This window comes from Actinobacillus suis ATCC 33415 (assembly GCF_000739435.1).
Lineage (GTDB): Bacteria > Pseudomonadota > Gammaproteobacteria > Enterobacterales > Pasteurellaceae > Actinobacillus > Actinobacillus suis.
The window spans coordinates 2,365,515-2,423,185 of the sequence record NZ_CP009159.1; the positions used below are offsets into that span (position 1 = coordinate 2,365,515).

The following is a 57,671-nucleotide window of genomic DNA, read 5'->3' on the forward strand; positions in this document are numbered from 1 at the left end:
TATCCAATCTATAAACCATCGACGATCGCCGGAAGTCCAATCATCCGCAACTAGCGAGGCAACATCATCAAGGTATTTAATTTCATTTTCCAAATTCAAATTTGCCCAGCTACAAAATGCAATAGGAAAACCGTCACGCTTTAACAAAACATATTGATTACTCTCAATCGCAGGTAGCACATTAATTGCTAACAAAGAAAGCGGCCACTTTCGATGTAAAGGAGAACTTGCCCATAACCATGCCACCTCTCCTAAAACCTCAAATCCATTAATTTTTTTACTCATTCATCCCCCCAGATTTATAACAATATTGCCGTTTGTCTGACTTGATTGTAAATACTTACCGATAAAAATAAAAAAAAGTAAGTTTTTTGATTATTTATATAATTTACCAATTCATTACAAATGAGGTTTACATTATGATTTTATAACAATATCGCTCATTAATCTCGTATTTTGTGAACTGCTTCACGGTATTTTTTATTCAATTACGGTAAATTAGTTCCAATAAGAAAAATGCTTTCGATTATATTCGCGGCATTTTATTGATTTATGCTCAATATGAGGCTTTGATTATGAAATTTGGAAAACTTTCTTTAGCGGTTTCAACCGCATTACTCGGTGCGGGGTTAATGTTTAGTTCGGCGGCTCAAGCAAAAGGACGCTTAGTGATTTACTGTAGTGCAACCAATGTCATGTGTGAAAATGCGGCAAAAACATTTGAAGAAAAATATGATGTGAAAACCTCTTTTATCCGCAACGGTTCAGGCAGTACCTTTGCAAAAATTGAAGCGGAGAAAAATAATCCGCAAGCGGACGTTTGGTACGGCGGGACTTTAGATCCGCAATCTCAAGCGGGTGAATTAGGCTTATTAGAAGCCTATCGCTCACCAAATATCGACCAAATTATGCCGAAATTCCAAGATCCGGCAAAAGTAAAAGGTAACTTAAGCTCTGCGGTATATATTGGTATTTTAGGCTTTGCAGTGAATACCGAACGTTTGAAAAAATTAGGCATTGAGAAAATGCCTCAATGCTGGAACGATTTGACCGATCCGAAATTAAAAGGCGAAATTCAAATTGCCGACCCGCAAAGTTCAGGCACAGCCTATACCGCTATCGCAACCTTTGCTCAACTGTGGGGCGAAGATAAAGCGTTCGATTACTTCAAACATCTCCATCCGAACATTTCTCAATATACCAAATCGGGTATCACGCCGGCACGTAATGCCGCACGCGGTGAAACTACGGTCGGTATCGGTTTCTTACACGACTATGCGTTAGAAAAAGAACAGGGTGCTCCGCTTGAAATGGTTGTGCCGTGCGAAGGTACCGGCTATGAATTAGGTGGTGTGAGTATCTTAAAAGGTGCGAGAAACTTAGATAACGCTAAATTATTCGTTGATTTTGCCCTTTCTAAAGAAGGTCAGGAAACCGCATGGAAAAAAGGTCAAGCGTTACAAACGCTAACTAATACTACAGCGGAGCAATCTCCACTTGCATTTGATCTGACTAAACTAAAATTAATTGATTACAATTTTGAAAAATACGGTGCAAGTGACGAACGTAAACGCTTAATCAGCAAATGGGTTGATGAAGTGAAATTAGCGAAATAATTATTCGCCTTTTGATAAGCGGTCGTTTTTCGCAAAAAATTTGCAAAAAATCAGCGAAAAACGACCGCTTGTTTTTCTCTATTTTATACGTTGTTGTGAGGCTATATGGATTCTATTACAAATAAAAGATCGCTGTTTGAATCTAGCCACTTTTGGATTCTGCTCTCACTTATTGCATTTATTGTTCTGCCTTCCAAAGCACTGGATTACGGTTTATTGGAAAGTACTTCAGATGAATTTTTAGATGCAATGGGTTGGTCTTCCGTTAATTTGACGATACTTTGGTTTTTACCTTTAATCGGTTTCTGGTTACTCCCTTCCTTAAAACTTTCGACCGAAGCCCAGGCAAAAGCGGAATTAGGTTTAATTTCTTTCATACTATTATTCGCCTTTATTTCGGCAACGATTTATAAGGTCAGTATGGGCTATTCGGTTATCGTATTAATTGCAACCTTAACCGCACTTGCCACCTTTGCTTTTGCTAAACTCAAAATGATGCAAGGCGATAAATTTATTATTGCCGCATTGCTCAGTATCATCTTGCTGATTTTCTTTTTTATCGTTTATCCGACCGTTGCGATTTTTATTTCGATGTTTTATGACGGAGAAACGTTCGCACCGGAACAAGTGGTCAGAATTTTAGGGCAGGGTTATATTGTTCGAGTAATCAGTAACTCTTTATTCCTTTCCGGCTTTGTCGGCATTGTTTCAACCGTTTTCGGTTTAGCGTTTGCGCTTTATACTACTCGTATCGCTCACCGTACCGCCTTTATCGGGAAAATTTTCTCAATCCTACCGATTGTGACACCGCCGTTTGTGGTGGGTCTTGGCGTAACTTTAATGCTTGGTCGTTCGGGCTATGTGACCGAATTTTTAGATACCTATTTCGGCTTTAAAGATCATAACTGGCTGTATGGTTTTAACGGGATTGCGATTGCTCAGATTCTTGCTTTCGCCCCGATTTCATTTATGATTTTAGACGGTGCGTTAAAATCAATTCACCCTTCGATTGAAGAAGCGTCTTATACGTTACGAGCGAACCGCTATCAAACGTTCTATAACATTATTTTCCCGTTATTACGTCCGGCATTGGCAAATTCATTTTTAATCGTGTTTATCCAATCGCTCGCCGACTTCAGTAACCCGTTGGTTTTAGGCGGTAGCTTTGACGTAATCGCTACTCAAATTTATTTCTATATCGCCGGTTCGCAATTAGATTACGCTTCGGCAAGTACCTTAGGTTCAATGTTGCTGATTTTCTCATTATTGATCTTTATCGTTCAGTATATGTGGATTGGTAATCGCTCTTATGTGACCGTTTCGGGTAAATCTTATCGCGGCGATGTACAAGACCTACCAAGCGGTTTGAAATATACCATTATTGCAATGTTAGGTTTCTGGGTGGTGTTCAACCTTGCGTTATACGGCAGTATTTTCTACGGCAGCTTCACGGTCAACTGGGGGGTAGATTACACTTTAACCTTGAATAACTATGCAATGTTATTCGGACAAGGTCTAAGTGATGGGGCGTGGCCGTCTTTAATCAATACCATGATCTATGCCGGTATTGCCGCACCGTTAACAGCGTTATTCGGCTTACTCATCGCTTATATTGTGGTGCGTAAAGATTTCCAAGGTAAGAAAACGCTTGAGTTCTTAACTATGCTGTGCTTTGCCGTACCGGGTACGGTTGCCGGTGTGTCTTATATTCTCGCCTTTAATGATGCGCCAATGTATATTACCGGCACCGGTATCATCATTATTATTTCAATGGTAATGCGAGATTTACCGATCGGTATGCGTGCGGCAATTGCGGGACTTGGGCAGTTGGATAAATCATTGGATGAAGCCTCATTATCATTAAAAGGCAGTTCGTTAAAAACCATTTGGTTTATCGTCTTCCCATTATTGAAACCGGCATTGTTATCCGCATTAGTGACCAGTTTCGTACGTGCGATGACAACCGTGAGTGCGATTGTGTTCCTTGTGACCGCAGATACTCGTGTTGCAACCGCTTATATTTTAAACCGTGTGGAAGACGGTGAGTACGGGGTGGCTATCGCATACGGTTCAATCTTAATTGTTGTGATGATGGCGATCATTTTATTCTTCGACTGGATTGTCGGGGACACTCGTATCGCAAAATCAAAAGCGAAAAAAGCAGATTAATTCGTCCCGGGCGGTATTGTCGCTCGTGTATAAAAGGCAAAATATTATGAACAACGATTTCTTAGTACTGAAAAATATTACCAAATCTTTCGGTAAAGCAACAGTAATTGATAATTTAGATTTAGTGATTAAACGTGGCACGATGGTCACTTTATTAGGGCCATCCGGCTGCGGTAAAACCACCGTATTACGCTTAGTGGCAGGGCTTGAGAATCCGACAAGCGGTCAAATTTTTATTGATGGCGAAGATGTAACCAAATCTTCGATTCAAAATCGAGATATTTGTATTGTGTTCCAATCTTATGCACTATTCCCGCATATGTCGATTGGCGATAACGTCGGTTATGGTTTACGTATGCAGGGCGTAAGTAACGAAGAGCGTAAACAGCGTGTGAAAGAGGCATTGGAACTGGTGGATTTAGCCGGCTTTGAAGATCGTTTTGTTGATCAAATTTCTGGTGGTCAGCAACAACGTGTTGCATTAGCCCGTGCCTTAGTGCTAAAACCGAAAGTGTTATTATTTGACGAACCGTTAAGTAACTTAGATGCCAACTTACGCCGTTCCATGCGTGAAAAAATTCGTGAATTGCAACAACGCTTAGGTATTACCTCGCTTTATGTTACGCACGATCAGACTGAAGCATTTGCGGTTTCGGATGAAGTTATTGTGATGAATAAAGGCAAGATTATGCAAAAAGCACCGGCAAAAGATCTTTATTTACGTCCGAATTCTTTATTCCTTGCCAACTTTATGGGCGAATCGACTATTTTTGACGGTAGCTTAAGCCAAGGCACGGTCGCAATCGGAGATTACAGTTTCTCTCTTCATAATGCTGCAGATTTTGGTATTACAGACGGCGAATGTTTGGTCGGTGTGCGTCCGGAGGCAATTCGACTTACTGCCACCGGTGAAGCTGGTCAATGTTGCCAAATTAAGAGTGCAGTTTATATGGGCAACCATTGGGAGATTGTTGCAGAGTGGAACGGTAAAGAAGTTTTAGTGAATGCAAATCCGGATCAATTTGATCCAGAATTAAAAGAGGCGTTTATCCATTTTACTGAACAAGGTATTTTCTTACTTAAAAAAGAATAATTTATAGACAATGGTAAGCGGTTATTTTTGTTAAATTTTTTGCAAAGATGGCCGCTTATTTCTCTATATGTTATACCTATTTATAGGTATGCAAATGTTACATAATGCAGCATTCTTTGTGTAAATTTTTGAAAATATGACATATAAAATTATCTTTGCTTTACATAAAACCGTTTCGATAGTGTAAGTTATGGTAAAATGTAATTTTCATCCACAAGAGGGCGCTATGTTCAAACAAATTGCATTGTCAGCACTCAGGCTGATAAATAATTATTTGCATCGGTTTAACGAATGGTTATTCCATACCAAACAGAAGTATGAAGATCGCTTCATTTTAGCTGATATTCTCAATAGTGAGATTTACTTGCAAAAGTATGGATTAGATAATTTTCATCGGCTGTTAGAGTACCAACCTCAATTAGTACGTTATATCAAAATAAAGGAGGAATATAATTTAAAAAGTAAGTTTATTGTTTATGAGAGGGATATGTTGCTTCCTGACGAGTTCGAATATTATATGCTTAAACTAACTAAAAATTTAAAAGAAAGCCTATTTTTTAGTGAGTTTAGTCATATTCAATTGGATAGAGTTGCTCAAGATACTGCTTTTACTTACGATTTAGAAACAACATTTAAATTTATTAGGGAGAAAGGCGATAGGCTTAATATTATTTTTATCGATGATAATATGGCTTACGTTTGTATTACTTAATACACGATAAAATTTTTAAAAATTAATTATTCTAACTTAATCGATATAACGAATTTTTACGATAATTAGATGCTTATCATTGTCAATAGAATAAGAAATAAGGACATTTATTTAAAGCATGGAAACACAATCGTTTTATCTTCAATTGATAGCTGTTAAAGTGAGAATCGCATAGTAATTTATACCAGAGTTAATGGTGTTTTTAGTATATTAGACTTATTTTCTAATATGGTTTAATTAGGAATACATAATAAAAAAGGAAGCTTTTAAGCTTCCTTTTTTATTTATAGCGAACTTATTTCACTGTTACACGTGCAAATTTACGTTTACCAACTTGGTAAACAAAAGTACCTTGTTGTGCATTTTGACGAACGTCTTCGACTTTTTCGCCATCAATTTTTACGCCACCTTGCTGTGCTGAACGAATCGCCTCTGAAGTTGATGCGACTAAACCGGCTTCTTTTAACAAGGTTGCTAAACCGATTTCACCTTCAAACGTAAATTCCGGCATTTCATCTGGAATTGCACCTTTTTGGAAACGATTGATGAATTCTTGTTCTGCAGCATCTGCCGCCGCTTGATCGTGGAAACGTGCAATTAACTCTTTCGCTAATAAAATTTTCACATCACGTGGGTTTTTACCGGCTGCAACGTCTGCTTTTAATTGGGCGATCTCATCTAATGGACGGAATGAAAGTAAATTATACCAATCCCACATTAATTCGTCTGAAATCGACATCACTTTACCGAACATATCGCTTGGTGCATCTGTTACACCGATATAGTTACCAAGTGATTTTGACATTTTTTTCTCGCCGTCTAAGCCGACAAGTAGAGGTAATGTCATTGCTACTTGCGGTTTTTGACCCGCTGATTTTTGTAACTCACGGCCAACTAATAAGTTAAAGGTTTGGTCTGTACCACCTAACTCAACATCCGCTTCTAAAGCCACAGAGTCATGGCCTTGGAGTAACGGATAAATAAATTCGTGGATTGCAATAGATTGGTTATTGGCAAAACGTTTTTTGAAATCGTCACGCTCAAGCATACGTGCAACAGTGTAATTAGATGCAAGGCGAATCATACCTTCGGTACCTAATTTACCTAACCATTCGGAGTTGAATACCACACGAGTTTTATTTGGATCTAAGATCTTGAATAATTGTTGTTTGTAAGTTTCCGCATTACGTAATACGTCTTCGCGCGTTAACGGTGGACGAGTTGAGTTTTTACCTGAAGGGTCGCCTACCATACCGGTAAAATCACCGATTAAGAAAATCACTTCATGACCAAGCTGTTGGAATTGGCGGAGTTTATTTAAAACAACGGTATGGCCTAAGTGAATATCGGGGGCTGTCGGATCTGCGCCTAATTTAACGCGTAACGGACGATTTTCTTTTAACTTTTCAATTAAATCTTCTTCAGAATAAATATTTTCAACACCGCGTTTCAGTTCGGCTAATGTTGCTTCAATAGATTGAGCCATTTGCTTGATTCCTTATATCTTGTTTTAAATATGAAAATAGAATCTATTATAACGAGATACGTTGTGATTGATAAGGCTTAATCGGCAATAGACGAAAAAAAACGCCTCATTTTGTGGGGGAATGAGGCGTAAGAGTTGGAGTGATTACCTATTATTTTTGAAGTGAGTTAATGATAATAATTCTCAAGTAATTAAGCAAGAGGCTTTACAAATTCTTACAAATGAGAATCTTTATCATTTAACTTTGGTGATAATAGAATTTTTTAAATGTTGATTCAAGCTAAAAACAAACTAACATAGATCCAAAAGTTACAAGTATTTGCGTAATGAAACTTTTACTGAGGTTTAGCTTTCTCGACAATTTAGCCAAGGTACTCGAACACCATTGATATTGCGATAATAAGCAGAACTTTGCTCACGTGCAATGAGGTCAACATAGCTGCCTTGAATTGGATTGTATGAGCGATAAGTTACTTCAAAACGAGAACCTCGTGCATTGAGCGTTTTATTTTCAATATGATCAAACGGTTCAATTTTCCCGCCGTCTAATTGGAAGTAGAAGCCGAAGTTATCTTTCATACGACTTTCTCTTGAAAGCGGAAAGTAGCTGGATAAGTAAGAACTTGTACCGGTTTCAAAATTGCTACAAAGATAATGATAGCGCTTATAGTTAGCTCGGTTTGCTAATTCGGTTTGACTAATATTATCCTTTAAATAATCTGTTTTCGCTTTTTTAGTCGGCGAAGGGGAACAAGCAAATAAAGTTGTCAGTGTTGAAATTAAAAAAATAAGTTTAAGTTTATTCATATAAATAGTTCCGATAAAAATAGCCTAGTTTTGGCTAGGCTATGATAGTTCAAATTTTAGCGCTGACAAGCGGTAGAATTTGTAAAAAATTTTGCAAATTTGACCGCTTATTCGCTATTTCTTACGTTTAGTTGCTGCTGGTTTCTTAGCTTTTTTGGCGGTTTTACGAGCAGCTTTTTCTTTTTTCGGCTTCGACTTCGTTGCTTTGATGGTTTTCGGCTCTTTAAAGATTGGTTTATCGCCAACTTTTTTCGCTTTCTGCTTCGCCGTTTTGCCCACTGCAATCCCTTTACGCAAATTACCGATTAGCGCAAAATCGATTTTCTTATCATCTAAGCTCACATTAATTACTTTCACTTTTACCGGATCACCTAAGCGATAAATAATGCCACTACCGCCGACCAAACGTTGTCTGTCTGCATCATAATGATAGTAATCGTTATCTAATGTTGAAATATGTACTAAACCGTCAATTAGTAGCTCATTGATTTTAACGAATAAACCGAAACCGGTGACGCTTGAAATCACCCCTTCGAACGTTTCACCGAGATGATCTTGCATAAATTCACATTTCAGCCAATCTGCTACTTCACGGGTTGCTTCGTCCGCACGGCGCTCGGTTGCAGAACATTTATCACCAAATTGATCGATGTCGTCCAATTTATAGTGGTAGCCACCACCGTCCGTATAATTGCGAGTGTTACCTTTTTCTTTTTCAATCAAATACTTAATTGCACGGTGTAACAGTAAATCCGGATAACGACGAATCGGCGAAGTAAAGTGAGCATACTCGGTTAACGCTAAACCGAAATGCCCTACATTATCTGCCGCATATACAGCCTGTTTAAGTGAGCGAAGCAACATGGTTTGAATTAACTCACGATCCGGACGATCGGCAAGCTGTTCAATCAGCTCGGCATAGTCTTTTGGTTCCGGATCAAGCCCTACATTCCAAGTCAATCCACATTCTTTGATAAAGGATTTAAAACTGGTCAGTTTTTCTTCGCTTGGTTTATCGTGAATACGGAATAGTGCCGGTTCATTCGCTTTTTCGACAAAACGGGCTGAAGCGATATTTGCTAAAATCATACACTCTTCGATAATTTTATGTGCATCGTTACGAATCAGCGGTTCAATCCGTTCGATTCTGCCTTGCGGATTGAAAATAAATTGGTTTTCCACCGTTTCAAATTCAATTGCACCACGAGCTTGACGAGCTTTGACTAACACTTGGAACATTTCGTTCAAGGTTTCCAAATGTGGTACGAGCGGTGCGTAACGCTCACGTAATGCTTCATCGCCTTCTAACATTTTCCAAACTTTGGTATAGGTTAAACGGGCGTGTGAGTTCATTACCGCTTCATAAAATTTATAGCCGGTCAGTTCGCCTTTTTTGGATACAGTCATTTCCGCCACCAGACATAAGCGGTCAACTTGTGGATTCAGTGAACACAAACCGTTTGATAAAATCTCCGGTAACATCGGAATGACTCGATTTGGGAAGTAAACCGAGTTACCACGATTTGCCGCTTCTAAATCAAGTGCGGTTTTCGGGCGAACGTAATAGCTTACATCGGCAATCGCTACCCATAAACGCCAACCGTCACCTTCTTTCTTAGCAAAAACGGCATCGTCAAAATCTCGCGCACTTTCACCGTCAATCGTGACCAAAGGTAAATCACGTAAATCTACTCGACCAAGCTTAGCTTCTTCCGGTACTTCTTCATTAAATTGGCGAATTTGTTTTTCTACACCTTCCGGCCAAACGTGCGGAATATCGTGGTTACGCAATGCGATTTCGATTTCCATGCCTGGTGCGAGGTTATCGCCTAAGATTTCGGTAATAAAACCGACTGGGCGGTTGAAACTGGCTTTGCGTTCTTGCAGTTCCACTACAACCACTTGCCCCATTCTTGCGCCCATACGTTGATCGTCAGGAATTAAAATATCTTGAGTGAGACGGCTGTCGTCCGGCACAACAAAACCAATGCCGCTTTCAAGGAATAAACGGCCGACAATTTGTTTTTTACGTGCTTCTAAAACACGAACAATGCGTACCTCACGGCGACCTCGGCGATCGGTTCCGTTTGGCTGAGCAAGCACAAAATCACCGTGCATCACTCGTGTCATTTGGTTATTCGGAATAAACCAGTCATCGCTTTTTTCACCACCTTCTACTTGCAGAAAGCCGTAGCCGTCACGGTGACCGACAACCGTACCTTTTATCAAGTCCATTTTTTCCGGCAGGGCATAACGTTTACGTTTGGTAAAAATTAATTGTCCGTCATTTTCCATCGCACGTAAGCGGCGACGAACACCTTCGATACGCTCTTCATCATAAATATGAAACGCTTCGAGCAGTTCTTCACGGCTCATCGGTGCATCAAATTCTCGAATGGTATTTAAAATAAATTCCCGACTCGGCACGGGATTCTCGTATTTTTCGAGTTCTTGTTGGTAATTAGGATCTACTATCATAATATTCTCTATATGCTAAAGCGGTCTGATTTGCAGAAAAATTGACAAATCAGACCGCTTGAATTTTAAGTTAGGCTACTCAGCCATAAACGGACTTTAAGCCCCCAATAGCTTGTAAGCCCTGTTGTATGCTGTACAACCTTGCCGTCTTTTATGATTAAAATCGTTGGGGTGGCTTGGATGTTCCAGCTTTTGGATATTTCGCCATCAGGATCATTGATGACGGGGAAGTGATAATCTTCTTGGCTGAGATAATCCGCAACCTGTTGCGGACTACCGGATTTGAGCGCAACACTTAGCACCGCTACGTTATCATCCATCAATTGTTGAACTGCAGGTGAGGTGAATTTGCAGTAGTTACACCAACTGCCCCAAAAGTAGAGCAACAGCGGTTTTTGATGGCTTAATTGTGCCATCACTTTCGGCTGTTGCTGCAAATCGTAGAAAACCTGTTGAGCGAACGCATTCGGCTCACTGGGTTTGCGATACCAATCAACTGCAATACTTAGCACGATAAACATTAGCCCGTAAACAAGCAAATTTTTACCGAAACGGAAAAGCATAGCGTTTTTGTTTTGCATTATTGGTGATCCTTTGTATGGCTATAAGTGTAAGAAGCCGCACCACGAGTAAGCATTCTGAGTTGCATAATCACTCGCTTTTTCAGTTTTTCACGTTCTTGCGTATTCATATCAAGCGCATAAGCGCCGGCAGTAAACACAATCGTCATGAGTCCCTCCGCTTGGATATGGGCGATTTCACGGCTACTGTTGACATCTTTACTCATAATATAGTCGGTCAATTCCGCAATAAAATGCTGAATTTCTCGTGATGCCGCCGTACGAAAGGCTTGTGATGTACCAGAACTTTCTCGGAGTAACAAACGGAATACATTCGGTCGATCCGTAATAAATTCAAAGAACGTTTCGGTTGAAACTGCAACCACGCTTCCGCCGTTTTCAATACGTTTACGAGCTTGGCGCATGAGTTGACGAAGCAATAAACCCGATTCGTCCACCATGGCTAAGCCTAATTCGTCCATATCTTTAAAGTGGCGATAGAACGAGGTCGGTGCAATACCGGCTTCTCTTGCGACTTCTCGTAAACTGAGATTAGAAAAACTTTTCTCTGCACTTAATTGGTTAAATGCCGCATCGACTAATGCTCGGCGTGTTTTTTCTTTTTGCTGTGCGCGAATACCGATGTTACTCATTGATGTTCTCTTGCTTCATAATATTGGCAACTTCTTTTGCAAGACGTTCATAGCGAAGGCGTAATGGTGAGCCAGGGCGATAAATTAGTCCCACAGAACGATATGGTTTTGGATCGTTAAAGGCGAGGTATTTTAAGCCTTCACACGATTTAGCTGCTAATTCTGGAATCAGTGAAATGCCGGCATTTGCTGCTACCATATTACGTAATGTTTCTAAGTTAGTCGCTTTAAAATGTGTGCTTTCTTTGGCGCCGACAGATAAGCAGTAATCCAAGGTTTGGGTGCGTAAACAGTGGCCGTCATCTAAAAAGAGTAGCTCTTTATCTTTTAAGGCGCTAATGTCTAAACCTTTTTGATTTGCCCACTCGTGTTGCTGTGAAACTGCCAATAACATTTGCTCATTGAAGATAGGTACTTCGATAAATGGCTCGCTTTCTTTAACAAAAGCCAAGATTCCGCAGTCTAATTGACCCGATTCAAGCTGATCTACCAATTGTGAAGTTTGTAGCTCGTAAATATAAAGTTCTAGTTCGGGAAACGCCGATTTTAACGCAGGCAATACAAGTGGTAAAAGATACGGACCAAGTGTTGGAATAATGCCAACATGAAGTGGACCGGACATTTCTTTTCCTTGGTTACTTGCCATCTCTTTTAGCACTTTTACTTCGCGTAATACGGCTTTAGCTTGTTCAACCAGAGTTAAACCGGCTTGCGTGAATAAGACTTTACGGCTGGTACGCTCAAGTAAAACCGTACCTAATTCGTCTTCTAATTTGCGAATTTGACCGCTGAGTGTCGGCTGGCTCACATTACAGGCATCAGCCGCACGGCGGAAGTGTTTATAATCTGCTAAGGCAATTAAATATTCTAAATCTCTAATATTCACAGGAACTCCCAGTTAGATCGAAGAATGACCATTTTTCCTATTAATCAAATAGGCTGAATTATGGCATATTTAGGTGTAGAATGCGTACGGTTTTTGAAAACATTATGTAAAACAGGAGAATTTTTTATGTCATTTAAAGATATGACTGGGCAAAAAGTGCCTAACGTAACTTTCCCGACTCGTAAAGGTGGCGAATGGGTTAATGTAACTACTGCAGATTTATTCGATAACAAAACTGTTGTCGTTTTCTCTTTACCAGGCGCATTCACACCAACTTGTTCATCAACTCACTTACCACGCTACAATGAATTAGCGGGCGAGTTCAAAAAATTAGGTGTAGATTCAATCATCTGTATCTCTGTAAATGATACTTTCGTAATGAACGCATGGGCGAAAGACCAAGATGCGGAAAACGTAATCTTATTAGCAGACGGTAACGGTGAATTCACTGAAGGTATGGGTCGTTTAGTTGATAAAGCGAACTTAGGCTTTGGTAAACGTTCTTGGCGTTATTCTATGCTTGTGAAAAACGGCGAAGTAGTGAAAATGTTTGATGAACCAGAAAAAGATGGCGACCCGTTTGAAGTATCTGACGCAGAAACCATGATCAAGTTCTTAAACCCAGAGTGGAAAGACCAAGATCCAATCGTGGTATTCAGCAAAACTGACTGCCCATTCTGTGCTAAAGCAAAAGCATTATTAGCTGAAAAAGGCTTACGCTTTGAAGAAATCGTGTTAGATAACGATTCACAACGTGGTAAAGTGGTACGTGCGGTTGCAGGTAGCCAAACTGTTCCACAAATCTTTATCGGCGGTAAATTAATCGGCGGTAGCGATGCTTTAGAAGCGTATTTTGCAAAATAATAAGCAAATTTAACCGCTTATATAAAAAAACCGAACGTTTAAAAGCGTTCGGTTTTTTGTTTTTATTAGGACTATTCTGCAAATTCTTGCATAAATTTGACCGCTTGTTGCACCATTGAGGTTGAGCCAACAAAGAACGGGACACGTTGATGTAGTTCGGTCGGTTTAATATCTAAAATCGGATTAAAACCGTCTGTTGCCATACCGCCGGCTTGCTCAGCTAAGAACGCCATTGGATTGCCTTCATATAATAAACGTAGCTTACCTTTTGGATAGACAGTTGAGGTTGGGTAGATATAGATCCCACCTTTTAATAGATTGCGGTGAAAATCTGACACTAATGAACCGATATAACGTGATGAATACGGACGTTTAGTCGCTTCGTCACTTTCTTGGCAATATTTGATGAATTTTTTCACGCCCATCGGGAAAGTGACATATTGTCCTTCGTTAATTGAGTAATATTTTCCTTCAAACGGCATTTTCATATCCGGATGAGACAGAATAAATAAACCGAGGGACGGGTCATAAGTAAAGCCGTTGACGCCGTTACCGGTGGTATAAACCAACATTGTAGATGAACCGTAAGTGACATAGCCCGACGCCACTTGTTTGCGCCCTTCTTGTAAGAAATCTTCAATCGTAACCGGCGTACCAATCGGTGAAACACGTTTATAAATTGAGAAAATCGTGCCGACCGAAACGTTTACATCAATATTTGAAGAACCGTCTAAAGGATCGGTCATTAAAATATATTTTGCATTTCTACCTCTTTCGTTGTCAAAAGCAACGAAGTTATCGTCTTCTTCAGAGGCAAAACCTGCCACATCTTCACGTGCAATTAATGCTTTTTTCATCGTTTCATTGGCAAACACATCTAATTTCATTTGTGCTTCGCCTTGAATGTTTTCAGATCCGGCAACGCCTAAAATATCTTGGCTTAAACCGGCACGGTTAATTTCACGATGAATAATTTTAGCCGCAAGGCGAATAGACGATAAGATACCGCTTAATTCACCTTTTGCTTCTGGGTACTCTGCTTGTTTTTCAATAATAAATTCGCCGAGTGTTTTCATAATTTCTCCTTGGGGTATGCTAAAATAGCTAGCGGTATTATAGAAAGAAATTAAAGCTCCCTCTAACGGGGTATAACAAGTTTGTGACATTGATCACAAAATTTTTACATTAAAGGCTAATTTATGACGCAAAAACACATTCACATTCTTGGTATTTGTGGCACTTTTATGGGCGGTGTAGCGATGATCGCTCGAGAACTGGGCTATAAAGTGACAGGTTCGGATACCAATGTTTATCCGCCGATGAGTACATTTTTAGAAAATCACGGCATCGAAATTATTCCTAATTATGATGTGGCGCAGCTTCAGCCGGCACCGGATTTAGTGGTTATCGGTAACGCAATGAGCCGTGGTAATCCTTGCGTAGAATATGTATTGGATAATCAGCTAAATTACACTTCAGGCCCACAATGGTTACATGATCATCTGTTAAAAGATCGCTGGGTTCTAGCGGTGTCTGGTACGCACGGTAAAACCACTACCACTGGCATGTTAGCGTGGATTTTAGATCAAAATCAGATTGATACCGGCTTTTTAATCGGTGGCGTTGCCGGTAATTTCGGTATTTCGGCACGTGCCGGTTCAAGCAAATTCTTTGTGATTGAAGCAGATGAGTATGATTCTGCATTCTTTGATAAACGTTCTAAGTTCGTACATTACACGCCAAAAACGTTAATTATCAACAATATTGAATTTGATCATGCAGATATTTTTGACGATTTAAAAGCGATTCAACGTCAGTTCCATCATTTAGTCCGTACCATGCCGAGTAGCGGTTGTATTCTTTCGGCAGCAGCAGATGAGAATGTACAAAATACGCTAAAAATGGGCAGTTACAGCGAGCTGCAATTTATTGGCGAAGATAAACAGTGGTTTGCAAAACCGATTTCAGCAGATTGTTCGAATTTCGAAGTATTCCACAAAGGTGAAAAAGCCGGTGAAGTAAAATGGAATATTATCGGTGCGCATAATATGCATAATGCATTAATGGCGATTGCCGCGGCGCATCACGCTGGTGTATCGGTAGCAGGCGCTTGCGAAGCACTCGGTTCATTTATTAATGCAAACCGCCGTTTAGAAGTGAAAGGCGAAGTGAATGGTATTACCGTTTATGATGACTTTGCCCATCACCCAACCGCAATTGCGGCAACCATTGACGCTTTACGTGGCAAAGTCGGCAAAGAACAGCGCATTTTAGCGGTGCTTGAGCCTCGTTCCAATACGATGAAAATGGGCGTACATAAAGAAGAAATTGCGCCAAGTTTAGCCGATGCGAATGCGGTATTTGTTTACCAACCGGACACAATTCCGTGGTCAGTTTCGGTAATTACCGATTCACTCTCACAACCGGCAGCATGGTCGGCAGATCTTGATGAATTGGTGGCGTTAGTGGTAAAAGAAGCGAAGCCGAACGATCATATTTTAGTGATGAGTAACGGTGCATTTGGCGGTATTCACAATAAACTCTTAAATGCACTAAAAAGCTAGTTTTCCCGTCTATGTAAAAATACCGCCTAGAGAGCTAGGCGGTATATTCTTTTATATATTTCTCCAATACTTCTTTAAGTTCCCTCATATTAATATATCTCGCCGAACGCCAAATTTCTTTGCCGTCCGCAAAGAAAAGTACCGCCGGTGCGGTGAGTACGTGAAAACGGCTGGCAATCATCGGCACCGTTGTGATATTGGTTTCAACACCTGTCATTTCAGGTAATTCCGCCACGACTTCGGCAACCTGTTTTCTAAATACCGTACACACACCGCAATTTGGTGCTTGTACATAAAGTAGTGTTAAGCGATTTTCAGCAAGATACTGTTCGATAGTCGCAAGATCGTGAGCGTTATGCATATTTTCCTCCTATTTAAAAATGACAAGCGGTCAGATTTTTGCAACATTTTACAAAATCCGACCGCTTGAACATAGTTATTCGGCAAATAATCCGTCAATCACTTCCGCTACGGTTTTGATTTCGTGGATATTGGCAATGCCTAAGCCGACACAGCCCCAACCGTTATCGAAATCTCCTTTCATCATACCGTTGCCGAAACCGGATAAACCAGCCATTGCTTTACCGATTTCGCTGTCGTCTGCACCGCTTTGGGTGAGTTCAACCAATTTTTCCGTGAGTTTACCCGTGAAAGAACGGGCGAACGTTGGCGGTGCTTTAAAGAGCAATAAATCATCAGGCGTTGAGCGAACAATGCTTTCTTTCACTCGTTGATGGGTTGGGTTTTCTTTGGTTGCCAATAATGCTGTTCCCACAAAAATCCCTTCCGCGCCTAAGGCAAATGTGGCTTTAGTGGTACGGTGGTCGGAAATGCCACCAGCTGCCATAACGGGCACATTCTTCGCCGCATCGACAATCATCGGTACAATCGCAAAAGTACCAATCGCTTTTTCCGGCATTAAACCGCCTTCATCAAAACCGGTTGCGACAATAATATCCGCCCCTGCTTGTTCCGCTTGTTGTGTATTAGCAATCGTAGGGGTAATTGCTCGGAAAATAATTTTCACACCCGCTTGTTTTAATTCGGCAAAAATCTCCGGTAGCACTGTGCCATCGCCTATACCCATCCATACTACACCGTGTACGCCTTCTTCTTTGATGACATCAATAATCGGACGAGTCCAAGGATCTTTTGATTGATCAGGATTTGGGGCAAGGTTCACGCCAAACGGCTTATCCGTTAGGGCTTTAGTTTTGCGAATTTCTGCTCGCATACGCTCAGCCGTTTCAATCGGAGAACTGGTCATCTCTGTTTGCCCTGCATTCGGCCCAAGCACACCATAGCCACCTGCATTACTTACCGCCGCCACAAATTCAGCATTGGTTACCCACGACATTGGGCCTTGCACGATAGGTTTTTCAATCCCTAAAATTTCTGTAATTCGATTTTTCATTTTATATCCTTTGTTTTAGCGATCATTTGCAAACTTTTGAGGGAAAATGACCGCTTGTAATGTTAATTAAAATTAGCCTTAAACAATACGATGAACCACAGGAACTGGGTTGGTAAACATATCGTATAACGGAGAGTGATTCGGAATTTCTGCAATTAAAGCCTCGACTTCGGCACGGCTAGCATTTGAGCTTTCAACGTGAATATCCACACGAATTTCACTTGCACCGTTTCGTACGTTTGGATCGAATTTTAAAAAGCCGTTTAAGTCAAAATCCGCTTCAAGATTTAGCTCGATTTTTTCCAATTCAATGCCTTTGCCTGCTGCCAATAATGTGAGAGTGGCGGTGTAACAACCCGCTAAGGCTTGCAAAGCATATTCCATTGGGCTAAGCGCTTTGTCTTCGCCTAAAACTGCTTCTGGTTCATCACCGATGGTTTCAAATTTACCCACACGGCTTTCATCAACAATACCAGCGTGAACGGTTTTGCCTGTGCGAGTTTTCACACCTACACCACCGTTAGATTGGCTGGTCATTGTGACGGTAAATCGCCCTAATTTCGGCTCATTTTTCACCGCACTTGCTACTTCTGCAACTTTGTTTGGATCAACATAAGGTTTCGTCATTTTATTTTCCTCGAATAATGTTAAAAATTGCCTAAAATGCTTTTTCAATAAAAGCAGCTAATTGAGATTTCGGCATTGCGCCTGCGGTGCGATCAACAATCTCACCATTGCGGAAAGTTATCAATGTCGGAATGTTGCGAACACCAAATTTCATTGAAAGCTCAGGATTTTGATCGACATTGATTTTCACGATTTTCGCTTTGCCTTGATATTCCTCTGCAAGCGCTTCTAAGCTTGGTACAATCATTTGACATGGTGGACACCAGTCTGCGTAAAAATCCACTAACACGGGTTGTTTTGCATTCAAAACATCTTGCTCAAAATCGTTATCGTTTGAATAAAAAATAGTATTGCTCATTGGGAATTCTCCAGCTTGTTAAATTGTTTCAGTCTTGTGCTGATGTGAGTCATTATAGAAAAAACAAGCGGTCATTTCTTGCCGAAAACAAGCAAATTATTGCCTAATTTGATAATGTGGGTAGAATATGTGAAAAGAGAGGAATCGGATGAAAAACGAAAAATTGCAACAAATTGCGGAATTGATAAAAGAATTTACCGCAGAAGAAGGGTGTTTCTACATGACTGAAATTCAAACTTTAAGCCTTTGTCGCCGTAATCACACGACTAATCCGATGCCGTGCATTTATCCGTTGAGCTTATTTTTGGTAGTGCAAGGCTCGCAACATGTGAATTTTGGCGAGAGTGTAATGGAAATTCATCGGGGCCAAACGGCGCTGACAACGCTGGATTTACCGGTAGTTTCCAATGTGCTCAATGCTTCTAAACATGAACCGTATTTGAGTTTGCGGATTGAGCTTGATGCGATGTTACTGCGAGAACTTGACGAACAAACGCAGTGGCAGCCGACAACTTCCAGTTTATCAGATAGCTTATCGGTCTTTCCGGCAGATGAAGATTTACTAGATAGCATTTTGCGTTTGATGAAACTGCTTAAAACTCCAAAATTACAATCGTATTTGCGACCGTTAGTAGAGCGAGAAATTGCTTTGCGATTATTGGCAAGCGACCATCATGCAATGTTAAGAAGATTGCTTACGCAAGGTACGATTGAACAAAAAATTGCAAAAGTAATTGCCTATTTTAATGACCATTATGCTGAGAAGATTGAAATGGATCGCCTGGCGGAAATGGTTTTTATTAGTCCGTCTTCGCTCCGTCAGCATTTCCGTAAAATTACGGGTACAAGCCCGTTGCAATATCAAAAGCAGTTGCGATTACAGCACGCAAGACGATTAATGTTTAAGCAGAATTTTGATGCGACCAGCGCCGCAATGGAGGTCGGCTATGAAAGCCCAAATCAATTTAATCGAGAATACGCCCGCTTTTTCGGTGAACCGCCATTACGGGATATTCATCGCTTAAAAGAAGACGAAATGCACTTCGGGCGAATTGTATAAAAAATCAAGCGGTCAAAATTTGCAAATTTTTTGCAAAATTAGACCGCTTGTAAGTTGTTTTAAAGCTAGGGTGAAAGGCTTATCTTCTAAGTTCTAGGGCTTGCCACCATTGATTGTTTTGGAAATGTTCCGGTTGGTATTTTTCACCCATTTTCGGCACGTCTAATATAACGCCCTTTTCCGCTGCCGTTTTAACGCTGGTGTCAATAGATTGATACCAAGGGTTACGTCCTAAGCTAAATACGCCCCAATGAATCGGTAACATTCTTTTCGCCTTAAGATCTTGGGCGGCTTGTACTGCTTGTTCTGGGAACATATGCGTTTTCGGCCAGCCGGCATTAGCAGCGTCAATTTCAACGAAAGCGAGATCAAATCCGCCATATTTCTGCCCGATTTCCGCTAAATGTTTGCCGTAACTGGTGTCTCCGCTCCAAAAGATACGTCGTCCGTTTGCTTCCAAGACAAAAGAAGCCCATAGGGTTTTATTGCGGTCGGTTGTCCAGCGAGAGGTATAATGTTGAGCGGTTTCAGCGGTCAGTTTTATCTCACCAAACATACTGCTATCACCCCAACCTAATTCAGTAATTTTTTCCACCGGTACGCCCCACGATTGTAATCTCGCCCCTACACCTAACGGTGCAATAAAGCGATCAACTTTATCCGCTAAATGGCGAATCGTATCCGCTTCCAAATGATCGTAGTGATCGTGCGTCAGTAACACTGCATCGAGCTTCGGTAAGTTTTTCAACTGAATCGGCGCTTCTTGAAAGCGAGGGGCAATCAACGGAAAATTGAGCGGATTCGCATTACCGAATACCGGATCAATTAAGATACGTTGACTGCTCAATTCCAAAATTGCCGACGAATGTCCTAACCAATAGTAAGCGAATTGTTCCGCTTGTCCAAAGCTGTTTTGATCTAACATCGTCATTGGTAAACGTGCTTTCGGTGTATAACCGTCATAACGAATAAAGCCGCCTTTGCCGGTCGCCTGTTCCGGATAGTAAGGCAATTCCGGTTCATATAGATTAGTAAACTGTCCGTTTTTGTAATATGGCAGATTACGAAAACGACTTTCATCCGGTAAATCGCCGAGATTGCGATAAAGCATAATTCCGAGCACTGCGACTATCAGTAGTATCCCACTAAACAGATAAAGTAAGCCCTTAAGCCATTTCTTCACATTATGCTCCCATAGCAGCTAACGCTTTTGCATGAAATGCGATATGTTTTTCGATAAAACTCGCGATAAAGAAATAGCTGTGATCATAACCTTCGTGCAAATTAAGCGTCACATCAAAACCTAGCTTTTGCGCTTTTTCGGCAAATATTTCCGGCTGTAATTGGGTTGGATAGAAGCTATCGGCAAGCCCTTGCTCAATCAAAATAGGGCGAGCTGGCGATACGTTATCTAATAACGCAAAGCTGTCATATTCCGCCCAAGCGGTCTGATTTTCACCCAAATAAGCAGTGAAGGCTTTTTGTCCCCATGGTACTTGGCTTGGGGTAACGATCGGCGAGAAAGCCGAGATCGCACAGTAACGTTCCGGATTCTTTAAGCCGATTTGGATCGCACCGTGTCCACCCATACTGTGACCCGAAATTGAACGTTTATCGCTAACTGGGAAGTTTGCCTCAATAAGCGCCGGCAGCTCTTGCACAATGTAATCGTACATTTTGAAATGCGCAGCCCACGGTTGTTGGGTGGCATTGAGGTAAAAACCGGCACCTTGACCTAAGTCGTAACCTTCATCATTTGCAACGGCTTCACCACGTGGCGAAGTATCCGGCATCACAATCGCAATACCGTGTTGTGCGGCAAATTGTTGTGCGCCGGCTTTGGTCGCAAAGTTTTCATCGGTACAAGTCAGCCCTGAAAGCCAATAAAGCACCGGCACTTTTTGCCCTTGTTCCGCTTGCGGCGGCAAGTAGATAGCAAAAGTCATTTCACAGTGGGTGCTGTTTGAATAATGCGTATAACGTTCGTGATAGCCGCCAAACATTTTATAGCGGGCAATTTGTGTAAGTGCGGTCATTTTTCTCCCTTTTTTTACGATTTAATCGGACGATATTCTTTTGCTAAGGCACGAATCACAGCCGGGCGGTTAGCAATCTGTTCCGCCCAACGCATCAGGTGCGGATATTCGTGTACCGCTAAAAATTCAGCAGCGTCATACACACGATTTAACACAATTTGTCCATACCAGCCCCAAATTGCAATATCGGCAATGCTGTAATGTTCACCGCAAATATAGGTTTTGTCGGCAAGCTGTTTATTTAACAAATCCAATTGGCGTTTCGTTTCAAGAGTAAAACGGTTAATCGGATACTCTTGCTTGGTTGGTGCATATTTGTAGAAATGCCCGAAACCGCCGCCCACGTAAGGCGCACTTGCCATTTGCCAAAATAACCAAGACAAACATTCGGTACGTTCGCTGAAATCGGTCGGTAAGAACGCATTAAATTTTTCAGCTAAATAAAGCAAAATCGCACCGCTTTCAAATACCGGCTGCGGTTTTTCACGGCTGTAATCGAGTAACGCCGGAATTTTTGAATTCGGATTAATGTTTACAAAATCCGAACCGAATTGATCGCCCTGTCTAATATCGATCAGAAACAGATCATAAGCGGCTTTTGAGATACCAAGTTCTAATAATTCCTCAAGCATAACGGTAACTTTTACGCCGTTTGGCGTACCGAGAGAATAAAGCTGTAAATCATGTTCGCCTTTCGGTAAATGCTGTTCAAATAAAGCGCCTGAAGTTGGGCGATTGATATTAGCAAATTGTCCGCCGTTTGGTGCTTCCCATTGCCATACTTTTGGCGGTTGATATTCGATTGTCATTACTTTTCTCCATTGAATTTGCAAAAAATTGTGTAAATTCTACCGCTTGTTAAGTTATAAAGGCTAATCACTTTTTCTGATGTTTAATATAAAACGGATTGATGTCTGGTTATATAGATCGAAGATAAAAATAGGCAGAGTTTCTGCCTATTTTGCTGATGAGAATGTGATTACTCTTGGAACGGATTAAACATTCGCACACCGGTTTTTGCAAAATCCGCCACATTGCGAGTGACTAAAATCAAATTGTGCTGAATTGCAGTCGCTGCAATCCACGCATCATTTTCAGAAGCATGATCGGGGATATGTAATTTGGCACAAATGCGAGCGGTTTCTTCATCAATATTAAGGATTTTGCCTGCAAACGTCGGTTTAACCATCTCATCAAACCAACGACGTAATACTTTACCTTGAGCAATATCTTTACGCTCCATTGATAAAATCCCTCGTTCAATTTCCATCATTACAATCGCATTGGTTTTTATCAATTCTGATGATGTACTCTCAACCCATTCCGCTACGCCCGCATTGCATTTACCTTGCTTCATCTTGCGAATTTCACTGATTAAATTAGTATCAAGCAAATACATTTTTCCCCCTAAAATTCTACCGGACAGCGTTGTCCACGGCTACGAGGTTGCAATTCAAGCTCAACATCGGCAGCTTCGGGATTAGGATCAGCTAATGCTTCCCCAATACTGCGAAAGGTTTTGGGTTGGTATTGCTGTTCATAGTTTTTGTATGTCATCAACACAAACGCCGGTTCGCCTCGGTTGGTGATAATTACAGGGGCGGTAAGAGCCGCCTTTTGAGCTTTGCCAAGGTTTTGATTAAATTCACGACTGGTTATAATTTTCATATTATTTCTCCTTTTGTAGCTAAGTTGCTACAAAAATAATAGTCTATTTTATGAACATTCGCAAGCCTGTTGAAAAATGGTAGGAAGATTTTGAGAGAAGAAATTTGATAGGAAAAACAAAAGGGGCTTACGCCCCTTATTTAATGAAATTAAAAATGAATCACCGTACGGATTGATTTACCTTCGTGCATTAAATCGAAGGCTTTGTTGATGTCTTCCAATGGCATAGTGTGAGTGATGAAATCACGCAATTTAAATTCGCCTTTCATAAATTGGTCGATAATGCCCGGTAATTCGGTACGTCCTTTCACGCCGCCGAATGCCGAACCACGCCATACACGACCTGTCACTAATTGGAGCGGACGAGTACGGATTTCCGCACCTGCCGGTGCGACACCGATGATGATACTTTCACCCCAACCTTTGTGGCAACATTCTAATGCTGAACGCATTAAATCCACATTGCCTACACATTCAAATGAGAAATCCACACCGCCATCGGTCATCTCAATAATCACATTTTGGATTGGTTTATCGTAATCTTTCGGGTTGATACAATCCGTTGCACCAAGTTCTTTAGCTTTTTCAAATTTAGCCGGATTAATGTCGATCGCAATAATACGACCTGCACCTGCCATTCTTGCCCCGATAATTGCCGCAAGACCGATACCGCCTAAGCCGAAAATCGCAACCGTATCGCCTTGTTTCACTTTTGCCGTACGGGTTACCGCACCGATACCGGTGGTGACACCACAACCAAGTAAACACACTTCATCAAGCGGTGCATTTTCTTGAATTTTTGCCAATGAGTATTCGGAAACCACCGTATATTCAGAGAAAGTTGAAGTCCCCATATAGTGGAAAATCGGCTGACCGTCTTTAAAGAAACGCACCGTACCGTCCGGCATTAAGCCTTTACCTTGGGTTTCACGTACTGCCGAACAAAGGTTGGTTTTTCCCGATAAACAGAATTTACATTTACGACATTCTGCGGTGTAAAGTGGGATAACGTGATCCCCCACTTTAAAATCGGTGACACCTTCGCCGACTGCTTCTACAATCCCTGCACCTTCGTGACCAAGTACGCACGGGAACACACCTTCGCTATCTTGACCAGAAAGAGTATAAGCATCGGTATGACACACACCGGTTGCCACTAAACGGACTAACACTTCGCCTTTTTGTGGCGGCATTAAATCCAATTCTTCAATTTTTAACGGTTCATTCGGCGCCCAAGCGACCGCCGCACGAGTTTTGATAAATTCCATTGCTTTCCTTCTTTTTATAGATTGCAGTAAAAAGTTTTATAAATTTTACCGCTTGTTTTAATATAAATGCCAATCACTTTTCGTAATAAGAGATATAAATAGAATTGATGTCTTAACCTGTGTATCTGGTACTGAAAAACCCTCTTTTCGCCTGAGAAAAAATGGCATACAATCCGGACAGTTTTTACCCATTCACAGAAGGAAAACATTATGACAACAGAATTTAAACAAGTAGGTTGGATTGGCTTAGGTCAAATGGGTGTACCAATGGTAAATCGTTTATTAGCACACGATATTGAAGTTGGTGTGTTTAATCGAAATGTCGCTAAATGTGGTGAATTTGCTGAAAAAGGTGCGAAAGTGTATGGTTCTGCCGTTGAACTTGTGCGTGCTTACAAAGCGGTGATTTTAATGGTGTCTGATTTTGCTGCGGCAAAAGATATTCTCAATGCAGAAGTTTGCGCCAATTTAAACGGTAAAATTATTGTGAATATGAGTACCGTTTCACCCACTGAAAATAATCAGTTAAAAGCAATTGTTGAACAACACGGCGGACGTTTTGCCGAAGCACCGGTTTCAGGTTCTGTTGTACCGGCGACCAACGGTACATTATTAATTTTATTTGGTGGTGATGAGGCGGTACTTAATCCGTTACGTAATGTTTTCAGCATCTTAGGGCAACGCACTTTCCATTTTGGTGATGTGGGTAAAGGCTCCGGCGCAAAATTAGTGTTAAATTCATTGCTCGGTATTTTCGGCGAAGCCTATGCGGAAGCAATGTTAATGGGCGAACAATTCGGCATCGACTTAAATGAATTAGCGGAAGCGATTGGCGGCTCGGCAATGAACTCACCGATGTTCCAAACCAAAAAACCGTTATTACTTGCGAAAGAATTCCCTGCAGCATTTATGCTCAAACACGCAAGTAAAGATCTCAACCTCGCTTGTGGCGAGCTGGAAAAAGCAAATCTAGATCTACCTGCAGTAAAAACCGTTGCCGAACAATACCGCAACGCCGTTGCCGCCGATCTCGGCGAGCAGGATGTTTCAGGCATTTATTTGCAGTTGGCGAAATAGCCCTCCTTATTTGAAAAGAAACGCTGTCAGACAAAGCCTGACGGCGTTTTTTATATTCTGAAGAAAGCTGAAATTAGTGTAATATATACTTATCTCAATAAATACAGGAAAACAGCAATGACGGCTCGCTATAATGAAAAAACCAGAGTTCAAATTCCCGCAGTAGCGCATTTAGGGCGTTTGGGATATCAATATCTTTCGCTAAAAACAGCGCAATGGGATGTTAGCAATAACATTTTTGGTGAGATTTTTAAGTCGGCGATTGCAAAAATTAACCCAAATTTGACTACTTTTGATCTCGAACGAGAGCTGAAAGATGTGGCGATGTTGCTCAAAAATGAAGATTTAGGGCAAGCGTTTTATAAGCGTTTACTGCAAGTTGGCACCGCTCGCCTGATTGATTTTGACTGTATTGAGAACAACCAATTTCACGTTGTTGCCGAACTAACTTGTGGTGACAAAGACGGTGACAATTTCCGCCCGGATATTACCCTATTGATTAACGGTTTGCCGTTAGTGTTTTTAGAAGTGAAAAAGCCGAATGCCCAAAATGGATTACAGTCGGAATTTGAGCGTATGCAATATCGCTGTAAAAAGCCTGCTTTCCGTCCTTACATCAACGCCACTCAGTTGATGATTTTTTCCAATAATCAGGAATATCAAGCTGCTGATCGCCATAAAACTCAGGGAGCATTTTATGCGACGACAGGTTTTCACGGCGTGCAGTTCAATTATTTCCGTGATGAAGGCGAAATTGCCGAAGAACAAGCGGTCAAATTAAACGAAAATCTTGCAATTTTACCAGAGACGGAATTAAACCGTATTTTGTTAGACTTTAATGAGCCGATGTTGAAAAACGATGCGGAATTTCGTACCAATCTTGATCCAAATTCACCGACTAATCGTCTTTGTACTGCATTATTGCATAAAGAACGTTTGTTATTTCTGTTGAAATACGGCATTGCCTATGTAGAAGAACAAGGTGGCATGGAAAAACACGTAATGCGTTATCCACAACTGTTTGCGACTAAGGCAATCAGCCGCCATTTAGCAGCAGGTAAAAAGAAAGGCATTATTTGGCATACGCAAGGCAGTGGTAAAACGGCGTTGGCATATTACAACGTACGAGTGCTAACCGATTTTTATCAACGCCAAAATGTGATTCCTAAATTCTATTTCATTGTGGACAGACTCGATTTACGCAATCAGGCAATGTCGGAATTTAGTCATCGTGGATTACAAGTAAACAGTATTAACCGCCGTGAAGAGTTTGCTCAAGAAATGCGGAAAGCTGCTGCATTGAGTAATTGTAGCGGTGATCCTGAAATTACGGTGATCAATATCCAAAAATTCCAAAATAGTAATGTAGCGGAATTTATTCCTGATTACGACATCAGTGTGCAGCGTATCTTTTTTATTGATGAAGCACACCGCAGTTTTGGTAATCAAGCACAAACCGTGAGCCAATTTTTAGCCAGCCTAATCCAAGCAGACCCAAGTGCGGTACATATTGGTTTGACAGGCACACCATTGCTCGGAGGAGGTAAAAACCGAGTTGGCTCAACGGCGATTTTTGGCGATTACATTCACAAATATTACTACAATCAATCCATTGCGGACGGTTACACGCTCCGCCTGATTCGTGAAGAAATCGAAAGCAATTACAAAGCGGAACTTAGCCAAATTTTGGCGGATTTGCAAATTCAACAAGGTAGTATTAAAAGCCGAGCCATTACCAGTCGCCGCCGTTTTGTTGAGCCAATGCTAGATTACATCGTGCAGGATTTTGAAAAATTCAGACGACAAAAAGCCGACAATTCGCTCGGGGCGATGGTGATTTGCGACAGTAGCGATCAAGCCCGAATGATGCATTTTCTATTCAACCAAAAATATGCAGAAAATCCGCAAGATTTGACCGCTTACCGTGAAAAACTGGCTGAAAATGATCCGCACTTTTTTGATGAATTACCGAAAGTTGCCGAGCCAACTGCAACCTATAACCTAGCTAAACGTACGGTAACATCAGCAAGTTTGATTTTATCGGACGAAGGCGATAAAACTTACCGTAAAGACCTTGTGGACGATTACAAAGCCGGCAAAACCGATTTGTTGTTTGTTTACAATATGTTGCTCACAGGTTTTGACGCAAAACGTCTGAAAAAACTCTATTTAGGGCGAGTAATCAAAGAACATAACTTATTGCAAGCTCTCACAAGGGTAAATCGTACCTACAAAGATTACGAGTTTGGCTATGTGGTAGATTTTGCCGATATTCAGGCAGAATTTGATAAAACCAATGCCGCCTACCAAGCGGAATTACAACTTGAATTAGGCGATGAAGCGGAACATTATTCCCAACTTTTCAAATCGCAAGCGGAAATCGATCAAGACATCGCTCAAATCAAAGAGGTACTTTTTGATTTTGAAACTGAAAATGCCGAAATTTTCCGCCAACAGCTTGATGAAATTGACGACAAACAAAAATTACTCGAATTAAAACGCACGTTGGAATTGGCAAGAAGCCTGTATAACCAGCTCAAAGTGGACGAAAAATCAGGCTTAGAACGCCTTGATTTTGAGCAATACAACGTGCTTTACCGCCAAGTGCTAGACCGTCTGTTCCAAGTAAATACTATGGAACGAGTGGATTCAGGCGATTTGCAAGGCGTGTTAAACGAGGCATTGGAAAATATCTACTTCACATTCCACAAAAAAAGTGAGGCAGAATTAAAATTAGCCGACAGTTTGCAAGACCAAATGCGGAAAACTCGTGAAGCCTTCGCTCGCAACATAGACCAAAAAGATCCTGAATTTGTCCGTTTACTAGATGAATTGAAACATCTGTTTGAAAAACGTAACGTGCAATCTGTAAGCCAAGCGGAAATGCAAATGCACATTGATGAATTCGCCAAACTAGAACGCCAAATTGGTAAATTAAATGCCGAAAATGACCGCTTGTCGCTCAAATTTTCAGGCGATGCTAAATTTGTCCGCATTTTCAAACGTGGCGTACAAGATTTTGGCTTGCAACAAAACCGTAGCCATTTTATGGAAGGCTTACAGCAGATTAAATTTAGCAACGACCAATTTGTGCTAAATCAGGGTGACTTACTCCAAAGCTCTTCGAGCTATTTTGAAAAAGAGAGTTTACGTACGGTGACGAAACTCAAAAGCGAGTTCCAATTGCCGCTCGATAACAAAGCCTTAATGAACTTAAATAAATTGATTGTGAGTGAGTATATAGGGGCATAGCCCATTACAAATATAAATATAGGGACACAACGTGTCACTGCTGAACAAAAAATAAACTAGAGCAATAAAAATGACCGAACAACTTTTTCAACAAAAAACTAAAGAATTGATCGACAGCTTAAAAGCCATTTGTGCGAACTATGGGCTAGGGAATGATGGCAATGAATTTAAAATCATTACCCAAGTATTTTTGTATAAATTTCTTAATGACAAATTTGCCTTTGAAATCAAGCAGATTAAACCGTCTTTGGCGGAGCATGATAGCTGGGAGCAGGCGTTGGGTGAAATATCCGCTGAAGATTTTGACTTTTTAACAATGAATATGAACGGCGACACCGCCATTTTGCGACCAAATCAATTTATCAGCCATTTGTTCAACCAATCGAATATCGCCAATTTTGCTAATCTGTTCGATGAAACCCTAATGGACATCGCCGCTCAAAATGCGGATATTTTCTCGGTAAAAACCGAAGGTGGGGCGAAAATCAACTTGTTTGACCGTGTCAGCCAATATATTGCTGACCCAAGCAAGCGAGACGCATTCTGCCGTGCGGTTATCAACAAATTGGTAGAATTTAGTTTCGAGCATATTTTCAACCAAAAATTTGATTTTTACGCCACGATTTTTGAGTATCTTATCAAAGATTACAACACCAACTCGGGCGGGAAATATGCCGAATACTACACGCCACACGCGGTGGCTCGCATTATGGCAGCAATTCTCGTGCCTGAAAACGAGCGCGGACAGTTGCAAAATGTGAGCTGTTACGATCCGTCCGCAGGCTCTGGCACATTGTTGATGAACATCGCCCACGCCATCGGCGAAAAAAAATGTACCATTTACACACAGGATATTTCGCAAAAATCGTCAAACTTATTGCGATTGAACCTGATCTTAAACAATCTTGTTGCCAGTATTCCTAACGTGGTGCAAGGCAACACGATGACGCACCCTTACCACAAATCGGGCGATCAACTCCGCCAGTTTGATTACATCGTGTCTAACCCACCGTTCAAAATGGATTTCAGCGAAGTGCGAGAGGAATTAGCCACGCCCGCCCACAAGGATCGCTTTTTCGCCGGCGTGCCAAACGTACCGAAAGCCAAAAAAGAGGGAATGGCGATTTATCAACTTTTTGTTCAGCACATCATTCACTCGCTTAAAGCAGACGGCAAAGCAGCTGTGGTGTTGCCAACGGGCTTTATTACCGCTCAATCTGGCATTGATAAGAAAATCCGAGAATTTCTGGTAAACGAAAAAATGTTAGCGGGCGTGGTGTCGATGCCGTCTAACATTTTCGCCACCACAGGCACGAACGTCTCTATTCTCTTTCTCGACCGAGCCAACAAAGAGAACGTGGTGCTGATTGATGCCAGCAACTTGGGCGAAAAAATCAAAGAGGGCAAAAACCAAAAAACCGTGCTTTCCGCCGAAGAAGAGCAACGCATTATTGACGTATTCAACCAGAAAAAAGCGGAAGACGATTTCTCGGTGGTGGTCTCTTATGTCGACATCGCAGCCAAAAATCATAGCCTATCCGCAGGACAGTATTTTGACGTGAAAATCGACCACATCGACATCACCGCTGCCGAGTTTGAGCAGAAAATGGCAGATTTTCAGCAAAATCTGACCGCACTTTTTGCCGAAAGCAAGGCGTTAGAAAGCCAAATTCAGCAACAAATGGCAACGTTAAAATTTAACGCACAAGCGGTGGAAAATTAGGGGAAGTTTGCGAGATGGATAAGTTAGTATCTTGTCAATTAGGAGATTTAATTGAGTTTCAACGGGGGTATGATTTACCACGTTCGGAATTTGTAGAAGGAGAATATCCTGTTCAGTCATCAAATGGGATCTTAGGTTACCACAATGAGTATAAAGTGGAAGCCCCTGGAATTACTATTGGACGAAGTGGAACAGTTGGAATTCCTCATTTGTTGAGAAAGAATTTTTTTCCACATAATACGGCGTTATTCGTTAAAGATTTTAAAGGGAATGATGTTGAATATATCTATTATCTTTTACATTATTTAGATTTAGGAAACCAAAAGTCTGGTTCAGGTGTTCCTACAATGAACCGAAACCATTTACACCCATTAAAAATAAAGGCATATACTGATTTAGAAACCCAACAAAAAATCTCCCAAGTGCTTACCACATTGGATCGCAAAATTGCCCTAAATCAGCAAATTAACGCCGAACTAGAAAAAATGGCGAAAACGCTCTACGACTACTGGTTTGTGCAATTCGACTTTCCCGATGAAAACGGCAACCCCTACAAATCATCAGGCGGCGAAATGGTTTACCACCCCGAACTAAAACGAGAAGTGCCGAAGGGGTGGGGAAGGAAAACTATCGGTGATTATTGTAAATCAACAGGTGGATATGCGTTTAAATCATCAGAATGGGTGGAAAGTGGAAATCCTGTTATTAAAATTAAAAATATCCAAGAAGATGGTTCATTAAATATTAGTGATATTGATTTTGTAGATTTAAGTAATAAAACTATTGATGAAAAATTTAAAGTAAATGTTGGCGATATTGTTATTGCAATGACAGGGGCAACCATTGGTAAATTTGCACTTATTCCCAAAACAGATAGTGATTTATACGTTAATCAACGAGTTGGAGTTTTTAAATTAAGTGCAGTTGAAAAATTACCATTTTTAATCAATACTCTAAGCCAAGATTATTTTAGAAAAAGTATTATTGAATTATCTGGCGGTGCAGCACAACCGAATATCAGTAATGAACAAATCAATAATATTGAGTTAATTTATCCAGTTGAAAATATCATTGCAAACTTTAATGAAAAATTGACCGCTAGTTATAAGCAAATTATCCAAAAGCGTTACGAAACCCAAAAACTTACCCAACTTCGAGATTTTCTTTTGCCAATGTTAATGAATGGGCAGGTTGAGGTGGTGTAGGGTGGAAAATAGGACGCACGCAGTGCGTCCCTACCATGACTACCGAATTTGGTATTAAAGGAGAAGCGAATTGCACAACACCATGCCTAAAATCTATATCGGTACCGGCGGTTATAGCGACACGGATTTGGTTGGGACGCTATATCCGCATGGTACGGCAAAAAGTGATTTTTTAACGATTTATAGTTGTCATTACGATACAGTTGAAATCAATAGCACTTTTCATGCGCCTATTGGTGAGAAGGCATTACAAGGCATGGTGGAAAAGGCGGAGAAGCGGTTAAAATTTTCAGTAAAATTGCATCAAGATTTTAGCCATAACCGCACTGCTACTGCTGAGCAGGCTCGCTATTTTTTGGCTGCTTTACAGCCGCTTATTGAGCAAAATTGTCTCGCAAATTTGTTTGTGCAATTTCCGCATACTTTTGACCGCACTCCAGCAAACCGCCTTTATCTTGCTCAACTTTGTCACTGGTTTGCCGATTTCCCGCTAGCAGTGGAATTTCGCCACGCCAGTTGGCATATTCCACCTGTGTTTCAAACCTTTGCCAAACAGCCTAATCTGATTTGGTGTAATGTTGATTATCCACAGAATATCGGTTTGCCGGCGTTTCATTTTCAGAGTTTTCAGCGGACGGCTTATTTACGTTTACACGGACATAATCCCAACTGGTGGGAAGCGGATTCCGCCGCAGAACGACATGATTATCGCTATCGTGATGATGAGTTAAAACAACTAGCAGATGTGCTTTTTCAACAACGCCATACATTTGATACGCTTTATCTTTACTTCCAAAATACGACGAAAAGCCATTCTTTCTATAATATCGCTACACTGAAAGGTTATTTAGCTGAATTAGGATTTGAGGTAAAAACCGAGGTGAATGAACGTAGTGGAGAGCAAGGGAGTTTGTTTTAGTCGGTTTAGAAAAGTAAGGGCGTAGTCGCTAAAAATAAGAAACCCGCACTTCAAGATAGAAATTTGAAGTGCGGGTAATATGGAAGGTTTTACATCATTGCCGCAATGTATTTTAACATTACGCCGGCCGCGATGGCTGAACCGATTACACCGGCTACGTTTGGTCCCATTGCGTGCATTAATAAGAAGTTTTGTTTGTCATATTCCAAACCGACTTTATTTGATACACGAGCTGCCATTGGTACGGCAGAGACACCGGCAGAACCGATAAGCGGGTTAATTTTGTTTTTGCTGAATTTATTCATCAATTTCGCCATTAATACACCGCTTGCTGTGCCGATACAGAACGCCACGATACCTAATAATAAAATACCGAGTGTTTGTGGTTGTAAGAATTTATCCGCCACTAATTTTGCACCGACCGATAAGCCAAGGAAAATCGTTACGATATTAATCAGCGCATTTTGTGCTGTATCATTCAAACGTTCCACCACGCCACTGACACGCATTAAGTTACCGAAACAGAACATACCGAGTAATGGTGCCGCATCCGGCAGTAATAACGCCACAAGTAAGAGTAAGATAATCGGGAACAGAATTTTTTCTCGATTGCTTACCGTGCGTAACTGCACCATACGGATTTTGCGTTCGGCATCTGTGGTTAACGCTTTCATAATCGGCGGCTGAATCAACGGCACTAACGCCATATAAGAGTAAGCCGCTACTGCAATCGCACCGAGTAATTCAGGCGCAAGTTTACTTGCCAGATAGATTGCAGTCGGGCCGTCCGCACCACCGATAATCCCAATTGCTGCCGCTTGCGGTAGGGTAAAGTCAATAATACCTAACCAGTTCAAACCTAAAGCGCCGAGTACGGTTGCGAAAATACCGAATTGTGCCGCTGCACCTAATAAGAGTGTACGAGGGTTTGCGAGTAACGGGCCAAAATCCGTCATTGCTCCCACGCCCATAAAGATGATGAGTGGTGCAACACCATACCCAATCGCCACTTTATAAAATAACGCTAACACACCGGCGGTATAGCCCATATCTCCGGCAATCACTTCCAACTCGTTTTGTACCGAAGGAGCAACTAATGCAATCGCTTCTTTAATGCTGTGTACATCCAAACTGGCACTATTTACTTTCGCCGCAATAATCGCTAGCTGTTCGGTTGTGCCGTGGTGCAATAGATTATCTAAAGCAGTCATTGCCAAACCGGCTTCCGGAATGTTGGATAACAAACCGCCAAAACCGATTGGCAGTAAAAGGAGCGGTTCAAAGCCACGGGCAATCGCAAGCCAGAGCAATAGCAGACTTACCGCGATCATAATCGCTTGCCCTAGCTCCATATGCATAATGCCCATGCCCTGAAACAGAGCGATAATACTTTCCATATCAACTCCCTATCGTTTAAGCGAGATTCATTAATACTTGATCAACTGCAACGACATCACCTTGTTTTGCCGCAATGCCTTGGACTTTACCGGCTTTTGGTGCGCAAATTTGAGTTTCCATTTTCATTGCTTCAAGAATTAATAACACATCACCTTCCGCAACTTGTTGACCTTCGGTTACTTCAACTTTAAGAATGTTACCTGCCATCGGTGCTTTGACTGGTTCAGCATTTGCACTGGTTGCTGCAGGAGCTGCAACTTGTGGTGCAGCGGTTGGGGCTGTTGGTGCAATATTGGTAATATCTCCGCCTTCACTGACTTTCACCACAAAGGCTTTGCCTTCAAGTTCAACCGTATAAACTGCGGGGCCTGATTGTGGCTGTGCTTTTGGTGCTGCTGCCTGAGCAGGTTTAGCTGATTCTGCTGTCGGTGCCGGCTCAAAGGCAGCCGGATTATTACGGTTTTCTAGGAATTTCCAACCAACTTGTTGGAATAACGCCACGATTAGCACGTCATCAATTGCATTTTCTGAGAGGGTAATGCCTTTTTCTTTAGCCTGTGCCGTTACTTCCGCTACCAATTTATCGATTTCAGGGGCAATATGATTTGCCGGACGATCAGTAATCGGTGCAGCACCTTCAAGTACACGTTCTTGTAACGCTTTATTAACCGGTGCAGGTGTACGACCGTATTCACCTTTTAAAATACCGGCGGTTTCTTTAGCGATAGTTTTATAGCGTTCGCCCATTAACACGTTCATTACCGCTTGAGTACCGACAATTTGTGAGGTTGGCGTAACAAGCGGAATATTACCAAGATCTTCGCGTACACGTGGGATCTCTTGTAGTACAAGATCAAGTTTGTCACTTGCATTTTGTTGTTTTAACTGGCTTTCAAGGTTGGTTAGCATACCGCCCGGCACTTGTGCCACTAAAATACGGCTATCTACACCACGTAACTGACCTTCAAACTTCGCATATTTTTTACGAACGTCACGGAAGTAAGCTGAGATTTTTTCAAGTTGAGGAATGTTCAAACCGGTGTCGTAAGGCGTACCTTGAAGCGTTGCCACGATGGATTCGGTTGCCGGATGACCATAAGTACCGGACATTGAAGAAATAGAGGTATCTACACCATCAACACCAGCTTCAATCGCTTTTAATAACGCCATTTCCGCCATACCGGTGGTTGAGTGACAGTGTAAGTGAAGTTCTACGTCATAACGTTTTTTGATTTCGCTGACTAATTCATAAGCCGCCATTGGGGTTAAAATACCGGACATATCTTTGATAACGAGAGAATCTACTCCGATTTCTAATAATTGTTCAGTTACGTCTAACCACGTTTGTAAGGTGTGTACCGGACTGGTGGTATAACTTAACGTACCTTGTGCATGCCCACCGTGTTTTTTGACCGCTTGTAATGCCGCTTGCATATTGCGAGGGTCATTTAACGCATCAAACACACGGAACACATCCATCCCGTTGGTAACACAACGTTCCACAAAGCGATCTACCACATCATCCGCATAATGACGGTAGCCTAATAAATTTTGTCCGCGTAATAACATTTGCAGTGGTGTATTTGGAATCGCTTTTTTCAACTCACGCAAACGTACCCAAGGATCTTCACCTAAAAAACGGATACAGCTATCAAAAGTCGCACCGCCCCATGCTTCTAAAGACCAATAGCCGATTTTATCTAATTCAGCCGCAATCGGTAGCATATCGTCTAAACGTAGTCGTGTCGCAAACAAAGATTGGTGTGCATCACGTAAAACAACATCAGTAATTGCAATTTTTTTATTTTGAATAGTCATGATAAAAATCCTCTATTATTTTAATCCTTGTTGACGACGATGATGGGCAATAGCAGCCGCAATCACGGGGCGTAAATGGTCTAAATTATCAGTTGGAACAGCGCTTGGCGTTGGTTTGGTTAGCGGAGCTGGAAGTGGTTCAGGAAAGAATTTATTGATTATCTTAGAGATAAAACTAATTGCATAAATGAGTACGATCAGAAAAGTAAGCACAAAGCCCATTCCTGAAATCATTAAATTTATGCCTTCACTAAAAAGTTCTGCGTCTGTCATAAATATATCCTTATTTGTATGATGTCATTTAAAGATAGGTAAGATCACACTTTTCTGCAAATGGTTTAGCCCAGAAATGCGGAGCAGTTCACAAATTTTTTCTTCATTTGATTAAGATGCGGTTGAAATTGGAGAGTGTTTTGTAAGTTTTACTCCAAATTTAACCGCTTATTTTATTTTCCTTATGGAAAAAATGGGAAGAAAATAGGCAGTAAAATTAAACTTACAATCGTAGATACGATAATGAGTGGTAAACCTGCTTTAACATAGTCCATAAATTTATAACCGCCAATTGATAATACCATTGTGTTTGCTGGCATGCCGATTGGTGTTGCATAGGCACAGGAACTACCGATAACCGTTGCCATTAATACTGCTCGTGGATCAGCTCCTAAAGAACTCGCAATTGATAAACAAATCGGTGCGAGTAGTGCTACGGTCGCAGTATTTGACATAAAATTAGTCAGTACACAGCTAATGATAAAGACGGTAGTCAATAATGCAAATGGACTTGGATTTGAACCTAATAAACCAATGACAAAATTAGCAATATCTTTACCTGCCCCTGTACTGTTTAATGCAGTAGCAAGAGCTAAAGTACCACCAAATAAGAAAATGACTTGACTGTCGATAGATGCATAGGCTTGTTTTTCGTTCATTACTCCTGTGACAACCAGTAATAATGCACCTACGCAAGCTGATATATAAAGCTTTATTCCTATTACATCTTCAAGTACCATTGCTAATAAGGTACCAACTAAGATGACAAGTGAAAGCCATTGTTTCCAAATGGGTACATCCACAGCTTCTTTTTTATTGCCGTGTATAGAATTTTCGATACTTAAATTTTCTGCATTAGGTAAAAAACGATAACCTATTAGTACGAAGTACAGAATCCCAATGATAAGAATAGGTAAACCAACCTTGGCATACTCAAAAAAACCAAATTTGAGATTTGCTTGTTCTAAAACACCTTGTGCAATTAAGTTACCGGGTGCACCGATAAGTGATAAGTTACCGCCCATTGCCGCAGCAAAAACCAATGGCATTAACAGGCGTGAACGGGCAAAACCTGATTTGGTAGCAATACCTACGACAACAGGAATTAGAATAGCTGCCGTACCAGTATTGGATAATATACCGGACATTAGCCCTGTAACGAGCATTAAAACAATAGTGAGTTGGCGTTCTGTTTTGGCAAATTTTGAAACTAAACCTCCGATTTTATTTGCCATACCTGTTTCAAACAATGCTCCACCAATGACAAACATTCCAACAAATAAAATCACATTACTATCTATAAAACCTAGAAAGGCTTCCTTCGGGCTCAGCACGCCAGTTAAAATTAAACCAATACAAACAATCATTGCGGTAACAGCGAGAGGTAATTTTTCCCATACAAACATCACGACGGCGAAAAGTAAAAAGAGTAGCGTTATCGTACTTGCAGCCATAATTGCCTCCAAGAGTGAATTTCTGAATTTTGGGTATAAGAAACCCCATACACACAAGTGTATGTATGGGGGGATTTTTTTGATAAGACGTTATTTACTATTTGATGAAATCAACGTGTTTGCAGATTTCTTCAATCGCTTTGTCTTTGCGTTCGTTGAAGATAACTTTATTTTCTTCAAAAATATTGCGACCGTGGGTATCAATAGACACAATTAACGGACCGAACTCTTTCACTTTGCATACCCAAAGCGTTTCAGGCATACCGAGGTCTTTCCATTGTGCATCAACAATTTCTTCTACACATTCAGCCGCCAATACTGCACAGCCAGCAGGGAATACACAATGTAATGCTTTATAATCGCGACAGCCTTCCATTGTGCCTTGTCCCATACCGCCTTTACCAACGATTACCTTCACGCCGGTTTGCTTGATAAATTCTTTCTCGAATTTTTCCATTCGCATTGAAGTAGTTGGACCGACCGAAACCATTTCATATTTATCATCACCAAGCGGTCGAATAATTGGACCTGCATGGAATATTGCACCACCGTTGATATCCACTGGTAATTCACGTCCGTTATTGATTAAACGACGGTGTGCCACATCACGACAAGTGACGATATAACCGTTCAAATAAATGATGTCGCCAATGTTGATGTCTTCCAAGTCTTCTGCTTTGATTGGTGTGGTCAAGATTTTTTTGTCGCTCATAGTGTCACCCCCGAATGTGAAGTAATGGTGTAGTTGAGGTCTTTATCGAAAATAATATGTCCTTTGCGGTGTGCCCAACAGCCCACATTTACACTTACACCGATAACTGACGGATGGCGAGCGGTATTTTCAATGTTTACCCCTAATACTGACATTCTACCCATTAAGCCTTGTGGACCTAAACCGATGCTATTGATTCCATCCTCTAATAGTTGCTCCATATAAGCTGCTTTTTCATTTGAGTTACGTTCACCTAGAGGGCGGAATAATGCTTTTTTAGATTGTACTGCTGCAGTTTCAACGGAAGTTGCAATTCCTACACCAACTAATAATGGCGGACAGGCATTTAAACCGTAACTAGTCATCACATCCAACACAAATTTGGTTACACCTTCGTATCCTTCACCTGGCATAAGTACTTTGGCTTGTCCCGGTAATGAGCAACCACCGCCTGCCATATAAGTATCTAATTCCAGTTTGTCACTGTCCGGTATAATTTCCCAAAATACACTTGGTGTGCCTTTACCTACGTTCAAACCGGTATTATATTCATCAAAGGTTTCCACGCTGTTATGGCGTAACGGAGCTGTTTTAGTCGCTTGAATAACCGATTCTTTTAATAGTGCTTCAAGCTCACCAATGTAAGGGAAATTAGCTCCGCATTTCACAAAAAATTGGATTACACCAGTGTCTTGGCAACTTGGACGATTTAATTTTTTGGCTAAACGTTGGTTATCGAACATTGCACCGTAAATAATTTTTGGTAATTGTTCTTCCTCTTTCTTACGTAATTCTTCTAATTTTGCCATTACGTCGTCAGGTAATACTTTACCGGTAAAACCGACAAATTTAGCAATGGTATCAGTTAGATAACGTATGCCTTCTTCTTTTGTCATCATAGATCACCCCATTTGGATTTGATTTGTTTAGCCTTTCTGCTTCCCACTAAATTAAACAAAGCTTTGATATGGCGAATAATACTGAAGAGGTATAAAATAAGTCCAATACGATTTTTTACATACTAGGTATAGGTAAATACCTATGGAATGATAAGTGGTTGAATTTTATGAATTTTTTGCGAATCTTTGATAGAGTTTAACCATTTGTAAGCTAAAAAGAGGAAAAAAATGGAGTTTCGGCAATTTAAATATGTATTAAAAGTGGCAGAAGAGCGTAATTTTTCCAATGCAGCGAAAAAATTATTCATTTCTCAACCATCATTGAGCCAATTTATTCAAAAAGTGGAAGAAGAGGTTGGTTCACCTTTGTTTGATCGTAGTGTTTCGCCGTTAAAATTAACTTATGTCGGGGAGCTTTATGTAGAAAAAGCTAAAGCAATAATAGATATTCAACACCAATTTGAGCAAAAAGTAGATGATATTTTGAATGTCAAACGTGGAAGAGTGACGATCGGTAGTACACCATTCCGTAGTGCTTACTTACTTTCGAGAGTATTGCCGCTTTTTAGCCAACAATATCCAAAAATTGATATATTTTTAAAAGAAGATAGTACCCGTAATTTAGAAGAAATGGTTACACATGGATATGTTGATTGTGCTATTTCATTATTACCCGTCAACGAAAAATATTTTGATTATGAAATATTATTTGAAGAACGAATGTTGTTAGCAATCCCTCCGGAACATAGAATTGCTAAAGAACTAGGGTTAAAAGCCGGTGATCATTCTTTTAGTCAAAGAGTATGTTTAGAACAATTTAAACAGAGCCGTTTTATTAAAATGAATAAAAATCACAAATTACATGAGATGCTTATTAAGCAGTGTGAATTAGCCGGTTATGTACCTGAAATTGCATTGGAAACAGAAAGTATGACTACGGCTCAAGCGTTAGCAGGAGCAGGGTTAGGTGTAGCATTATTACCTGAAACATTAGTGTCAAAAAATCATTTTGATAAAGAACCATGCTATGGAGAGCTAGATATACGTCGAACAGTTGTAATCATTTATCGTAAAAATAGTTATTTATCACGTGCGACACGTGCATTTATTCAGTCACTACGTGAATTGACCCAATGTCCGTTCTCATCCGAAAAAATGTAGCAAAACGTGGTTTCCCCTGTTTGGTAAGCCCCCGATATTTATAGGTAATCAAACTACCAATAGGCGGTGGATTTGCACGATCTTTATCTTTAAAACCGGATCCGATACGGAAACGTCCACGCTGGTTTTCACAAGTGATTGCGCCCAGTTTATCGCGATATTTCCCTTTACCGTTATGGTGAGCAATGACGGTACATTCTTCATCTAATACAGGTTTTAATTTGAGAATTTGTGCAGAACGTCCTTTTATATAAGCAGTATTCGGATTACGTACCACAACGCCTTCGCCATGTTGGGCAAGTACTTGCTGATAGAATTGCATTAAATGGGCTTTATTTTGAATCGGAATCTGTTCAATGATTTGAATATAAGGGGTAGGGTGTTGTAAAAGATAATTTTTCAACTTGGCTAATCGCTCAAATAGATTACCTTGAGCATTTGGTACATCAAAAATATAGAATTTCAACTTATACCAGCCTTTAGGCTCACTGGCTCTGGTGATACTTGAGATTTCTTCAAATTTTCCTCTTTCGCTAAAAAGTTCTCCGTCAATCGCAAAAGGTGGGAAATCTTTAATAAAATAGTCCGGAGGTGCAAGCGGATTACCTTGGCGGCTGATAAGTTGCTTGCCGTCCCAATAGCCCCGTACACCATCCAGTTTTTCGCTCATTACCCAGCCATTTATATCTTGATCTCGATATTGACCTAGTAACATCAAATCGGGTGTCTTGGCAAATAATGACGTACTGAAACATAAAAGTATAAAAAGGAGAGTTTTCATATTCGTTACCTATTAAGAGAAGAGGTAAACCAATATATAGAGGATCTAACAAGCGGTCTGATTTTAAGAAAATTTTTCCGATCAGGATCGCAAAATTTTTATCAAAATAGACCGCTTGTATAGTGAGAAATTGATTAGCGTACCGTTTGAACTAATGCTGAGATGTCTGCAGAGAATTGTTCCGAGCTAGCCATTTCTGCAATTTGCTCATGTGAGTATTGCTTAGCATTGTAAACCACCACAATACTTGTATCGCCAACTTGAAGGAAGTTGCTTTCACCAAATTCAGTATAGCGGGTAGCACCGATACTGATCACTGCTTTTGTCGGATAATTCGCTTGTTTAAGCAATTCGGCAATATGATTCATTGGCCCTTGATCCGGTTGGTTATTCATCTTATCTACAATCCAGTTCAGCAGTTTTTGATGAAAATAACTATAGCTTACAGCAGGGCTATCTTCGCCATATACATTAAGTTTACCGTCGCGTTTATGGAAACAAGCAATATTGTAATTATCTAAAATACCGCCTTGTGCAAAATGATCTAACGGAATCAATATTTCAGAGATCCCTTTTGACGCATTGCCCCAGTTTTTCTTTTCACAAATTTTACGTGCATTCGGACGGCGAATAGAACAGTCGTTATAAGCGGCAAAATGAGTAGGCTTGAGAGCGATGACTTGATTGTTTTGATATTCAATTTCGCAAATCAATGCAACTTCCGGTTCAATTTGCAGATTGTCAGCATCATTTGGAAAAGTAATCGTATCGTGAGATAGGGGATAAGTTGCGAGGAATTGTTCCGTTGGGTTTAAGGTTTGGCTTGGGACATAGAAAGGAAAGATAGCTTTCGGTTGAATTGCTTCTTCAGTCTTTACTTGCAAGAAATCAGCCGCTTCGCCCGCTTGTTCTAAATGACCGGCAAAATTTCCCGCTACGCCTAAACCAATAAAATGTTCTTTTTGCATGATATCTACCTCTATATAAATAAGTTATACGGAATGTAGCGATTAATTTTAGAAAAAGAAAGTGAATTTTTAGGAAAAATAAGAATGCACTATTTGCCGTTTAAAGATGGGTTTTGTTACTTTTTTAGCAGAAAAATAATAAAAAATATTCGAATTGTATTAATTGTGTTCTTTCAATCACTTTTTTAAGATTTTTTTGCAAAAAGTACTTGCAAGGATTTCATATTTCTCTATAATGCACCTCACACAACGACGCACTGTTGTGAACGATTTAAAATTGATTGCCAGTGCGTCGTTTCTTTTTGTTCTTTAACAATTTATCAGACAATCTGTGTGGGCACTTGTTGATTGACTTAATTGAAAAAATATTTTTGATTTTGAAGTCTTAATAGGTGCTTAAACTAGAAATTCATTTTTACTTTTGAAGTAATATGTAAACTTTAGCTAAGCAGTTTATTGAGCGATTAAACTTTTTGAATTGAAGAGTTTGATCATGGCTCAGATTGAACGCTGGCGGCAGGCTTAACACATGCAAGTCGAACGGTAGCACGAAGGAGCTTGCTCCTTGGGTGACGAGTGGCGGACGGGTGAGTAATGCTTGGGAATCTGGCTCATGGAGGGGGATAACTACGGGAAACTGTAGCTAATACCGCGTAATATCTTCGGATTAAAGTGTGGGACCGCAAGGCCACATGCCATGAGATGAGCCCAAGTGGGATTAGGTAGTTGGTGGGGTAAAGGCCTACCAAGCCGACGATCTCTAGCTGGTCTGAGAGGATGACCAGCCACACTGGAACTGAGACACGGTCCAGACTCCTACGGGAGGCAGCAGTGGGGAATATTGCACAATGGGGGGAACCCTGATGCAGCCATGCCGCGTGAATGAAGAAGGCCTTCGGGTTGTAAAGTTCTTTCGGTAGCGAGGAAGGTATCAAATTTAATAGATTTGGTAATTGACGTTAACTACAGAAGAAGCACCGGCTAACTCCGTGCCAGCAGCCGCGGTAATACGGAGGGTGCGAGCGTTAATCGGAATAACTGGGCGTAAAGGGCACGCAGGCGGTTGATTAAGTGAGATGTGAAAGCCCCGGGCTTAACCTGGGAATTGCATTTCATACTGGTCAACTAGAGTACTTTAGGGAGGGGTAGAATTCCACGTGTAGCGGTGAAATGCGTAGAGATGTGGAGGAATACCGAAGGCGAAGGCAGCCCCTTGGGAATGTACTGACGCTCATGTGCGAAAGCGTGGGGAGCAAACAGGATTAGATACCCTGGTAGTCCACGCTGTAAACGCTGTCGATTTGGGGATTGGACTTTAAGTCTGGTGCCCGAAGCTAACGTGATAAATCGACCGCCTGGGGAGTACGGCCGCAAGGTTAAAACTCAAATGAATTGACGGGGGCCCGCACAAGCGGTGGAGCATGTGGTTTAATTCGATGCAACGCGAAGAACCTTACCTACTCTTGACATCCATGGAATCTTGTAGAGATACGAGAGTGCCTTCGGGAACCATGAGACAGGTGCTGCATGGCTGTCGTCAGCTCGTGTTGTGAAATGTTGGGTTAAGTCCCGCAACGAGCGCAACCCTTATCCTTTGTTGCCAGCGGTTTGGCCGGGAACTCAAAGGAGACTGCCAGTGATAAACTGGAGGAAGGTGGGGATGACGTCAAGTCATCATGGCCCTTACGAGTAGGGCTACACACGTGCTACAATGGCGTATACAGAGGGAAGCAATATGGCGACATGGAGCAAATCTCACAAAGTACGTCTAAGTCCGGATTGGAGTCTGCAACTCGACTCCATGAAGTCGGAATCGCTAGTAATCGCAAATCAGAATGTTGCGGTGAATACGTTCCCGGGCCTTGTACACACCGCCCGTCACACCATGGGAGTGGGTTGTACCAGAAGTAGATAGCTTAACCTTCGGGGGGGCGTTTACCACGGTATGATTCATGACTGGGGTGAAGTCGTAACAAGGTAACCGTAGGGGAACCTGCGGTTGGATCACCTCCTTACCAAGAATTAAGCGACTGCAAGTGTTCACACAGATTGTTTGATAGAAGAGAAGACGAAAACGGACATAATCCGGCATCCTTTTGGGTCTGTAGCTCAGGTGGTTAGAGCGCACCCCTGATAAGGGTGAGGTCGGTGGTTCAAGTCCACTCAGACCCACCACTCTAAACGAGTGAAAACTGAAAGGTGAGATTATGTTCAGTCATGATGTATGGGGATATAGCTCAGCTGGGAGAGCGCCTGCCTTGCACGCAGGAGGTCAGCGGTTCGATCCCGCTTATCTCCACCAATCATCATGACTAAGTGAATAAGTAAAAGATTTGTTTATTTAGTCATGATGATAAGTCAAATTATTGTCTTAAATTGTTCTTTAAAAAATTGGAAACAAGCTGAAAAACTGAGAGATTTTCGAAAGAAAGTCTGAGTAGTTAAAAAAATCTTGACTGAACAAAAGCAGTCAAGTGTTTAGTTGAATAAAATACAGCATTGAATGGATTTGAATAAGATTTGAAAACATTTGAGGTTGTATAGTTAAGTGACTAAGCGTACACGGTGGATGCCTTGGCAATCAGAGGCGAAGAAGGACGTGCTAATCTGCGATAAGCTTGGATGAGTTGATAAGAAGCGTTTAATCCAAGATTTCCGAATGGGGAAACCCACTAGATGAAGAATCTAGTATTTACTACTGAATACATAGGTAGTAAAGGCAAACCGGGAGAACTGAAACATCTAAGTACCCCGAGGAAAAGAAATCAACCGAGATTCTGTAAGTAGCGGCGAGCGAAAGCGGAAGAGCCTGTTAGTGATAGCAGTAGACACAGAAGAACGAGCTGGGAAGCTCGACTATAAAGGGTGATAGTCCCGTATTCGAAGTGTCTATTGTGGTACTAAGCTAACGACAAGTAGGGCGGGACACGAGAAATCCTGTTTGAAGATGGGGGGACCATCCTCCAAGGCTAAATACTCCTGATTGACCGATAGTGAACCAGTACTGTGAAGGAAAGGCGAAAAGAACCCCAGTGAGGGGAGTGAAATAGAACCTGAAACCGTGTACGTACAAGCAGTGGGAGCCTCTTTGTGGGGTGACTGCGTACCTTTTGTATAATGGGTCAGCGACTTATATTTTGTAGCGAGGTTAACTGAATAAGGGAGCCGAAGGGAAACCGAGTCTTAACTGGGCGTTTTAGTTGCAAGGTATAGACCCGAAACCCGGTGATCTAGCCATGGGCAGGTTGAAGATTGGGTAACACTAATTGGAGGACCGAACCGACTAATGTTGAAAAATTAGCGGATGACTTGTGGCTGGGGGTGAAAGGCCAATCAAACCGGGAGATAGCTGGTTCTCCCCGAAATCTATTTAGGTAGAGCCTTGAGCGGACACCTTCGGGGGTAGAGCACTGTTTCGGCTAGGGGTCCATCCCGGATTACCAACCCGATGCAAACTGCGAATACCGAAGAGTGATACTCAGGAGACACACGGTGGGTGCTAACGTCCATCGTGGAGAGGGAAACAACCCAGACCGCCAGCTAAGGTCCCAAAGTACTAGTTAAGTGGGAAACGAAGTGGGAAGGCTTAGACAGCTAGGATGTTGGCTTAGAAGCAGCCACCATTTAAAGAAAGCGTAATAGCTCACTAGTCGAGTCGGCCTGCGCGGAAGATGTAACGGGGCTAAAACTAGTCACCGAAGCTGCGGCATCAGTCGAAAGACTGTTGGGTAGGGGAGCGTTCTGTAAGCGGATGAAGCTGAATTGAGAAGTTTGGTGGACGTATCAGAAGTGCGAATGCTGACATAAGTAACGACAAAACGAGTGAAAAACTCGTTCGCCGGAAGACCAAGGGTTCCTGTCCAACGTTAATCGGGGCAGGGTGAGTCGGCCCCTAAGGCGAGGCTGAAAAGCGTAGTCGATGGGAAACGGGTTAATATTCCCGTACTTGGTATAACTGCGATGTGGGGACGGAGAAGGTTAGGTTATCAGACTGTTGGATGTCTGTTTAAGCCGGTAGGTGGGAATTTTAGGCAAATCCGGAATTCCGTTAACACCGAGAAGTGATGACGAGTCTCTACGGAGATGAAGTAACCGATACCACGCTTCCAGGAAAAGCCACTAAGCTTCAGGTTATACTAAACCGTACTATAAACCGACACAGGTGGTCAGGTAGAGAATACTCAGGCGCTTGAGAGAACTCGGGTGAAGGAACTAGGCAAAATAGCACCGTAACTTCGGGAGAAGGTGCGCCGGCGTAGATTGTAGAGATTTACTCTCGAAGGTTGAACCGGTCGAAGATACCAGCTGGCTGCAACTGTTTATTAAAAACACAGCACTCTGCAAACACGAAAGTGGACGTATAGGGTGTGATGCCTGCCCGGTGCTGGAAGGTTAATTGATGGTGTTATCGAAAGAGAAGCTCCTGATCGAAGCCCCAGTAAACGGCGGCCGTAACTATAACGGTCCTAAGGTAGCGAAATTCCTTGTCGGGTAAGTTCCGACCTGCACGAATGGCATAATGATGGCCAGGCTGTCTCCACCCGAGACTCAGTGAAATTGAAATCGCCGTGAAGATGCGGTGTACCCGCGGCTAGACGGAAAGACCCCGTGAACCTTTACTATAGCTTGACACTGAACATTGAATTTTGATGTGTAGGATAGGTGGGAGCCTTTGAAGATGACACGCCAGTGTTGTTGGAGGCGTCCTTGAAATACCACCCTTTAACGTTTGATGTTCTAACGAAGATTGCGGAACGCGGTCTCGGACAGTGTCTGGTGGGTAGTTTGACTGGGGCGGTCTCCTCCCAAAGAGTAACGGAGGAGCACGAAGGTTTGCTAATCACGGTCGGACATCGTGAGGTTAGTGCAATGGTATAAGCAAGCTTAACTGCGAGACAGACAAGTCAAGCAGGTGCGAAAGCAGGTCATAGTGATCCGGTGGTTCTGAATGGAAGGGCCATCGCTCAACGGATAAAAGGTACTCCGGGGATAACAGGCTGATACCGCCCAAGAGTTCATATCGACGGCGGTGTTTGGCACCTCGATGTCGGCTCATCACATCCTGGGGCTGAAGTAGGTCCCAAGGGTATGGCTGTTCGCCATTTAAAGTGGTACGCGAGCTGGGTTTAGAACGTCGTGAGACAGTTCGGTCCCTATCTGCCGTGGGCGTTGGAGAATTGAGAGGGGCTGCTCCTAGTACGAGAGGACCGGAGTGGACGCATCACTGGTGTTCCAGTTGTCTCGCCAGAGGCATTGCTGGGTAGCTACATGCGGAAGAGATAAGTGCTGAAAGCATCTAAGCACGAAACTTGCCTCAAGATGAGTTCTCCCCGACTATAAGTCGGTAAGGGTTGTTGGAGACTACGACGTAGATAGGTCTGGTGTGTAAGTGGTGTGAGCCATTGAGCTAACAGATACTAATTGCCCGAGAGGCTTAACTATACAACGCTCAAGTGTTTTTGAGCACTACACTCAGTAGCAGCTTGTTTCGAATTTAAGAAGAAAGAACAAAGACAAAGAAAGAAGACAAAAGACATCAACAGAATATTCTGGCGACCAGAGTGCTGTGGCTCTACCTGACTCCATTCCGAACTCAGAAGTAAAACGCGGTAACGCCGATGGTAGTGTGGGGCTTCCCCATGTGAGAGTAGGGCATCGCCAGATTGAATTTAGGACCCTGTGGTTAGCGATAACCACGGGGTTTTTGCTTTTTTACAACGGACAACGATGTTGTTTTATCCAGAGCCTTATTCTCAGCCTCAGCCTCAACCTCATCCTTATCTTTACTTTCATTTTCTCCTTTCCTTTTTTTCCTTTTTGCTGATTTAAGCTGCCTTACTAATGATTTGCAAAACGGCAGGGAAATTTGACCGCTTGTTTAAAATAAGAAAACGGCTACTAAAAATCAAGTCAAGCTAGAACGGGTAAAATGAAAGTGAATTGTTTGTCTTCTTTTAATGCGAAGGAAGGTATTTTCTGGTTTGACTACTTCTCAAAATCACTCTTTTCCGTTATTCTTCTACTATTGATTATATCTATAGGATTTAAACATCTCTTTGCAATTACCATTACCCATTCATCAAGTAGATGATGAGACTTTCGATAATTTTTACGCAGAAAACAGCCTTGTGCTGTTGGATTCTTTGCGCCAAAATTTTGTCGATGTGCAGCAGCCGTTCTTTTATATTTGGGGCGGGAAAAGTAGTGGTAAGAGTCATCTCCTAAAAGCGGTAAGTAATCATTATTTACTGAATCAGCAAACGTCTAGCTATATTCCTTTAGAAAAATCACAATACTTTTCTCCGATGGTTTTGGATAATGCCGAACAATTAGATGTTATCTGTTTGGATGATATTCAGGTGGTTGCCGGTGATGAAGCTTGGGAACTCGCTATTTTCAATCTTTTTAATCAGATTCGGGAGCAACAAGGTTTGTTCGGCAGTGGTCATAAGACTTTGCTGCTGATAAGTGCTGATTGTCCTCCGCATCAATTAAAGATTAATTTACCGGATCTCCGTTCCCGTCTTACGTGGGGAGAAGTGTATCAGTTAAATGATTTAAGTGATGAGCAAAAGCGAATTATTTTGCAACGCAATGCATATCAAAAAGGAATGGAGCTTTCCGATGAGGTTGCTAATTTCTTACTAAAACGTTTGGATAGAGATTTACAAACGCTTTCTACCGAATTAGATCGCCTTGATAGGGCCTCTTTACAGGCACAGCGGAAATTAACAGTGCCTTTTGTGAAAGAAATTTTAGGGCTTTGATGCGATTTGATTCCTATCAATATTTGCAAGAAAATTACCAAATTTGACCGCTTGTTACCTCTAAAGAGGTAACGGCTTTGCTACGCTAAAATGTAGGCTTATGTTAAACTTTGTTAACTTTACTACCAATAAATATTATGTCTTATATGCATCAACTTTCAGTGATTAATTTAGCTTGTGAACGGGGCGAGAACCGTCTTTTTGAAGGCTGTCAGTTTTCTGTGAAAAGCGGAGATTGGCTACAAATTGAAGGACATAACGGTATTGGTAAAACAAGTTTATTAAGAATTCTTGCTGGATTATCGACACCCGCCGAAGGCGATGTCCTTTGGAATCATGAGCCTATTCAGAAATGCCGTGAAGAATATTACACAGAATTATTTTATTTGGGGCATCATGCCGGAGTGAAACCGGAACTGAGTCCATGGGAAAATCTACGTTTTTTCCAAAAAATGCAAAAGTTGCCGTTAAGTGATGATGCACTTTGGAATGCTTTGGATAAAGTGGGATTAGTTGGGCGAGAAGATTTACCTTGTTCACACCTCTCTGCAGGCCAGCAACGTCGTGTTGCTTTAGCAAAATTGTGGCTGACTAAGCAGAAGCTTTGGATCTTAGATGAACCTTTTACCGCAATTGATAAAAAAGGTGTGGCTGATTTGATCTCTCATATCGAACGCCATTGTGAGAATGGCGGGATAGTAATATTCACTAGCCATCAGACAGCAGAAAGCAGCCAAGTACAGATTCTTTCATTAGATAAATTTAAGATATAACTAATTAATATGATTTTATTTAATATTATTCAGCGAGAACTGACTATTGCTTTTCGCAAGCCGGCGGAGATTTTAAATCCCTTATGGTTCTTTCTGATTGTGATTACCCTTTTTCCATTATTAATGGGACCAAATCCTGAATTATTAGGCAAAATTGCACCGGGAGTGGCATGGGTTGCCGCATTATTATCGGCATTATTATCGTTTGAACGTTTATTTCGGGATGACTATGTGGACGGCTCTTTGGAACAGCTGATGCTTTTGCCGGTTGGGTTGCCACAAGTTGCGTTAGCAAAAGTGATTGCACACTGGTTATTAACCGGATTGCCCCTGATTTTATTGTCACCGGTTGCAGCGATTCTGCTATCGTTAGAAACACAAGTTTGGTGGGCACTCGTTCTTACTTTACTACTGGGAACGCCGATTCTTAGCTGTTTAGGGGCGATAGGTGTTGCGCTTACGGTCGGTCTACGTAAAGGTGGGACATTGCTCAGTTTACTTATTTTGCCATTATTTTTACCGGTATTGATTTTTGCCGCCGCAGTATTAGAAGCTGCAACCTTGAATATGGGATATAGCGGTCAGCTTGCGATCATTGGTGCGATTCTTGCGTTAACGCTAACTTTCTCGCCTTTTGCGATTGCCGGAGCGTTGAGAATTAGTGTTCAATAGAGCACATTCTTGAAGCCTATACAGGCAAGTAAGCGGTTAAATTTTTATTATTTTTTGCAATTTTGGAGATGTTATGTGGAAATGGCTTCACCCCTACGCTAAATCGGAAACGCAATATCGATTGCTCGGGAAAGTTCAACCGGTATTGGGTTGGTTAAGTTTTATGATGTTGGTGGCTGCGTTTGTATGGGGGCTTGGCTTCGCACCTAAGGATTATCAGCAAGGTGATAGTTATCGCATTATCTTTATCCATGTGCCGGCGGCAATTTGGTCAATGGGAGTATATGGTTCAATGGCGGTTGCCGCATTAGTGGCATTAGTGTGGCAGATTCGCCAAGCAAGCCTTGCGATGATTTCTATGGCGCCAATCGGATTAGTGTTTGCCTTTATTTCGCTTGCAACTGGTGCAATTTGGGGTAAACCGATGTGGGGAACTTGGTGGGTTTGGGACGCTCGCTTGACGTCTGCTTTAGTTTTATTCTTCTTATATATTGGCGTGATGGCGCTGTATTCGGCTTTCCAAGATAAGCAAACCGGTGCGAAAGCGGCTGGAGTGTTAGCGGTCGTTGGTGTAATCAATCTTCCGATTATTCACTTTTCAGTGGAATGGTGGAACACCTTACATCAAGGCGCAACCATTACGAAATTAGATAAGCCGTCTATGGCTGTAGAAATGTTGATTCCGTTATTATTGGCAATTTTCGGCAGCTTAATTTTTACCGCTTGGTTTAGTATTTGGCGTTATCGTATCGCGCTCTTAAATGATGAGCGTAAGCGTCCTTGGGTAAAAGCACTTGTAACAGAATAAGCGGTTAAATTAGGAGAAAAAGATGCAATTTCAATTTGAATCATTAAGTGATTTCCTTTCAATGGGAAATTACGGTTTCTATGTTTGGCTTTCTTATGCAGTTTCTATTATTGCGATGGGGGGCTTGATTTGGTTCTCTCGTCGAGAAGAAAAGCAAATTATGCAACAAGTCAAAAAAGAGTTAGCGCGAGAGGCACAACTCAATAAGAAGTAGTTATAGCTATGGAATTAAGCGGTCATTTTTATATAACTTTTTGCAAGTTAGTTAGAAAAATGACCGCTTACTTATTTTGAGGTATAGGGTTTGAGAAAAAGCAAAGATTCTTTCTAGAGATTAAAGTAATAGCGGAATCTTAAATGATTTTTTGTTATTCTACGCAGAGTTTTTTATTTAAATTTTTTTGTGCAATCGGCACATTTTGAAAGGTGATTACTATGAATCCAAGACGTAAATCGCGATTGAAAGTGGTGGTTTCAATTTTATTCGGTGTGGCGGTTGCCGCCGGTCTGACGCTTTATGCGCTAAGTAAGAATATCGATTTATTTTATACGCCATCGGAAATTGTAAATGGTAAGAATGATGATCCGAACCAAAAACCGGAAGTGGGTCAACGTATTCGTGTTGGCGGAATGGTTGTGGAAGATACGGTAAAACGTGATGAGAAAACCTTAAAAGTTGAATTTGATGTGAACGATGTTGGACCTTCGATTACGATTGAATACGAAGGTATTTTGCCGGATTTATTCCGTGAAGGGCAAGGCATTGTGGCGCAAGGCGTATTAATTGAGCCGACTCGTTTAAGAGCAACGGAAGTATTGGCGAAGCATGATGAGAACTATATGCCACCGGAGTTAGGTGACAAATTAAAACAAAAACACAATAAGATGGGTGTTTCAGAATCTGATTTAAAAGGTGAATCAGAGCGTGATAGAGCGGAAATAGAAGAGACCCTGAAGACTTTGCAAGGGGAGTCTAAATAATGATTGCGGAATTAGGCAATTATGGCTTAGCACTTGCGTTAGGATTGTCAATTTTATTGGCAATCTTACCGCTTATCGGTGCACAGAAAGGTAATATCACCTTAATGTCGTTAGCTCGCCCGATGACATGGGGAATGTTTCTTGCGTTAACGATTTCATTCGGCTCACTTTTCTATTTATTTGCCGTAAATGATTTTAGTGTGCAGTATGTGGTGAATAACTCGAATTCAACCTTACCGCTACAATACCGTTTATCGGCGGTCTGGGGCTCTCATGAGGGCTCTCTATTGCTTTGGATTTGGCTATTATCACTTTGGGCGGTTGCTGTAGCTGCCTTTAGTCGTCAGATGCCGGAAGAAGCCGTGGCGCGCGTATTGAGTATCATGGGCTTAATTAGTATTGGATTCTTATTATTTATTATTTTTAGTTCGAATCCGTTTGATCGTACCTTCCCTAATTTCCCGGCAGACGGTCGAGAATTAAACCCGATGTTGCAAGATGTCGGCTTAATTTTCCATCCGCCGTTATTATATATGGGATATGTCGGGTTCTCGGTGGCATTCGCCTTTGCGATTGCTTCCCTAATGACCGGCAGATTGGATACCGCTTGGGCACGCTGGTCTCGTCCTTGGACCATGGCAGCTTGGGTATTTTTAACGCTAGGTATCGTGTTAGGTTCTTGGTGGGCTTATTATGAATTAGGCTGGGGCGGCTGGTGGTTCTGGGATCCTGTCGAGAATGCTTCTTTAATGCCTTGGATTGCCGGCACAGCGCTGATTCATTCCTTAGCGGTCACGGAAAAACGCAGTACCTTTAAAGCTTGGACAGTGTTACTTGCTATCTTAGCATTTTCGCTTTGCTTGCTAGGTACGTTCTTGGTGCGTTCAGGCATATTGGTTTCGGTGCATGCGTTTGCGTCGGATCCAACACGTGGTTTATATATCTTGGCTTATTTAGTGCTGGTTATTGGCGGCTCATTATTACTTTATGCCTTCCAAGGTTCGAAAATTAAAAGTTTAGATAATTATGAACGTTATTCACGTGAATCAATGTTGTTAATTAATAATATTTTATTAATGGCATTTTTATCCGTGGTATTTTTAGGTACGATTTTACCGCTAATTCATAAGCAGATCGGTTTAGGCTCAATCTCTATTGGTGCGCCGTTCTTTGATCAAATGTTTGTTATCTTAATGGTACCGTTTGCCTTTATTTTGGGTATCGGCCCATTAGTGAAATGGCGTAGAGATCAAATTTCAGCGATTCGTACGCCGGTACTTATCTCATTAGTATTAATGACGGTGCTTGGTTTTGCATTACCATATTTGTTTGCTGATCGTATTACCGCAACCTCTGTGTTAGGGGTAATGATGGCGGCAATTATCGTTATTTTGAGCTTATATGAATTACATCAACGTGCGACACATCGCCATACCTTCTTTAGCGGCATTTTTAAATTATCTCGTTCGCATTGGGGGATGGTGTTAGCGCATGTTGGGGTAGCGATGACCGTATTTGGTATCGCATTTAGTCAGAATTTTAGTATTGAGAAAGACGTTCGTATGAACGTGGGCGATCAAGTACAAATTCTGGATTACAATTTTGAATTTAAAGGAATCAAGATTACTGACGGAGTGAACTACCAAGGTGGCACAGCAGAAATTGCAATTACTAAAAACGGTGAATATGAAGCAACCTTAAATGCAGAAAAGCGTTTTTATAACGTGAGTAAAATGGGTATGACCGAAGCGGCGATTGATTGGGGTTTTAGCCGAGATCTTTATGCTGCTTTAGGTGAAAAGCTTGAAGACGGCTCATGGGGCGTTCGTTTATATTACAAACCGTTTATTCGTTGGATTTGGCTTGGCGGGTTATTTATGGCGTTAGGCGGTTTATTATGTATGATGGATAAACGCTATCGCGTTCGTATTCATGCCTAAATTGGGTTGAGTTCTTAGTTACACTTAGCGAAGCGGTCGAATTTTCGGATTTTTTTGCAAATCTTTGAAAATTTCGACCGCTTATTTTATAACTCTATGAAAAGGTTGAGAATTATTCACAAAATTGCTGAAAATCACTCTTTTTGTTTGTAATCTAGGCAAACGTCTAATTTTTTCTAATTTTTAAGAAAAAGGGTTTGACATATTTCTAAATTCTAGTAATATGTGCGCCACAGACACAGTGAGTGGTGAGATGGCCGAGCAGGCTGAAGGCGCTCCCCTGCTAAGGGAGTATAGGGTTCAAAAGCTCTATCGAGGGTTCGAATCCCTCTCTCACCGCCATTTACTTTATCACGCACCCGTAGCTCAGCTGGATAGAGTACTCGGCTACGAACCGAGCGGTCAGAGGTTCGAATCCTCTCGGGTGCGCCATTTTAATTTTTACTCTATTCAAATTAAAATGGTCGCTGATAAAACTAAATAACTCACCATTCAAAATACAACGCACCCGTAGCTCAGCTGGATAGAGTACTCGGCTACGAACCGAGCGGTCAGAGGTTCGAATCCTCTCGGGTGCGCCATTTCAAACATTCAAATCTTTTTCGTAATTCAGCAAATTTTCCAATAATTTTAAAATTTATCCTTTACGGATTAGATGCATTTTATTGATGATTTTATGCTTAAATTTGCTTATCAAGAACATTTTAAATCTTACTATTACGATTCTCGTAACTTATCGCTTCAATTTCCTTCTATTAGTGCAGATCAAGATGCTGATGTTTGTATCATTGGTGCCGGGTTTCTTGGCTTATCCACAGCACTTGAGTTAGCAGAAAAAGGTAAAAAAGTTATTATCTTAGAGGGTGCACGAGTTGGCTTCGGTGCATCCGGTCGTTCCGGTGGTCAAGCGATTAACGGTTTTGAAGATGGCATTGATGAATATATTGAACAGGTCGGTTTAGAGAAAGCGCACAGATTATGGCAAATGTCATTAGAAGCGATCGATATCATTGATGAGCGTGTAAAAAAACATCATATCCAATGTGATTGGAAAAAGGGATATGCGACGTTGGCGCTCAATCATCGCCGCATGGATGACTTGATTGCTATGGAACAAGCAAGCCGAGAGACCTTTGGCTATCAGCAAATGCAGCTTTGGGATAAAACACAACTTAAGCAACATTTAGGCAGCGATATTTATGTCGGTGCTTTATTTGATAGTAACTCAGGTCACTTGCATCCGTTAAATTATTGCTTAGGTCTAGCGCAAGCCTGTGTTAACGCCGGCGTGGTCATTTATGAACATTCGCCAGCGACTGAAATTCGAAGTGTAAGTGAGAGTAAAGCGGTCGTTTTTTCCGAAAAATTTACCATTTCGTGTGAATCAGTGGTTTTAGCAACTAATGCCTATATTGATGCGCTTTCTAAAAAGCTCACGTTTGGTATTGAGAAAAAAATTCTACCGGTCGAAAGCTTTATTATTGCTACAGAACCACTGTCTCAGGCAATGGCGGATAGTCTTATCAATAATGGTATGTCTGTTTGCGATAACAATTTATTGTTGGATTATTACCGCTTATCTGCAGATAACCGTTTGTTGTTTGGATCGGATTCTAGTACTAATGTGGATATGGTGGCAAAAATGCGCTCAGAAATGTTGGCGGTATTTCCACAATTAGAAGATGCCAAAATTGATTATGGTTGGGGCGGGCCGATTGATATGACGCTGAACTCAACCCCTCATTTTGGGCGGATTAAACCGAATATCTACTTTGCTCAAGGTTTTTCAGGGCATGGTGTTGCTTTAACCGGATTAGCCGGACGAATTATTCAAGAAGCAATTTTAGGCAATGACGAACGATTAGCGCTTTTTGAGAGTTTGAAAGTACCGAGTCTTTATGGCGGTAAATGGGTAAAAAGAATGGCATTGAAGGTTGGTATTCCTTATTATCGTTTTTTAGATAAATATAAATAATACTAATAAAATCAAGGACGTAAGTATTCGCTTACGTCTTTTTTAATTTTTACACCGCATAAATCTGGAAGCGGGTTATTTCGCAATGTACAAAATTCAGCTAGACTTGCGAACTAAAGGGAAATAATGAGGATTTCATATTGAAAGGATTACTAGCACGATTATTTGTTGGTATGGCATTGTTGTTATGGGCATGGGATATGGTTTACCCTTGGCAGCAGCTCATGCAGGCAGAGGAGAATCGTTATGGACAGATTCAACAGCGACAAGTATTAAAAGTAGGAATGATCAACCATCCACTTTCTTATTTTGTCGGAGCGGATGGTACAGCCGGTATTGAGTATGAATTGGCAAAATCGTTTTCTGAGTACTTAGGTGTCGGTTTAGAAGTTAAATCATTTGAACACAGTGAACAGCTTTTTAAGGCATTAAAAGAGAATAAAATTGATATTGCTGCTGCCGGTTTATTGTATCAGCCTGAGTTAGGCGAACAATTTCAAATTGGTGCAACCTATTATTCGGCTTCATGGCAAGTAGCATATAAAAAAGGTAAAACAAGACCGTATAAATTAGCAGATCTGCAAGATGAGTTGGTAGTGCCGTCTGGTTCTGCAGTGTTGCCTATTTTACAGAAGCTAAAGGAAGAGCATCCTAAGCTACGTTGGCATACGACAGATCAATTCACTCAAGAAGAATTGTTATTGCAAGTGGCAGAAGGAAAGATCCCTTATACGGTGGCTGTTTCCGTCGATATTTCTGCGGCTCAACATATTAGCCCGAATATTGCGGTTGGGTTTGATTTAACCGATGAAATGCCGGTACTTTGGTATTTGCCAAGCAGTTCATACAGTGAATTACAAGCGGCAGTGCTGGATTTCATGGATAATGCAAATGAGACGGGCTTGATTTCACGTATTGAGGAAAAATATTTTAATCATTTGTCTCGCTTTGATTATGTCGATACTCAAAGTTATTTAAATGCAATTAAATCGGTATTACCTAAATATCAACCGTTATTCGAAAAGTATCGAGGTGATTTAGAATGGCAAATGTTAGCGGCAATTGCTTATCAAGAATCGCATTGGGATCCGAGTGCAACTTCACCGACCGGTGTGCGTGGCATGATGATGTTGACACGGGATACAGCGGATAGAATGAAAATTACCGATCGAACAAATGCGGAACAAAGCATTCGTGCCGGTTCGGAATATTTGCATCTGTTAATGGGACAAATTCCAGAAACTGTACCGAAGGAAGATCGTATTTGGTATGGGTTAGCGGCTTATAATATGGGATTAGGGCATTTATTAGATGTTAGACGTTTAACCAAACAGCTCGGTGGCGATCCGGATAATTGGTTGGACGTGAAGAAAAATTTACCGCTTTTAGCGGAGAAACGCCACTATAGCCGCTTAAAATACGGGTATGCAAGAGGTTTTGAGGCTTTTCAATACGTAGAGAATATTCGTCGTTATTATAGTAGTATAATAAATCATCAACGTGTTGAAGAGCAGAAAGTACAGGCGTTACAGCTTTCGAAGCAACAAGCTCAAGAAAGTCAGTTATTGGAAGCTTCTCCAATAGCCCCTTTTACGGATAAAATGCTAACTCAACCGGAACAATCCAACGAAGTCATTAAGGAATAGTTTTATGAGAAAACGTAAACTGAAAAGTAGAAAAACCTTAGCGCGTAACAATAAATCTCGTCGAATTTTGCAAATTCTAAAGAGAAAACGTCGGATTGCAGCTCGCCATAGTTTAGCTTTTATGATGTTGCAGAATGAAGAATAGCCAGT

The 57,671-nt window shown here is 41.3% G+C and carries 49 protein-coding genes, 5 tRNA genes and 3 rRNA genes (1 of these 57 only partly in view); 31 read left to right on the forward strand and 26 right to left on the reverse strand.

What is annotated here, in order from left to right; all coding sequences use genetic code 11:
• Window positions 1-285, reverse strand: partial view of an RTX toxin-activating lysine-acyltransferase ApxIC gene (gene apxIC, locus ASU1_RS11005; protein WP_009875272.1) — the 5' portion only. The gene continues 234 nt to the left of window position 1, outside the view; only the first 285 of its 519 coding nucleotides appear in the window; it begins with the start codon at window positions 283-285; the stop codon falls past the left edge of the window.
• Window positions 286-575: 290 nt separating this feature from the next.
• Here apxIC and ASU1_RS11010 point away from each other — a divergent pair, with 290 nt between their 5' ends.
• The 4 genes from ASU1_RS11010 (at window position 576) to ASU1_RS11025 (ending at window position 5,590) form a co-directional block, all read left to right on the forward strand.
• Window positions 576-1,616, forward strand: coding sequence for an ABC transporter substrate-binding protein (locus tag ASU1_RS11010; RefSeq protein ID WP_015674429.1), 1,041 nt, complete (start codon window positions 576-578; stop codon window positions 1,614-1,616).
• 105 nt (window positions 1,617-1,721) lie between these two features.
• Window positions 1,722-3,785, forward strand: a complete 2,064-nt coding sequence (locus ASU1_RS11015) for an ABC transporter permease (RefSeq protein ID WP_015674430.1) — start codon at window positions 1,722-1,724, stop codon at window positions 3,783-3,785.
• Between the two features lie 46 nt (window positions 3,786-3,831).
• Window positions 3,832-4,878 (forward strand): ferric ABC transporter ATP-binding protein, encoded by a 1,047-nt coding sequence (gene fbpC / locus ASU1_RS11020; protein ID WP_015674431.1) that lies wholly within the window; start codon window positions 3,832-3,834, stop codon window positions 4,876-4,878.
• 226 nt (window positions 4,879-5,104) lie between these two features.
• Window positions 5,105-5,590 carry a hypothetical protein gene (locus ASU1_RS11025; protein WP_015674432.1) on the forward strand — a complete coding sequence of 162 codons (486 nt, stop codon included), beginning with the start codon at window positions 5,105-5,107 and terminating at the stop codon, window positions 5,588-5,590.
• Window positions 5,591-5,885: 295 nt separating this feature from the next.
• On the opposite strand, the gene tyrS is transcribed toward ASU1_RS11025, so the two are convergent.
• From tyrS to oxyR, 6 genes are all read right to left on the reverse strand, one after another.
• A complete protein-coding gene (tyrS, locus tag ASU1_RS11030) occupies window positions 5,886-7,076 on the reverse strand; it encodes a tyrosine--tRNA ligase (RefSeq protein ID WP_015674433.1) in 1,191 nt (396 codons plus the stop codon).
• A gap of 345 nt (window positions 7,077-7,421) precedes the next feature.
• On the reverse strand, window positions 7,422-7,883 hold the full coding sequence (locus tag ASU1_RS11035) for a hypothetical protein (protein WP_015674434.1): 462 nt from the start codon (window positions 7,881-7,883) through the stop codon (window positions 7,422-7,424).
• A gap of 114 nt (window positions 7,884-7,997) precedes the next feature.
• Window positions 7,998-10,361, reverse strand: a complete 2,364-nt coding sequence (gene rnr, locus ASU1_RS11040) for a ribonuclease R (protein WP_015674435.1) — start codon at window positions 10,359-10,361, stop codon at window positions 7,998-8,000.
• A gap of 65 nt (window positions 10,362-10,426) precedes the next feature.
• Window positions 10,427-10,942: a protein disulfide oxidoreductase gene (locus ASU1_RS11045; RefSeq protein WP_015674436.1), complete on the reverse strand. Its 516-nt coding sequence runs from the start codon at window positions 10,940-10,942 to the stop codon at window positions 10,427-10,429.
• Complete coding sequence (fabR, locus tag ASU1_RS11050) at window positions 10,942-11,574, reverse strand: HTH-type transcriptional repressor FabR (protein WP_015674437.1); 633 nt, start codon at window positions 11,572-11,574, stop codon at window positions 10,942-10,944. Before fabR ends, ASU1_RS11045 begins: the two co-directional genes overlap by 1 nt.
• Entirely contained in the window at window positions 11,567-12,460 is an 894-nt protein-coding gene (gene oxyR, locus ASU1_RS11055) for a DNA-binding transcriptional regulator OxyR (protein ID WP_015674438.1), read from the reverse strand. Before oxyR ends, fabR begins: the two co-directional genes overlap by 8 nt.
• Before the next feature lie 126 nt (window positions 12,461-12,586).
• On the opposite strand from oxyR, the gene ASU1_RS11060 reads away from it, so the two are divergent.
• Window positions 12,587-13,324, forward strand: coding sequence for a glutathione peroxidase (locus ASU1_RS11060; RefSeq protein WP_015674439.1), 738 nt, complete (start codon window positions 12,587-12,589; stop codon window positions 13,322-13,324).
• A gap of 71 nt (window positions 13,325-13,395) precedes the next feature.
• On the opposite strand, the gene fbp is transcribed toward ASU1_RS11060, so the two are convergent.
• On the reverse strand, window positions 13,396-14,400 hold the full coding sequence (fbp, locus tag ASU1_RS11065; RefSeq protein WP_015674440.1) for a class 1 fructose-bisphosphatase: 1,005 nt from the start codon (window positions 14,398-14,400) through the stop codon (window positions 13,396-13,398).
• 123 nt (window positions 14,401-14,523) lie between these two features.
• Here fbp and mpl point away from each other — a divergent pair, with 123 nt between their 5' ends.
• Window positions 14,524-15,888, forward strand: coding sequence for a UDP-N-acetylmuramate:L-alanyl-gamma-D-glutamyl-meso-diaminopimelate ligase (gene mpl / locus ASU1_RS11070; protein WP_015674441.1), 1,365 nt, complete (start codon window positions 14,524-14,526; stop codon window positions 15,886-15,888).
• Window positions 15,889-15,922: 34 nt separating this feature from the next.
• Here mpl and ASU1_RS11075 read toward each other — a convergent pair whose 3' ends face one another.
• The 4 genes from ASU1_RS11075 to trxA form a co-directional block, all read right to left on the reverse strand.
• A complete protein-coding gene (locus tag ASU1_RS11075; RefSeq protein WP_015674442.1) occupies window positions 15,923-16,249 on the reverse strand; it encodes a thioredoxin family protein in 327 nt (108 codons plus the stop codon).
• A 75-nt stretch (window positions 16,250-16,324) separates the two neighbouring features.
• Window positions 16,325-17,302, reverse strand: coding sequence for an NAD(P)H-dependent flavin oxidoreductase (locus ASU1_RS11080; RefSeq protein ID WP_015674443.1), 978 nt, complete (start codon window positions 17,300-17,302; stop codon window positions 16,325-16,327).
• 78 nt (window positions 17,303-17,380) lie between these two features.
• Entirely contained in the window at window positions 17,381-17,929 is a 549-nt protein-coding gene (locus tag ASU1_RS11085; RefSeq protein WP_015674444.1) for an OsmC family protein, read from the reverse strand.
• A gap of 31 nt (window positions 17,930-17,960) precedes the next feature.
• Window positions 17,961-18,287, reverse strand: coding sequence for a thioredoxin (gene trxA, locus ASU1_RS11090; protein ID WP_015674445.1), 327 nt, complete (start codon window positions 18,285-18,287; stop codon window positions 17,961-17,963).
• 148 nt (window positions 18,288-18,435) lie between these two features.
• Between trxA and ASU1_RS11095 the strand changes: the two genes are divergently transcribed.
• Entirely contained in the window at window positions 18,436-19,347 is a 912-nt protein-coding gene (locus ASU1_RS11095) for an AraC family transcriptional regulator (protein ID WP_015674446.1), read from the forward strand.
• Between the two features lie 79 nt (window positions 19,348-19,426).
• Here the strand turns inward: ASU1_RS11095 and ASU1_RS11100 are convergent, their stop codons facing one another.
• The 6 genes from ASU1_RS11100 to ASU1_RS11125 all read right to left on the reverse strand — a co-directional run bounded on the left by ASU1_RS11100 (window position 19,427) and on the right by ASU1_RS11125 (window position 24,319).
• Window positions 19,427-20,530 (reverse strand): MBL fold metallo-hydrolase, encoded by a 1,104-nt coding sequence (locus tag ASU1_RS11100; RefSeq protein ID WP_039195641.1) that lies wholly within the window; start codon window positions 20,528-20,530, stop codon window positions 19,427-19,429.
• A 1-nt stretch (window position 20,531) separates the two neighbouring features.
• On the reverse strand, window positions 20,532-21,383 hold the full coding sequence (gene fghA / locus ASU1_RS11105; protein ID WP_015674448.1) for an S-formylglutathione hydrolase: 852 nt from the start codon (window positions 21,381-21,383) through the stop codon (window positions 20,532-20,534).
• Window positions 21,384-21,397: 14 nt separating this feature from the next.
• Window positions 21,398-22,192 carry a glutathione-dependent disulfide-bond oxidoreductase gene (gene yghU / locus ASU1_RS11110; protein WP_015674449.1) on the reverse strand — a complete coding sequence of 265 codons (795 nt, stop codon included), beginning with the start codon at window positions 22,190-22,192 and terminating at the stop codon, window positions 21,398-21,400.
• A gap of 170 nt (window positions 22,193-22,362) precedes the next feature.
• Window positions 22,363-22,782, reverse strand: a complete 420-nt coding sequence (locus tag ASU1_RS11115; RefSeq protein WP_015674450.1) for a type II toxin-antitoxin system VapC family toxin — start codon at window positions 22,780-22,782, stop codon at window positions 22,363-22,365.
• Window positions 22,783-22,790: 8 nt separating this feature from the next.
• Complete coding sequence (locus ASU1_RS11120) at window positions 22,791-23,051, reverse strand: type II toxin-antitoxin system Phd/YefM family antitoxin (RefSeq protein WP_015674451.1); 261 nt, start codon at window positions 23,049-23,051, stop codon at window positions 22,791-22,793.
• Between the two features lie 149 nt (window positions 23,052-23,200).
• Entirely contained in the window at window positions 23,201-24,319 is a 1,119-nt protein-coding gene (locus ASU1_RS11125) for an S-(hydroxymethyl)glutathione dehydrogenase/class III alcohol dehydrogenase (protein WP_015674452.1), read from the reverse strand.
• A 171-nt stretch (window positions 24,320-24,490) separates the two neighbouring features.
• Here ASU1_RS11125 and ASU1_RS11130 point away from each other — a divergent pair, with 171 nt between their 5' ends.
• The 5 genes from ASU1_RS11130 to ASU1_RS11150 all read left to right on the forward strand — a co-directional run bounded on the left by ASU1_RS11130 (window position 24,491) and on the right by ASU1_RS11150 (window position 32,495).
• Complete coding sequence (locus ASU1_RS11130) at window positions 24,491-25,396, forward strand: NAD(P)-dependent oxidoreductase (protein ID WP_256867177.1); 906 nt, start codon at window positions 24,491-24,493, stop codon at window positions 25,394-25,396.
• A gap of 117 nt (window positions 25,397-25,513) precedes the next feature.
• Window positions 25,514-28,648: a type I restriction endonuclease subunit R gene (locus ASU1_RS11135; RefSeq protein WP_015674454.1), complete on the forward strand. Its 3,135-nt coding sequence runs from the start codon at window positions 25,514-25,516 to the stop codon at window positions 28,646-28,648.
• Window positions 28,649-28,718: 70 nt separating this feature from the next.
• Window positions 28,719-30,371, forward strand: a complete 1,653-nt coding sequence (locus ASU1_RS11140) for an HsdM family class I SAM-dependent methyltransferase (protein ID WP_015674455.1) — start codon at window positions 28,719-28,721, stop codon at window positions 30,369-30,371.
• Between the two features lie 14 nt (window positions 30,372-30,385).
• Entirely contained in the window at window positions 30,386-31,576 is a 1,191-nt protein-coding gene (locus tag ASU1_RS11145) for a restriction endonuclease subunit S (protein WP_039195643.1), read from the forward strand.
• 82 nt (window positions 31,577-31,658) lie between these two features.
• A complete protein-coding gene (locus ASU1_RS11150) occupies window positions 31,659-32,495 on the forward strand; it encodes a DUF72 domain-containing protein (protein WP_015674457.1) in 837 nt (278 codons plus the stop codon).
• 89 nt (window positions 32,496-32,584) lie between these two features.
• Here the strand turns inward: ASU1_RS11150 and ASU1_RS11155 are convergent, their stop codons facing one another.
• From ASU1_RS11155 to ttdA, 6 genes are all read right to left on the reverse strand, one after another.
• Window positions 32,585-33,892 (reverse strand): oxaloacetate decarboxylase subunit beta, encoded by a 1,308-nt coding sequence (locus tag ASU1_RS11155; protein WP_015674458.1) that lies wholly within the window; start codon window positions 33,890-33,892, stop codon window positions 32,585-32,587.
• 16 nt (window positions 33,893-33,908) lie between these two features.
• Complete coding sequence (oadA, locus tag ASU1_RS11160; protein ID WP_015674459.1) at window positions 33,909-35,711, reverse strand: sodium-extruding oxaloacetate decarboxylase subunit alpha; 1,803 nt, start codon at window positions 35,709-35,711, stop codon at window positions 33,909-33,911.
• A gap of 15 nt (window positions 35,712-35,726) precedes the next feature.
• Complete coding sequence (locus ASU1_RS11165; protein WP_015674460.1) at window positions 35,727-35,984, reverse strand: oxaloacetate decarboxylase subunit gamma; 258 nt, start codon at window positions 35,982-35,984, stop codon at window positions 35,727-35,729.
• 182 nt (window positions 35,985-36,166) lie between these two features.
• Window positions 36,167-37,438, reverse strand: a complete 1,272-nt coding sequence (locus ASU1_RS11170) for an SLC13 family permease (protein WP_015674461.1) — start codon at window positions 37,436-37,438, stop codon at window positions 36,167-36,169.
• A 97-nt stretch (window positions 37,439-37,535) separates the two neighbouring features.
• Window positions 37,536-38,150 carry a L(+)-tartrate dehydratase subunit beta gene (gene ttdB / locus ASU1_RS11175; RefSeq protein ID WP_015674462.1) on the reverse strand — a complete coding sequence of 205 codons (615 nt, stop codon included), beginning with the start codon at window positions 38,148-38,150 and terminating at the stop codon, window positions 37,536-37,538.
• The gene (gene ttdA, locus ASU1_RS11180) at window positions 38,147-39,049 is read right to left on the reverse strand and encodes a L(+)-tartrate dehydratase subunit alpha (RefSeq protein WP_197696921.1); all 903 of its coding nucleotides are present in this window, start codon (window positions 39,047-39,049) and stop codon (window positions 38,147-38,149) included. Before ttdA ends, ttdB begins: the two co-directional genes overlap by 4 nt.
• Window positions 39,050-39,277: 228 nt before the next feature.
• On the opposite strand from ttdA, the gene ASU1_RS11185 reads away from it, so the two are divergent.
• Complete coding sequence (locus ASU1_RS11185) at window positions 39,278-40,210, forward strand: LysR family transcriptional regulator (RefSeq protein WP_015674464.1); 933 nt, start codon at window positions 39,278-39,280, stop codon at window positions 40,208-40,210.
• On the opposite strand, the gene ASU1_RS11190 is transcribed toward ASU1_RS11185, so the two are convergent.
• The gene (locus ASU1_RS11190) at window positions 40,155-40,991 is read right to left on the reverse strand and encodes a DNA ligase (protein ID WP_039195645.1); all 837 of its coding nucleotides are present in this window, start codon (window positions 40,989-40,991) and stop codon (window positions 40,155-40,157) included. The two genes, ASU1_RS11185 and ASU1_RS11190, sit on opposite strands and share 56 nt — an antisense overlap.
• A gap of 134 nt (window positions 40,992-41,125) precedes the next feature.
• A complete protein-coding gene (locus ASU1_RS11195; protein WP_015674466.1) occupies window positions 41,126-41,959 on the reverse strand; it encodes a DUF5718 family protein in 834 nt (277 codons plus the stop codon).
• 475 nt (window positions 41,960-42,434) lie between these two features.
• On the opposite strand from ASU1_RS11195, the gene ASU1_RS11200 reads away from it, so the two are divergent.
• From ASU1_RS11200 to ASU1_RS11960, 18 genes are all read left to right on the forward strand, one after another.
• Window positions 42,435-43,974: ribosomal RNA gene (locus tag ASU1_RS11200) — 16S ribosomal RNA — on the forward strand.
• Window positions 43,975-44,057: 83 nt separating this feature from the next.
• A tRNA-Ile gene (locus ASU1_RS11205) sits at window positions 44,058-44,134 on the forward strand.
• 51 nt (window positions 44,135-44,185) lie between these two features.
• Window positions 44,186-44,261: transfer RNA gene (locus ASU1_RS11210), tRNA-Ala, on the forward strand.
• A gap of 240 nt (window positions 44,262-44,501) precedes the next feature.
• Window positions 44,502-47,401: ribosomal RNA gene (locus ASU1_RS11215) — 23S ribosomal RNA — on the forward strand.
• 106 nt (window positions 47,402-47,507) lie between these two features.
• Window positions 47,508-47,623: ribosomal RNA gene (rrf, locus tag ASU1_RS11220) — 5S ribosomal RNA — on the forward strand.
• Together the 16S, 23S and 5S rRNA genes with 2 tRNA genes alongside form the textbook arrangement of a ribosomal RNA operon.
• Before the next feature lie 392 nt (window positions 47,624-48,015).
• The gene (gene hda / locus ASU1_RS11225; protein WP_015674467.1) at window positions 48,016-48,726 is read left to right on the forward strand and encodes a DnaA inactivator Hda; all 711 of its coding nucleotides are present in this window, start codon (window positions 48,016-48,018) and stop codon (window positions 48,724-48,726) included.
• A 137-nt stretch (window positions 48,727-48,863) separates the two neighbouring features.
• Window positions 48,864-49,499 (forward strand): cytochrome c biogenesis heme-transporting ATPase CcmA, encoded by a 636-nt coding sequence (gene ccmA / locus ASU1_RS11230; protein ID WP_015674468.1) that lies wholly within the window; start codon window positions 48,864-48,866, stop codon window positions 49,497-49,499.
• Window positions 49,500-49,508: 9 nt separating this feature from the next.
• The gene (gene ccmB, locus ASU1_RS11235; RefSeq protein WP_015674469.1) at window positions 49,509-50,171 is read left to right on the forward strand and encodes a heme exporter protein CcmB; all 663 of its coding nucleotides are present in this window, start codon (window positions 49,509-49,511) and stop codon (window positions 50,169-50,171) included.
• Between the two features lie 73 nt (window positions 50,172-50,244).
• A complete protein-coding gene (locus ASU1_RS11240) occupies window positions 50,245-50,979 on the forward strand; it encodes a heme ABC transporter permease (RefSeq protein WP_015674470.1) in 735 nt (244 codons plus the stop codon).
• 22 nt (window positions 50,980-51,001) lie between these two features.
• The gene (gene ccmD, locus ASU1_RS11245; protein WP_015674471.1) at window positions 51,002-51,193 is read left to right on the forward strand and encodes a heme exporter protein CcmD; all 192 of its coding nucleotides are present in this window, start codon (window positions 51,002-51,004) and stop codon (window positions 51,191-51,193) included.
• 221 nt (window positions 51,194-51,414) lie between these two features.
• Window positions 51,415-51,960: a cytochrome c maturation protein CcmE gene (gene ccmE / locus ASU1_RS11250; protein ID WP_015674472.1), complete on the forward strand. Its 546-nt coding sequence runs from the start codon at window positions 51,415-51,417 to the stop codon at window positions 51,958-51,960.
• Window positions 51,960-53,900, forward strand: a complete 1,941-nt coding sequence (locus ASU1_RS11255) for a heme lyase CcmF/NrfE family subunit (protein ID WP_015674473.1) — start codon at window positions 51,960-51,962, stop codon at window positions 53,898-53,900. The genes ccmE and ASU1_RS11255 overlap by 1 nt, the downstream gene beginning before the upstream one ends.
• A 247-nt stretch (window positions 53,901-54,147) precedes the next feature.
• Window positions 54,148-54,242: transfer RNA gene (locus ASU1_RS11260), tRNA-Ser, on the forward strand.
• A 13-nt stretch (window positions 54,243-54,255) separates the two neighbouring features.
• A tRNA-Arg gene (locus ASU1_RS11265) sits at window positions 54,256-54,332 on the forward strand.
• 72 nt (window positions 54,333-54,404) lie between these two features.
• Window positions 54,405-54,481: transfer RNA gene (locus tag ASU1_RS11270), tRNA-Arg, on the forward strand.
• 95 nt (window positions 54,482-54,576) lie between these two features.
• Window positions 54,577-55,875, forward strand: a complete 1,299-nt coding sequence (locus ASU1_RS11275; RefSeq protein ID WP_015674474.1) for an NAD(P)/FAD-dependent oxidoreductase — start codon at window positions 54,577-54,579, stop codon at window positions 55,873-55,875.
• Window positions 55,876-56,015: 140 nt separating this feature from the next.
• Entirely contained in the window at window positions 56,016-57,521 is a 1,506-nt protein-coding gene (mltF, locus tag ASU1_RS11280; protein ID WP_015674475.1) for a membrane-bound lytic murein transglycosylase MltF, read from the forward strand.
• Window positions 57,522-57,525: 4 nt separating this feature from the next.
• A complete protein-coding gene (locus tag ASU1_RS11960) occupies window positions 57,526-57,666 on the forward strand; it encodes a hypothetical protein (RefSeq protein WP_162859652.1) in 141 nt (46 codons plus the stop codon).
• The last annotated feature ends 5 nt before the right edge of the window (window positions 57,667-57,671 follow it).

What these genes read in the sequence shown, in the direction of transcription:
- ccmE (WP_015674472.1), top strand. Translation starts at nt 51,415, where the DNA reads ATGAATCCAAGACGTAAATCGCGATTGAAAGTGGTGGTTTCAATTTTA.
- ASU1_RS11190 (WP_039195645.1), bottom strand. Translation starts at nt 40,991, where the DNA reads ATGAAAACTCTCCTTTTTATACTTTTATGTTTCAGTACGTCATTATTT.
- ASU1_RS11145 (WP_039195643.1), top strand. Translation starts at nt 30,386, where the DNA reads ATGGATAAGTTAGTATCTTGTCAATTAGGAGATTTAATTGAGTTTCAA.
- ASU1_RS11115 (WP_015674450.1), bottom strand. Translation starts at nt 22,782, where the DNA reads ATGTATTTGCTTGATACTAATTTAATCAGTGAAATTCGCAAGATGAAG.
- ASU1_RS11120 (WP_015674451.1), bottom strand. Translation starts at nt 23,051, where the DNA reads ATGAAAATTATAACCAGTCGTGAATTTAATCAAAACCTTGGCAAAGCT.
- tyrS (WP_015674433.1), bottom strand. Translation starts at nt 7,076, where the DNA reads ATGGCTCAATCTATTGAAGCAACATTAGCCGAACTGAAACGCGGTGTT.
- ttdA (WP_197696921.1), bottom strand. Translation starts at nt 39,049, where the DNA reads ATGATGACAAAAGAAGAAGGCATACGTTATCTAACTGATACCATTGCT.
- ASU1_RS11195 (WP_015674466.1), bottom strand. Translation starts at nt 41,959, where the DNA reads ATGCAAAAAGAACATTTTATTGGTTTAGGCGTAGCGGGAAATTTTGCC.
- fabR (WP_015674437.1), bottom strand. Translation starts at nt 11,574, where the DNA reads ATGAGTAACATCGGTATTCGCGCACAGCAAAAAGAAAAAACACGCCGA.
- ASU1_RS11255 (WP_015674473.1), top strand. Translation starts at nt 51,960, where the DNA reads ATGATTGCGGAATTAGGCAATTATGGCTTAGCACTTGCGTTAGGATTG.
- ASU1_RS11240 (WP_015674470.1), top strand. Translation starts at nt 50,245, where the DNA reads ATGTGGAAATGGCTTCACCCCTACGCTAAATCGGAAACGCAATATCGA.
- ASU1_RS11165 (WP_015674460.1), bottom strand. Translation starts at nt 35,984, where the DNA reads ATGACAGACGCAGAACTTTTTAGTGAAGGCATAAATTTAATGATTTCA.
- ASU1_RS11095 (WP_015674446.1), top strand. Translation starts at nt 18,436, where the DNA reads ATGAAAAACGAAAAATTGCAACAAATTGCGGAATTGATAAAAGAATTT.
- ASU1_RS11125 (WP_015674452.1), bottom strand. Translation starts at nt 24,319, where the DNA reads ATGGAATTTATCAAAACTCGTGCGGCGGTCGCTTGGGCGCCGAATGAA.
- rnr (WP_015674435.1), bottom strand. Translation starts at nt 10,361, where the DNA reads ATGATAGTAGATCCTAATTACCAACAAGAACTCGAAAAATACGAGAAT.
- ASU1_RS11060 (WP_015674439.1), top strand. Translation starts at nt 12,587, where the DNA reads ATGTCATTTAAAGATATGACTGGGCAAAAAGTGCCTAACGTAACTTTC.
- ASU1_RS11275 (WP_015674474.1), top strand. Translation starts at nt 54,577, where the DNA reads ATGCTTAAATTTGCTTATCAAGAACATTTTAAATCTTACTATTACGAT.
- ASU1_RS11170 (WP_015674461.1), bottom strand. Translation starts at nt 37,438, where the DNA reads ATGGCTGCAAGTACGATAACGCTACTCTTTTTACTTTTCGCCGTCGTG.
- fbpC (WP_015674431.1), top strand. Translation starts at nt 3,832, where the DNA reads ATGAACAACGATTTCTTAGTACTGAAAAATATTACCAAATCTTTCGGT.
- ccmB (WP_015674469.1), top strand. Translation starts at nt 49,509, where the DNA reads ATGATTTTATTTAATATTATTCAGCGAGAACTGACTATTGCTTTTCGC.
- fghA (WP_015674448.1), bottom strand. Translation starts at nt 21,383, where the DNA reads ATGACCGCACTTACACAAATTGCCCGCTATAAAATGTTTGGCGGCTAT.
- ASU1_RS11035 (WP_015674434.1), bottom strand. Translation starts at nt 7,883, where the DNA reads ATGAATAAACTTAAACTTATTTTTTTAATTTCAACACTGACAACTTTA.
- ASU1_RS11015 (WP_015674430.1), top strand. Translation starts at nt 1,722, where the DNA reads ATGGATTCTATTACAAATAAAAGATCGCTGTTTGAATCTAGCCACTTT.
- ASU1_RS11150 (WP_015674457.1), top strand. Translation starts at nt 31,659, where the DNA reads ATGCCTAAAATCTATATCGGTACCGGCGGTTATAGCGACACGGATTTG.
- ASU1_RS11080 (WP_015674443.1), bottom strand. Translation starts at nt 17,302, where the DNA reads ATGAAAAATCGAATTACAGAAATTTTAGGGATTGAAAAACCTATCGTG.
- ASU1_RS11135 (WP_015674454.1), top strand. Translation starts at nt 25,514, where the DNA reads ATGACGGCTCGCTATAATGAAAAAACCAGAGTTCAAATTCCCGCAGTA.
- ASU1_RS11140 (WP_015674455.1), top strand. Translation starts at nt 28,719, where the DNA reads ATGACCGAACAACTTTTTCAACAAAAAACTAAAGAATTGATCGACAGC.
- oadA (WP_015674459.1), bottom strand. Translation starts at nt 35,711, where the DNA reads ATGACTATTCAAAATAAAAAAATTGCAATTACTGATGTTGTTTTACGT.
- ASU1_RS11960 (WP_162859652.1), top strand. Translation starts at nt 57,526, where the DNA reads ATGAGAAAACGTAAACTGAAAAGTAGAAAAACCTTAGCGCGTAACAAT.
- ccmD (WP_015674471.1), top strand. Translation starts at nt 51,002, where the DNA reads ATGCAATTTCAATTTGAATCATTAAGTGATTTCCTTTCAATGGGAAAT.
- ASU1_RS11025 (WP_015674432.1), top strand. Translation starts at nt 5,105, where the DNA reads ATGTTCAAACAAATTGCATTGTCAGCACTCAGGCTGATAAATAATTAT.
- mpl (WP_015674441.1), top strand. Translation starts at nt 14,524, where the DNA reads ATGACGCAAAAACACATTCACATTCTTGGTATTTGTGGCACTTTTATG.
- yghU (WP_015674449.1), bottom strand. Translation starts at nt 22,192, where the DNA reads ATGACAATCGAATATCAACCGCCAAAAGTATGGCAATGGGAAGCACCA.
- fbp (WP_015674440.1), bottom strand. Translation starts at nt 14,400, where the DNA reads ATGAAAACACTCGGCGAATTTATTATTGAAAAACAAGCAGAGTACCCA.
- ASU1_RS11155 (WP_015674458.1), bottom strand. Translation starts at nt 33,892, where the DNA reads ATGGAAAGTATTATCGCTCTGTTTCAGGGCATGGGCATTATGCATATG.
- ASU1_RS11185 (WP_015674464.1), top strand. Translation starts at nt 39,278, where the DNA reads ATGGAGTTTCGGCAATTTAAATATGTATTAAAAGTGGCAGAAGAGCGT.
- ASU1_RS11045 (WP_015674436.1), bottom strand. Translation starts at nt 10,942, where the DNA reads ATGCAAAACAAAAACGCTATGCTTTTCCGTTTCGGTAAAAATTTGCTT.
- trxA (WP_015674445.1), bottom strand. Translation starts at nt 18,287, where the DNA reads ATGAGCAATACTATTTTTTATTCAAACGATAACGATTTTGAGCAAGAT.
- ASU1_RS11085 (WP_015674444.1), bottom strand. Translation starts at nt 17,929, where the DNA reads ATGACGAAACCTTATGTTGATCCAAACAAAGTTGCAGAAGTAGCAAGT.
- ccmA (WP_015674468.1), top strand. Translation starts at nt 48,864, where the DNA reads ATGTCTTATATGCATCAACTTTCAGTGATTAATTTAGCTTGTGAACGG.
- ttdB (WP_015674462.1), bottom strand. Translation starts at nt 38,150, where the DNA reads ATGAGCGACAAAAAAATCTTGACCACACCAATCAAAGCAGAAGACTTG.
- ASU1_RS11075 (WP_015674442.1), bottom strand. Translation starts at nt 16,249, where the DNA reads ATGCATAACGCTCACGATCTTGCGACTATCGAACAGTATCTTGCTGAA.
- ASU1_RS11010 (WP_015674429.1), top strand. Translation starts at nt 576, where the DNA reads ATGAAATTTGGAAAACTTTCTTTAGCGGTTTCAACCGCATTACTCGGT.